Origin of the sequence: Streptomyces sp. NPDC058274 (assembly GCF_042881375.1) — a bacterium.
In the GTDB taxonomy this organism is placed as follows: domain Bacteria; phylum Actinomycetota; class Actinomycetes; order Streptomycetales; family Streptomycetaceae; genus Streptomyces.
Genome location: NZ_JBHVXW010000011.1, coordinates 1 through 57,004 on the forward strand (window position 1 = coordinate 1; position 57,004 = coordinate 57,004).

The following is a 57,004-nucleotide window of genomic DNA, read 5'->3' on the forward strand; positions in this document are numbered from 1 at the left end:
CAGCCGACGTGCTGCGGGCCCTCCGGCGTTTCTGTGCCTGGCGTGCGGCTACGCCTCGTCCCGGCGGAGCGACTGCTTCAGGTCCTTCAGCCGGCCCAGCAGGCCGTTGACGAACGCGGGCGACTCGTCCGTGGAGAACTCCTTCGCCAGCTGCACCGCCTCGTCGAGCACCACGGCGTCCGGGGTCTCGTCGACCCAGATCAGCTCGTAGGCACCGAGGCGCAGGATGTTGCGGTCGACGACCGGCATCCTGTCGAGCGTCCAGCCGACGGAGTACTGCGCGATGAGCTCGTCGATCCGCCTCGCCTTGGTGGCGTAGCCCTCGACCAGCTGCATCGTGTACTCGCTCACCGGCGGCTGCCGGGTGTCGGTCCGGGAGTGCCGGATCCAGTCCGCGAGGACCGTCTGGACGTCCACATCGCGCTGGTCGCCTTCGAAGAGGACCTGGAAGGCGCGCTTGCGGGCCGTGTTGCGAGCAGCCACGGTTAGCTGTTCACCCGGCCGAGGTAGTCGCTGGTACGGGTGTCGACCTTGATCTTCTCACCGGTGGTGATGAAGAGCGGCACCTGGATCTGGTGGCCGGTCTCCAGGGTGGCGGGCTTGGTGCCACCGGTGGAGCGGTCGCCCTGGACGCCCGGCTCGGTCTCCTGGATGACGAGCTCGACGGCGGCGGGCAGCTCAACGAAGAGCACCTCGCCCTCGTGCTGCGCGACGGTGGCGGTGAAGCCCTCGATCAGGAAGTTGGCGGCATCGCCGACGGACTTGCGGTCGACCATGAGCTGGTCGTACGTGTCCATGTCCATGAAGACGAAGTACTCGCCGTCCATGTACGAGAACTGCATGTCGCGCTTGTCGATCGTGGCCGTCTCGACCTTGACGCCGGCGTTGAACGTCTTGTCGACGACCTTGCCGGAGAGCACGTTCTTCAGCTTGGTGCGCACGAAGGCCGGGCCCTTGCCGGGCTTGACGTGCTGGAACTCGACGACGGACCAGAGCTGGCCTCCGTCGAGCTTGAGCACCAGGCCGTTCTTGAGGTCGTTCGTGGAAGCCACGGTTGCGGAATCTCCTGGACTGACGTGGACGACCCCGGCGCACGCGCACAGCTCGAAGCTAGAGCGCGAGCAGCTCCTTGGTCGTAATGGTGAGTAGCTCGGGTCCGCCGTCCGCCTCGGGGCGTACGACGAGCGTGTCATCGATCCGGACACCGCCCCGGCCCGGGAGGTGGACCCCCGGTTCGACGGTGACCGGCACGCAAGCGTCCAGTTTACCCATGGCCGCGGGGGCCAACTGCGGGTCCTCGTCGATTTCGAGCCCCACACCGTGTCCGGTCAGGGTCTCGAGCCCTTCCGCGTACCCCGCGGAGTCCAGTACCTGGCGGGCCGCGCGGTCCACGTCGCGGTAGGCGACACCGGGTGCCAGCGCCTCGCGTCCGGCGCGCTGAGCGGCGAAGACGAGGTCGTACAGCTCGATCTGCCAGTCGGCGGGCGAGGTCCCGATGACGAACGTACGGCCGATCTCACAGCGGTAGCCGCGGTAGACCGCGCCGAGACAGACGGAGAGAAAGTCACCCTCCTCGACCCGGCGGTCGGTGGGCCGATGGCCTCGGCGCCCCGAGTTCGGTCCGGTGCCGACGGAGGTGGCGAAGGCGGGGCCGTCCGCGCCGTGGTCGACGAGGCGGCGCTCCAGCTCCAGCGCGAGATGCCGTTCCGTCCGGCCCACCAGGATGGATTCGAGCAGTTCGCCCAGCGCCTGGTCGGCGATCTCGGCTCCGATGCGCAGGAAGGAGATCTCCTCCTCGTCCTTCACGACCCGGAGCTGTTCCACCGCCCCGCCCAGATCGGCGAGGCGTAGCCGGGGGGCCACCGAGCCGATGGCGCGATGCCGCGTCACGGTCAGGTGGTGCTCCTCGACGGCGAGGGACTCCGCGCCCTGTCCGGCGGCCTGGTCGGCCGCGGCGACAGCCGGGTCGCCCCCGGTCTCCGGCAGCGCCTGCACGCGCAGCAGCTCGTCGGGCCGGCCCTCGGATGCGTCGCCGCTCGGCGTGGACGCACAGAGCAGCAGATCCTCGGTCCTGCCGAGCAGCAGGACGGCGCCGCGCGGCGCCGTACCCGCGAGATATCGCACGTTGGCCGGACGGGTGACGAGCGCCGCGGCGCTGCCTCCCGCCGTACAGCGTTCCCGTAGCCGCTCCCTGCGCGCCGCGTACACCTCTGACATGTCACGAGCCTACGAGCGGTGGCCGAATACCGCTGGTTCAGCGGGTCCGACCGGGCGGTGGCACGCGCGGGGCCGGTGTCCCACGGGTGGTGACCGGGACCGCGGGTGGGTCCCGGTGTGACGGTGGCGCTAGCCGTTGTCGCTGGTCACCACTGGGGCGGGCTGGCGATCGAGCGGGCCAGGACGTCGTCCAGGACCTGGGCCGTGGTGGCCACGTCGAGCTGTGAGTTGTCGATGATGGGGAGCCCGGAGCCGTACCAGCCGGCCATCCGGCCGTGGATGCGGGCCACCTCCTCATCGGTGAGGCGGCGGTTGCCTGAGCGCTCGGCGTTGCGCTCCAGGACGATCTCCAGGCCCGGCAGCAGGACGACCGGCAGCAGACCGGGCCCCACGTGCCGCTTCCAGCCACCGAGACCGACGACCGGGCGGTCCGGGAAGACGGCGTCGTCGAGGATGCAGGAGATCCCGTTGGCCAGGAAGTTCCGGGCGGCGAAGCCGCAGGTACGGCGGGCGAGGCGATACTGCGCCTCCGAGTGGTCGTTCCACCCCGACTGCGGGTCGGCGAAGCCCGAGCGGACCCATTCCCGTACGTCGTCGAGGCTGATGTGGGCCGTGGGAACACGGCGGTGGTCCGCCCAGTACTTCGCGACGCTGGTCTTGCCCGCGCCGGCCGGGCCGATGAGCAGCACGGCGAGCGTGGTGGCCGCGGGGTCGGGTGCGCCCGCCGTGAGGGGCGGCGAGGGCATGGCGACGGGAGCGCCCGGCGGCAGCTGCACATGGCCGGTCGTGTCCGGCGTGGGGGGCACGGGGGCGTGGTGCTGCGGTGCGTGCCCGGGCGGGACCTGTGCTCCGGCGAAGCCCGGGGCGGGCGGCGGCACGGGGGCGGGGCCCACGTGTCCGGGGGGTTGTCCGGCAGATGACCAGCCGGCGGCCGGTCCGTGCCCCGGCTGATGGGGCGGCGGCAGCGGAGCCCCCACTGCGTGCTGCATCCGGTGCCACTCCGTCTCGTGTCTTTCGGTGGTTCGCCCCCCCCCGGGACGCCTCGTCGCGGCAGGCGAGGGGCGCCGGCAGCGAGGTCCGGGCCCCGCTTCCTACCGAACGGTACCGTCCCCGGCCGCCGTTGTGTGAACGGCCGGGGGCGGCCCGAAGTGCCCATGCCCGAAGGCAAATCGGGCCAAGCCGGCCCGAGGGGAACTACTCGCCCACTTCACCGTAGGCGGCGAGCAGGACGGCCGGGTCCGGGCCCTCCAGCACGGTCGGCTTGGCCAGCCCGTCGAGGACGATGAAGCGGAGCAGGTCGCCGCGGGACTTCTTGTCGACCTTCATGGTCTCCAGGAGCTTGGGCCACTGGTCGTAGCGGTAGCTCAGCGGGAGGCCCACGGACTCCAGGACCGTGCGGTGACGGTCGGCGGTGGCGTCGTCGAGACGGCCCGCCAGGCGGCCCAGTTCGGCCGCGAAATGCATGCCGACGGCGACGGCGGCACCGTGCCGCCACTCGTAGCGCTCGTTCTTCTCGATCGCGTGGGCAAGGGTGTGACCGTAGTTGAGGATCTCGCGCAGCCCCGACTCCTTGAGGTCCGCGGAGACGACCTCCGCCTTGACCTTGATGGAGCGCTCGATGAGCTCGGCGGTGTGCGGGCCCGCGGGGGTGCGAGCCGCCTCGGGGTCGGCCTCGATGAGCTCCAGGATCACCGGGTCGGCGATGAAGCCGGCCTTGATGATCTCCGCGAGCCCGGACACATAGTCGTGGACCGGCAGCGACTCCAGCGCGGCCAGGTCGCAGAGCACGCCGGCCGGCGGGTGGAAGGCGCCGACGAGGTTCTTGCCCTCGGCGGTGTTGATGCCGGTCTTGCCGCCGACCGCCGCGTCCACCATGCCGAGCACGGTCGTCGGGATCGCGATCCAGCGCACCCCGCGCAGCCAGCTCGCGGCGACGAAACCGGCCAGGTCGGTGGTGGACCCGCCGCCCACGCCCACGATGACGTCGGTGCGGGTGAAGCCGGACTGGCCCAGCGCCTTCCAGCAGTAGGCGGCGACCTCGGCGGTCTTGGCCTCCTCCGCGTTCGGCACCTGGATGGCGACGGCCTCGAAGCCCTGCCCGGCGAGGTCGGCACGGAGCGCCTCACCCGTCTCGGCGAGCGCCTCGGGGTGCACGACCGCGACACGCTTGGCCCGGTCGCCGATCAACCCGCCCAGCTCACCGAGGAGTTGACGGCCGACCAGGACCTCGTAGGGATCGGAGCCTGCCGTGCCGCCGACCTGGATACGGGTCACTGCCTCGCTCATGCTTCCTTCAACTCCAGTGCGTCGAGGATCGCTTGGGCGACCTCTTCGGGGGTGCGGCCGTCGGTGGCGACCACCGCGTCCGCCACTTCCGTGTACAGGGGGCGGCGGGCCTCCATCAGCTCGCGCCACTGCCGGCGCGGATTGACCGCGAGCAGCGGCCGCGCCACGTTCAGGCCGGTGCGCTGGACCGCTTCCTCGACGTCCATCGAGAGGTAGACGACGCGGTGCCCGGAGAGCAGCGCGCGCGTCTCGTCGTCGAGGATGGCGCCGCCGCCCAGGGCGAGGACACCGTCGTGCTCGGCGAGCGCGCGGCGGACGGCCTGCTTCTCGACCGCGCGGAAGACCGGCTCGCCGTCGTCGAGGAAGATGTCGGCGATGGTCCGGCCCTGCTCGGCCACGATGTCGTCGTCCGTGTCCCGGTAGGCGCGGCCCAGCCGCTCGGCGACCAGCGCGCCCACGGTGGACTTGCCGACGCCCATCGGGCCGACCAGGACGACCACGGGGCCGGCGGTCACCGGATCGCCAGGTTCTCGAGGAACGACTCGACGTTGCGCCGGGTCTCCGGGACGCTGTCACCGCCGAACTTCTCGGCCACCGCGTCCGCCAGGACCAGCGCCACCATGGCCTCGGCGACGATGCCGGCGGCCGGGACCGCGCACACGTCGGAGCGCTGGTGGTGGGCCTTGGCGGCCTCGCCCGTGGCCACGTCGATGGTGGCGAGCGCACGCGGCACGGTCGCGATCGGCTTCATCGCGGCCCGGACGCGCAGCAGTTCACCGGTGGTCAGACCGCCCTCGGTGCCACCGGAACGCCCGGAGGTCCGCCGGATGCCGTCCTCGGTGTGGACGATCTCGTCGTGCGCCTGGGAACCGGGCACGCGGGCCAGATCGAAGCCGTCGCCGACCTCGACGCCCTTGATGGCTTGGATGCCCATGAGCGCGGCCGCGAGCCGGGCGTCGAGGCGCCGGTCCCAGTGGACGTGCGAGCCGAGTCCCACCGGCACGCCGTACGCGAGGACCTCGACCACACCGCCGAGCGTGTCGCCGTCCTTGTGGGCCTGGTCGATCTCCGCGACCATCGCCTTCGACGCGTCCGCGTCCAGGCAGCGCACCGGGTCGGCGTCCAGCTTCTCGACGTCCGAGGGCTTGGGGTAGACGCCGTAAGGGGCCTTGGCCGAGGCCAGTTCGACGACGTGCGAGACGACCTCGATACCGGCCGTCTCCTTCAGGTACGAGCGGGCCACCGCACCCAGGGCCACCCGGGCCGCCGTCTCCCGCGCGGAGGCGCGCTCCAGGATCGGCCGGGCCTCGTCGAAGCCGTACTTCTGCATGCCCGCGAGGTCGGCGTGGCCGGGGCGGGGCCGGGTCAGCGGCGCGTTGCGGGCCAGCTCGGCGAGGATCTCCGGGGCGACCGGGTCGGCCGCCATGACCTGCTCCCACTTCGGCCACTCGGTGTTGCCGACCATGACCGCGATCGGCGAGCCCAGGGTGAGGCCGTGCCGGACGCCGCCGAGGAAGGTGACCTCGTCGCGCTCGAACTTCATCCGCGCGCCGCGTCCATAGCCGAGACGCCGCCGGGCCAGATGGTCCGCCACCATGTCCGTGGTGATCGGCACGCCGGCGGGAAGTCCCTCCAGCGTCGCGACAAGTGCGGGACCGTGGGACTCCCCCGCGGTCAGCCAGCGCAACCTGCTCAACGGTGCTCCTCATGCTCGCGCCCTGGTACTGCTGCTGCGTACACGTCTCGCGTACGGCGACGGCGCGACCGGGTGCGCGGCCCTGGCCCGCCACCCCCGATCCTCCCACGTCCGGCCCGGTAAACCGGCCGCAGGTCCATCAGGCGGACGGACCTCGCCAAGGCCACGCGCGGGTCAGTGACCCGCGAGGGCGTGCTCGCCGGCCTTCCGCATGGCGTCGAGCGGTGCCGGGGAACGCCCGGTCATCCGCTCGACCTGGAGTACGGCCTGGTGCACCAGCAGGTCGAGTCCGCTGACGACGGCGCCGCCGTACGCCGACCAGCGGGCGGCGAGGTCGGTGGGCCACGGGTCGTACAGCACGTCGAACAGGGTGGCGGGCCGCTCGGGGACGGCGGCGGCCAGCGCGTCCGTCGTACCGGCCGGGGTGGTGGCGATCACGAGCGGAGCGTGCAGGGCCTGGTCGGCGTCCGCCCAGTCCGCCGTGCGCACCTGGATGTCCAGCCGCTCGCCCCACTGCCGCATCTCGGCGGCGCGGGCCGCGCTGCGGACGTACGCGACGACCTCACCCGTGCAGATCCGCGCGAGGGCGGCCAGCGCGGAGGAGGCGGTGGCGCCCGCGCCGAGGACGGCGGCCGTGTCCACCTGCTCGATGCCCCGCTCGCGCAAGGCGGCGACCATGCCGGGGATGTCGGTGTTGTCGCCGGCGCGGCGGCCGTCCTCGGTGAACACGACCGTGTTGACCGCCTCTACGGAGGCGGCCGTCTCACTCACCTCGTCGAGCAGCGGGATGACCGCCCGCTTGAGCGGCATGGTCAGCGACAGCCCCGCCCACTGCGGCCCGAGCCTCTCGAAGAAGCCGGGCAGGGCCTCCTCGTCGACTTCGAACCGGTCGTAAGACCAGTCGCCGAGCCCCAGGCGCTCGTACGCGGCGCGATGCAGCACCGGGGAGAGGGAGTGGGCGATCGGAGAGCCCAGTACGGCGGCTCGGCGCCTGCTGTCGGTACCGCTCATTGCCCCTTCTGTTCCTCGAGGTACTTCTCGCGGTTGCGGTTCTGCTCCTCGTTGGTCTCGGCGAAGAGGGTCTTGTCCTCGCTGACCGAGACGAAGTAGTACCAGTCGCCCTTGGCCGGGTTGAGCGCGGCCTTGATCGCCACTTCACCGGGGTTGCCGATCGGCCCGGGAGGCAGGCCCTTGATCTTGTACGTGTTGTACGGATCGTCGATCTGGCGCAGGGCGCTGACCGAACCGGTGGCGAGCTTGGACTCACCGCGCAGGTAGTTCACGGTGGAGTCGAAGTCGAGGAGGCCGTACGTCTCGGTGTTGGTCGGCTTCAGGCGGTTGTAGACGACCCGGGCGACCTTCTCGAAGTCGTGCTTGTACTTGCCTTCCGCCTGGACGAGGCTCGCCACCGTGAGGACCTGCAACGGGTCCTTCAGGTTCAGTTCCTTGGCCTTCGACTGCAGACCCAGTTCGGCGTACTTCTCCTTGGAAAGGTCGACCATTTCCTTCAGGACATCCTTGGGCTTCATGCCCTTGGAGACGGGATAGCTGGACGGATAGAGGAATCCTTCCAGCGGGTCCTTGATGTCCTTGCTGGTATTCGCCCAGGAAGGCAGGCCGAGGGACGACCATTCCTTGTTGGCGACACCCTTGGTCGTACCCGACTTCACCGCGAGGCGTTTGTCGATCGCCGCGTAGATCTTGGAGTTGCGCGTGCCTTCGGCGATGATCAGGTTGCTGCGGCTCTTGGGGCTGAGCATCAGCGCGACGGCGCTTTCCCCGGACATCTGCTTGCTCAGCGTGTAAGTGCCCGCCTGAATGTTGTTGCCCTTGGGATTCTGGGTCTGCGCGGTCACGAAAGCGTCGACACTCTTGACGACGTCCGCTTCTTTCAGGACCTGCCCGATGGCATAACCGCCGGAGCCCTTCGGAATGGTGACGGTGACCGTTTCGCTCGTCCCGTCCCCCGCATAGTCCGGCGCCGTGCCGAAACGATTTTGGTAGAATTGGTAACCGAAATATCCCACGCCACCGATGCCACCGCCGAAGACCAGGACGACGACCATGCAGGCGCAGCCGCTGCGGCGCTTCTTGCCCTTGCCGCCGCCCCGGCCCCGCCGGTCCCCGCGGCCGCCACGGCCCTCGGTGTCGTCGGTGTCGTCGTCATCCCCGCCCGCGAAGAACGCGTGCTCGCCCTGGTCGGGTCCCGGATCCCAGTCGGGCTCGGGCTCCGGTTCGGCGCGACGCCGGGTCGGCGGCTCCGGCGGCGGATAGGCGTCGGGCGTGCCGTAGAAGTCGGGCTGCTCACTGCCGTACGCGGCGGGCTGGCCGCCGTAGGGGTCGACCGGGTCGGTCGGGTACGGGACCTGAGGGTGCGTTCCGCTGTTCCAGGCGCCGTTGTCGTACGGCTGCTGTCCCTGTCCGGCGTACTGCTGCTGCCCCTGCTGTCCCTGACCGGGGAGCTGCTGCTGCCCCTGGTACTGCTGTTCGCCCTGGCCCTGCCCCTGGTACTGCTGTGGGTTCTGGTACTGCTGCTGGTTCTGGCCCTGCCCCTGGTACTGCTGCTGGTCCTGGTACTGCTGCTGCCCCTGGGCGTGCGCGGTCTGCTGGCCGGTGCCCCAGTCGCCGTACTGCGACTGCTGCTGCGGCTGTTGCGGATAGTGCTGCGGCTGGCCGCCGTAGGGGGACTGGCCGTCGTCGGCCTGTCCTCCCCATCCGCGGTCCCCGTACAACGGGTCCTCCGGATGCCACGGTTCGGAGCCTGGGCCCCGGCCATACTCAGTCATCGATCCCCTAGAGCCGCGAGGCGGCGGCTGGCGCTGGTGGCGCGGCTCCCGTCCGCCTCTTTGCTGTGCGGCGACTGTTCGAACACCGCCGCATCGCGCGGAACGTTACCGTATCGCGATCAGATGACCACTTCGACGCCCTCACCCGGAGCAGCACCTGACGCCCGTTCGGACTCCAGTGCCTGCTGCAGGATGACGACGGCGGCTGCCTGGTCGATGACGGACCTGCCCTTCTTGGACTTCACGCCTGAGGCGCGCAGGCTCTGACTGGCCGTCACTGTGGTCATCCTCTCGTCGAGAAGTCGCACCGCGACGGGCGCGATGCCCCGGGCGAGCTGCTCGGCGAAGGCGCGGACCTTGACCGCGGCCGGGCCCTCGCCTCCCTTGAGGGAGCGCGGGAGCCCGACGACGACCTCGATCGGCTCGTACTCCTCGACCAGTTGCTTCAGCCGGCGCTGGGCGGCCGGGACATCGCGTCCCGGCACCGTCTCGACCGGCGTCGCGAGGATCCCGTCGGGGTCGCACGAGGCGACCCCGATCCGGGCGTCCCCGACATCGATCGCGAGACGACGGCCTCGGCGCATCAGCGGATTTCCTTGCGCATGATTCCCGACCGCTCCTGCGTCCCTTGCTTCTCTTACTTCGCCGTCTCGGTGACGAGACGTTCGACGGCGTCGATGGCCTCGCCGATGGCGGCCGGGTTCTGGCCACCGCCCTGGGCGACGTCCGGCTTGCCGCCACCGCCGCCACCGAGGGTCTTGGCGGCCGCGCGGACCAGCTCGCCGGCCTTGAGACCGCGCTCGCGGGCCGCCTCGTTGGTGGCGATGACCGTGAGCGGCTTCCCGCCCGCCGTGGTGAACAGGGCGACGACGGCCGCCCGTCCGCCCTGGATGCGGCCGCGCACGTCGAGGACCAGCTTGCGCAGGTCGTCGGCGCCCGTACCGTCCGGGACCTGGCCGGTGACGAGCGCGACACCGCGGACGTCCTTGGCGGAGTCGACGAGACCGGCGGCGGCCTGCAGGACCTTCTCCGCGCGGAACTTCTCGATCTCCTTCTCGGCGTCCTTCAGCTTGCCGAGCATGGCGGAGACCTTCTCCGGGAGCTCCTCCGGACGGCCCTTGACCAACTCCTGGAGCTGGGCGACGACCGTGTGCTCACGGGCCAGGAAGTTGTAGGCGTCGACGCCTACCAGGGCCTCGATGCGGCGTACGCCGGAGCCGATCGACGACTCGCCGAGGAGCTTCACCAGGCCCAGCTGGGCGGTGTTGTGGACGTGCGTACCGCCGCACAGCTCCTTGGAGAAGTCGCCGATGGTGACAACGCGCACGCGCTCGCCGTACTTCTCGCCGAACTCGGCGATGGCACCCTGCTTCTTGGCCTCGTCGAGACTCAGGATCTCGGCGTGCACGTCCAGGTCGCGGGCGAGCACCTCGTTGATCTGCTGCTCGACGTCGGTCATCACGGCCGTGGGCACGGCCGACGGCGAGCCGAAGTCGAAGCGGAAGCGGCCCGGCTGGTTCTCGGAACCGGCCTGGGCGGCCGTCGGGCCGAGAGCGTCACGGAGGGCCTGGTGCGTCAGGTGCGTGGCCGAGTGGGCACGGGCGATGGCCTTGCGACGGCGGATGTCGATGCTGGCCTGGGCCCTGGCGCCGACGGTGACCTCGCCGACCTGGACGACGCCCTTGTGGACGTACACCCCGGGGACCGGCTTCTGGCAGTCGCGGACGTCGATGATCGCGCCGCTCTCCACCCGGATACGGCCCGTGTCGCCGATCTGGCCGCCGCCCTCGGCGTAGAACGGGGTGCGGTCGAGGACGATCTCGACCTCGTCGCCCTCGGTGGCGGCGGGCGACGAGGCGCCGTCGACCAGGATGCCGACGATCGTCGACTCGCCCTCGGTCCGGTCGTAGCCGATGAAGTCGGTCTCGCCGGCGGCGTCGGCGATCTCGCGGTAGGCGCCGAGGTTGGCGTGACCGGTCTTCTTGGCCTGGGCGTCGGCCTTGGCCTGGTCGCGCTGCTGCTTCATCAGACGGCGGAACCCGTCCTCGTCCACCGAAAGGCCCTGTTCGGCGGCCATTTCGAGGGTGAGGTCGATCGGGAAGCCCCAGGTGTCGTGGAGCAGGAAGGCCTTGTCGCCGGCGAGGACCTTGCCGCCGGACTCCTTGGTGTCGCTGATCGCCGTGTCGAGGATGTTGGTGCCGGCCTTCAGCGTCTTGAGGAAGGCGGCCTCCTCGGCGAGGGCGACGGTCTCGATGCGCTGCCGGTCGGAGATGAGCTCCGGGTACTGCTGGCCCATCATCTCGATCACGACGTCGATGAGGTCCTTGACGACCGGGCCGGTGGCGCCGAGCAGGCGCATGTTGCGGATGGCGCGGCGCATGATGCGGCGCAGTACGTAGCCGCGGCCCTCGTTGCCGGGAGTGACGCCGTCGCCGATCAGCATCACGGACGTCCGCATGTGGTCGGTGACCACGCGCAGCGAGACGTCGGAGTCGTGACCGGCGCCGTACTCGACGCCCGTCAGCTCGGTGGCCTTCCTGATGACGGCCATGGAGGTGTCGATCTCGTACAGGTTCTGCACGTCCTGCAGAATCATGGCGAGGCGTTCCAGGCCGAGGCCGGTGTCGATGTTCTTGCTGGGCAGGTCGCCGAGGATCTCGAAGTCCTCCTTCGAGGTGCCCTCGCCGCGCTCGTACTGCATGAAGACCAGGTTCCAGATCTCCACGTACCGTTCGTCGTTGACGGCCGGGCCGCCCTCGACGCCGAACTCCGGACCGCGGTCGTAGTTGATCTCCGAACACGGGCCGCAGGGGCCCGGGACGCCCATGGACCAGTAGTTGTCCTTCTTGCCGAGGCGCTGGATGCGCTCGGCGGGGACGCCGATCTTGTCGCGCCAGATGGTCTCGGCCTCGTCGTCATCGAGGTAGACCGTGATCCACAGGCGCTCCGGGTCGAGCCCGTAACCCCCCTTGTCCTGGGGCGAGGTGAGCAGCTCCCAGGCGTAGGTGATGGCGCCTTCCTTGAAGTAGTCGCCGAAGGAGAAGTTGCCGCACATCTGGAAGAACGTGCCGTGCCGGGTGGTCTTGCCGACCTCTTCGATGTCGGGCGTACGCACGCACTTCTGCACGCTGGTGGCGCGCGGCCACGGCGGCTTGACCTCACCGAGGAAGTACGGCTTGAAGGGGACCATGCCCGCGGGGACGAGGAGCAGAGTCGGGTCGTCCGCGATGAGCGACGCCGAGGGGACGACGGTGTGACCGCGCTCCTCGTAGAAGCTCAACCAGCGGCGGCGAATTTCAGCCGACTCCATCAGTGGTCCTCATTCCGGTTGTACGAGTACGTCGACCTCTCGACGTACTTCGGGTTCTTGCTGTACTTGGGGTCGCCGCTGTTCTCGATGGCGGCGACGCGCCGGGGCGCGGGGAGTTCGGCGTTCGCGTTCAGCCCGAGGGCCTCGTCGAGTTCGGCCTCCCGCTGGGCCATGCCGTCGCGGACGTCGAGTGCGAAGTCCTTGAGCCGGTGGCCGGCCTCGATCGCCTTGTTCGCGGCCTGTGCGGCGAGGCTCTCGGGCGTCAGCTGCTTGAGCTTGCGGTTGACCTTGGTGGTGGCCCACACACCGGCGGCTGCGCCCGCGGTGAACCAGAACGTACGGCGGAACATCGCTGCGTCAGTCCTTCTTCCGCTTTCCCCGTCGCGCCGACGGGACGGTGCGGCCCACGATCACGGTACGCCGGGGCGTCTTCGCGGGCGCGTTCTCACGGCGGCCCACGAGGGCCTGGCGTACGCCGTAGCCGAACGCCGCGACCTTGACCAGGGGGCCGCCGAAGGTGGAGGCGACCGTGGTGGAGAGCGCCGACGCGTTCGACGTGACCTCCTGGACGTCCGAGGCGATGGCGTCGACCCGGTCGATCTGGGTCTGTGCGGAGCGCACGGCCGAGGAGGCGTCCGCGAGCAGCGGGACGGCCTGGTCGGTCACGTCCGCCACGAGCTTGGTGGTCGCCTTGAGCGTCTGGGCCAGCCTCGCCAGCGCGACGGCGAGAAAGGAGACCAGGATCGCCCAGAAGACGGCCACCAGGATCCCGGCCACCTCTCCACCGGACACTGTGTGCACCCGCTCCCTGATTGCGTGCCTCAACATCGAAAAGTCGTCCCCCGAGCCTATCGCGCCGGGGCCGCGGCTCCGTACCGGATTACCGTCCCGCCGTACCGGAGTTGCGCGAAGTGATTGTACGGAACGCTTACGGATCAGTACGCTCCGTATTCCATGCAGCGACCTCACCGCCCCCAGCACTCCGCCCGTTCGCCGCTCGGCAATCTGCCTCTGGAACTGAACGCGTTCGTCGGTCGTTCGGCCGAACTCACGTACCTCGCCGAGGCCCTGGAGACGTCCCGGCTGGTGACCGTGACGGGCATGGGCGGCGTCGGGAAGTCGCGCCTCGTGTCGCACGCCGCGGCGCGGAGCGACGCGCGGGACGGGGTGTGGCGCGTGGAGCTGGCCCCGGTGCGGGACGCGGAACTGCTGGAGTACGCGGTCGTGGAGGCGCTGGGGCTGACGGACCAGACCTCGCGGCTGCCCCGTCAGGTGCTCCTCGATCATCTCGCCGAGCGTCAACTCCTGCTGGTCCTGGACGGGTTCGAGCATCTCGTGGACGGCTGCGCCTCGCTCGTGGGCGAGCTGCTGAGGAGTGTGCCGGGGCTGCGGGTGCTGGCGGCGGGACGGCGGCCCCTGGAGGTGGAGGGGGAGCGGTTGCTTCCGCTGGCCCCGCTGGCCGAGCGGGAGGCCGTGGAGCTGTTCGCGGACCGGGCGGCGGCCCGCGTGCCCGGGTTCGCGCTGGACGAGGGCACCAGCGCCGACGTCCTGGAGCTGTGCCGCCGGCTCGACGGGATCCCGCTCGCCGTCGAGCTGGCGGCCGGACGGCTCAGCGCGCTGTCGCCCGCGGGCCTGCTCGCCCGTCTGGAGGACCGCTTCCGGCTGCTGACGGGCGGCGGGCGGGACGCGCTCCCCCGCCATCAGACGCTGCGCACGGCGATCGGCTGGAGCCATGAGCTGTGCTCGGCCGAGGAGCGGCTGCTGTGGGCACGCCTCTCGGTGTTCGCCGGGCAGTTCGACCTGGAGGCCGTGGAGTACGTGTGCAGCGGCGACGGGCTGCGCGCCGACGACGTCCTCGATGTGCTGGGTGAGCTGCTCGCGCAGTCCGTGGTCTCCCGCGAGGAGACGGCGACGGGCGTGCGCTACCGGATGCTGGACACGGTCCGGGCGTACGGCGCCGACTGGCTGGAGGCGGCGGGCGACGCGCAGCAGCTGCGCCGGCGCCACCGCGACTGGTACGTGGGGCTGGCCACCTGGTGCGAGCTCGACTGGTTCTCACCGCGGCAGGACGAGGTCGCCGCGCGCGTGGAGACGGAGCTGCCCAATCTGCGCTGCGCCCTGGAGCACTGCCTGACCGAACCGGGCGAGGCGCATCTGGGTCAGTACCTGGCGGGCAGCCTCTGGTTCTACTGGGTCGGCTGCGGCCGGCTCGCGGAGGGCCGGCACTGGCTGGAGCGCAGTGTCGAACTGGACGCGGAGGACGGACCGCACGAGCAGTCACGACTGAAGGCGCTGTGGGTGCTCGGCTATGTGGCGATCCTCCAGGGCGACACCGTGCCCGCGCTCGCCGCGCTCCAGGAGTGCCGCGAAGAGGCGGAGCGCACCGGCAACGCCACGGCGGTGGCGTACGCGGAGCACCGCACCGGCTGTCTGGGGCTGGTGACGGACGACATGGGCCGTGCGGAAACCTTGCTGCGCTCGGCGCTCGACCGCTACCACGAGATCGGTGAGCTCAACAGCAATGTGCTGATGGCCCAGGTCGAGCTGGCGATGACGAGGGCGTTCCAGGGCGATCTGCCGGGCGCGGTCAAGCTGTGCGAGGACGTCCGCCGGGTGTGCGAGGACCACGGGGAGCGCTGGGCCCTCGCGTACGCGCTGTATGTGCTGGCGTACGAGGCCTGGACCGACGGCGACACCGGGCGGGCCCGGGGCCTGCTGGACGAGTGCGTCGGCATCGGCCACGCCTTCCACGACCTGCTCGGCACGGTCCTGGCGATCGAGCTGCTCGCGCTGGTCACCGCCGAGGAGGGCGACCCGGCCGAGGCCGCGCTGCTGCAGGGCGCCGCTACGCGGATGTGGCCGTCGGTGGGTCTGCCCCTGTTCGGTTCCGCGCACTACAACGTGCCGCACGAGCTGTGCGAGGCGCAGGCCCGCGAGGCACTCGGCGACGAGCGGTACGAGGAGTGCGTACGGGAGGGAGCGCGGCTCGGACCGGAGGCGACGGTGGCCCGGGCGCTGCGGCGGACCGGAAACCGGCCGCTCGGTGCGGTGCCCTCGCCCCGGGCGATGCCGTCGCCCTCGGATGTGCGAAAGCCCGCCGCCTCGCCCACCCGTAAGGGCGGCGAGACGACGGGCTGACACGCAGGTGGTGCTACGTCCGCCGGAAAGCGATCAGCGGGCGTAGTACTCGACGACGAGCTGCTCGTCGCAGATCACCGGGATCTCCTTGCGGTTCGGCTCACGGTCCAGGCGGAAGGCCAGGGCGCGGAGGTTCACCTGGAGGTAGCGCGGGGTCTCGCCGTCCGGGGCGAAGCCACCCTCACGGGCAACCTCGAACAGCGGCTTCTGACGGCTGCGCTCGCGGACCATGACGACGTCGTCCGGCTTCACGCGGAAGGACGGCTTGTCGACCTTCTGGCCGTTGACCTCGATGTGGCCGTGGACGACCATCTGGCGGGCCTGGTAGATCGTGCGGGCGATGCCCGAACGCAGAACCAGGGCGTCGAGACGACGCTCCAGCTCGATGACCAGGGCCTCACCGGTCTTGCCCTGCGTCTTGGCGGCACGCTCGTAGGCGCGGACGAGCTGGCGCTCGGACACGTCGTACTGCGCGCGCAGACGCTGCTTCTCCAGCAGACGGACCTTGTAGTCCGAGTTCTGCTTGCGGCCACGACCGTGCTCACCCGGCGGGTAGGGGCGGGCCTCGAAGTACTTGACGGCCTTCGGGGTCAGCGCGATGCCGAGGGCACGCGACTTCTTGACCTTGGGGCGGGACTGATTCGCCACTGTTTCTCTTTCCTGTGTTTTCGGCTCACCAGAGTTAAGGGAGGTCGCATCCGCAGCCTGGGAAACCCGCTCTCGTCCCTGCGGACGTGGCGGGCAGCCGCTCCCTGGTCTGGGCACATATGTGCAGCACGCGAGTGGCCCACCGACCGTCCCCGGGAGAACCGGGTGGGTGGTGGGCTGCACGCGACACCTTCAACGGTGCGCGACGCTCCTGGATCCCCTCGCCTTGCGGTTTCGGGGTTCCGGCTGGGTGTCTCGTGTGGTGACGCCGACCGGGGTCGGGCACGGGACTCAGCACTGCGGGCCATCGTACAGGGTGCTCAGGACCGCCCTCGACCGAGGTGCTTCCTCGTCCACTCCACCGCGTCCGCGTACCGCGCCTCGGCGCCGTGGCGGGTGGGTGTGTAGTACTCCCGGTCCTTGAGCTCCTCCGGGGCGTACTGCTGGGCGGCGATGCCCTCGGGCAGGTCGTGCGGATACACGTACCCCTGGGCGTGACCGAGCTTGGCCGCGCCCTTGTAGTGGCCGTCGCGCAGATGCATCGGCACCGGGCCCGCGTGGCCCTTGCGTACGTCCTCCATGGCGGCGCCGATCGCCGTGGTCGCGGCGTTGGACTTCGGGGCGAGGGCGAGGGCGATCGTCGCGTGGCTGAGGGTGAGTGCCGCTTCGGGGAAGCCGATCATCGCGACGGCCTGGGCGGCGGCGACGGCGATGGGCAGCGCGTTCGGATCGGCCAGGCCGATGTCCTCGCTGGCGGAGATCATCAGCCGGCGGGCGATGAAGCGGGGGTCCTCGCCGGCCTCGATCATCCGGGCCAGATAGTGCAGCGCGGCGTCGACGTCGGAGCCGCGGATGGACTTGATCAGTGCGCTCGCGACGTCGTAGTGCTGGTCGCCGTCGCGGTCGTACTTCACGGCGGCGCGGTCGACGGTCTCCTCCAGGGTCTGGAGGGTGATCTCCGGCTCTCCCTGGTCGAGCGCGGATCCGGCCGCCGCTTCCAGGGCGGTCAGCGCGCGGCGCGCGTCGCCGCCGGCGATCCGCAGCAGGTGTTCCGAGGTGTCCTCGGGGAGGGTGAGGGCGCCCTTGAGGCCACGCTCGTCGGTCAGCGCGCGCTGGACGAGGCCGCGCAGGTCGTCGTCCGTGAGCGGTTCGAGCGTGAGCAGGAGGGAGCGGGAGAGCAGGGGTGAGATCACCGAGAAGTACGGGTTCTCGGTGGTCGCCGCGATCAGGGTCACCCAGCGGTTCTCGACGGCCGGGAGGAGGGAGTCCTGCTGGGCCTTGCTGAAGCGGTGGATCTCGTCGAGGAAGAGGACGGTCTCCTTGCCGAAGCCGCCGGTGGCACGGCGCGCGCCCTCGATGACCGCGCGCACTTCCTTGACGCCGGCGGTGATCGCGGACAGCTCCACGAAGCGCTTGTTCGTCGCCTTCGAGACCACGTACGCGAGGGTCGTCTTGCCGGTGCCCGGCGGGCCCCAGAGGATCACGGAGGACGGTCCGGCGGGGCCGGAGGCGCCGTTGTCGACGAGTCTGCGCAGGGGGGAGCCCGGCTTCAGCAGATGCTGCTGGCCCACGACCTCGTCGAGGGTACGCGGGCGCATCCGGACCGCCAGGGGACTGCTGGACGGGTCCTTTTCCTGGCGTTCTTCTGCTGCGGCGGTGAACAGGTCGGGCTCCACGTACAAAACCCTATGTCACACCACTGACAACGCCGTCGGGCCCGGGGGATCCCGGGGTCGGGCGGGGTCAGCTGGTCCAGAAATCCCACCAGCGGGTCAGGATCAGCATCCCGATGATGCCGATGTGCAGCACGGGCAGGACCCAGGTGAACTCGCCGAAGAAGCTCTTCAGCCAGCGGGGAGCCGGCAGGAAGCCGTTGCGGACGTTGGACGAGGTCACGTACCAGAACATGAGGATCGTGGCGGCCCAGGCCAGCGAGCACCACAGGCACAGCGAGTTGATCCGGTACAGGGACTGGAACTGGAGCCAGGTGCAGAAGCCGACGCCGAAGAGGGTGCCGGCGTTGAAGGTCAGCCAGTACCAGCGCGGGAAGGTGGCCCGCGCGAGCAGGCTCATGCCGACGCAGATGACGATGCCGTACGCGACGAGCCCCAGCATCGGGTTGGGGAACCCGAAGGCGGAGGCCTGGTCGCTCTTCATGATGTTGCCGCAGGAGACGACCGGGTTCAGGCTGCATCCCGGCACGAAGTCGGGGTTCTCCAGCAGCTTGAACTTGTCGATGGTGATGACCCATGCGGCGAGCAGACCGGCCGCACCCGTGATCACCAGCAGCAGGGCGAACGCGCGGCTGCCGCCCACCGTCCGCGGGACGTCGACGCGCTCCTGGTCGCGGGAGACGCCGTCCTTGACTGTCGTCTTGCTCATCACGCCGATTCCGTCACTCCGAGAGAGGGGCCTGCGGGCACGGTCATTGTGCCGCACGCGCCCGCGTGTCCACCGTTCGATGGACATAAGGAGGTACGCACGGTCGTTCCGCAGCGTTCGGTTTCGCCGGGAGTCTGGTCGGCATGACAGCACACGGGGACCAACTCGCGGTGGACGTACGGGGTCTGCGCAAGCGGTACGGGGACGTGACCGCCGTCGACGGGATCGACCTCGGTATCCGGCACGGTGAGGTGTTCGGCCTGCTGGGACCCAACGGCGCGGGCAAGAGCACCACGGTGGAGATCCTCCAGGGCAACCGCTCCCGGGACGGCGGCGAGGTCTCGGTGCTCGGCTCGGATCCCGGATCGGGCACACGCGCGTGGCGCTCACGTGTCGGCATCGTCTGGCAGGACGAATCCGCGCCCGCGGAGTTGACGGTGCGCGAGACCGTGCGGCATTTCTCCCGCTTCTACCCGAAACCGCGTGACCCGGAGGAGGTCATCGGTCTGGTGGGTCTCGAAGGCAAGGCCGGCAGCCGGATCAAGGCACTCTCGGGGGGCCAGCGCCGACGGCACATCCCGGAGGGGCTTTCTGCAGCCCCTCCGGGATGTACCGCGTTCAGCCCAGCCGGGACTCCAGTTCCGCCACGATCTCGTTCACGCCGACGGGGGTCTGCTCGCCGGACTCCATGTCCTTGAGCTGTACGACGCCCTCGGCGAGGTCCCGCTCACCGGCGACGATCGTGAAACGGGCGCCCGACCGGTTGGCGTTCTTCATTGCGCCCTTGAGTCCCTTCCCGCCGTACGAGAAGTCGGCCGCGATGCCCACCTTGCGCAGTTCGTTGACCTTGGCGAAGAGGAGGCGGCGAGCCTCCTCGCCGAGCGGGACCGCGAACACGCTGGTGGACGAGGGCAGTTCGAGCTCGACCCCCTCCGCCTCCAGCGCGAGGACCGTGCGGTCGACGCCGAGGGCCCAGCCGACGGACGGCAGCGCGGGGCCGCCGATCATCTCGGACAGACCGTCGTAACGCCCGCCGCCGCCGACAGCGGACTGGGAGCCCAGTCCGTCGTGCACGAACTCGAAGGTGGTACGGGTGTAGTAGTCCAGCCCGCGCACCAGCTTCGGGTCGTCCTCGAAGGAGACCCCCGCGGCCGTGATCAGCTCGCGCACCTCCTCGTGGTACGCCTTGCACGCGTCGCACAGGTAGTCGCGCAGCAGCGGCGCGCCCACCAGCTGCTTCTGGACGTCGTCGCGCTTGTCGTCCAGGACTCGCAGCGGGTTGATGTCGGCACGGCGGCGGGTCTCCTCGTCCAGGTCCAGGCCGCGCAGGAAGTCCTGCAGCGCGGCCCGGTAGACGGGACGGCACTCCTTGTCGCCCAGGCTGTTCAGCAGGATGCGGAACTCCCGCAGCCCCAGCGAGCGGTAGGCCTGGTCGGCGAGGATGATCAACTCGGCGTCGAGCGCCGGGTCCTCGGCGCCGATCGCCTCGGCACCGACCTGCGAGAAGTGCCTGTACCGGCCCTTCTGGGGGCGTTCGTAGCGGTAGTAGGAGCCCGAGTACCAGAGCTTGACCGGGAGGTTGCCGGCCTTGTGCAGGCCGGCCTCGAGTGCGGCGCGCAGGACGGAGGCGGTGCCCTCGGGGCGCAGCGCCAGCCGGTCGCCGCCCTTGGTCTCGAAGGCGTACATCTCCTTGGTCACGATGTCGGTGGACTCACCGACACCGCGCGCGAACAGCTCGACGTTCTCGAAGCCCGGGGTCTCGATGTAGCCGTAGCCGGAGGTGCGCAGCGGCGCGGCGATCGCCTCGCGTACGGCGAGGTACTTGGCGCTCTCCGGCGGGATCAGGTCGTACGTGCCCTTGGGGGCCTTGAAGGTGCTCACGGAAGGTCTCGTCACATTCCTCGTCGGGGAGCGTCCGTGCTCCCCCGGCCGGCTGCCACCTGCCGCAGATACGGGTTGGCGGCACGCTCCTGGCCGATGGTCGTCTGGGGGCCGTGGCCGGACAGCACCACGGTCGAGTCGTCGAGCGGCAGGCACACGCGGGCCAGCGAGTCGAGCATCTCGGCCATGTCACCGCCGGGCAGGTCGGTGCGTCCGATGGAGCCGGCGAAGAGCAGATCCCCGGAGAAGAAAACGGACGGGATGTCCGCCGTCTCGGGCATCTGGAAGGTCACCGACCCCTTCGTATGGCCGGGCGCGTGCGCGACGGAGAGGTCGAGGCCGGCGAGCGTGAGCTCGGCGCCGTCGGTCAACTCCTTCACGTCGTCCGGCTCCCCGATGGTCAGCTCGCCCATCAGCGGCATGCCGATGGAGCGGCCGAGCGCCTTCTCCGGGTCGCTCATCATGAAGCGGTCCCGGGGGTGGATCCAGGCAGGTACGTCGTGCGCTCCGCACACCGGGACGACCGAGGCGACGTGGTCGATGTGGCCATGGGTGAGGATGACCGCGACGGGCTTGAGCCGATGCTTCTTCAGCGCGTCCTCGACTCCCTGGGCGGCCTGGTGGCCCGGGTCGATGATCACGCACTCCTCACCCGCGGCGGGGGCGACCAGATAACAGTTGGTCCCCCAGGCCCCGGCGGGGAACCCGGCAATGAGCACGATCGTCCTTCGTTTGTGTCGTACGAGGTCATACGGCGTCGTACGGGGCGGGCGGCTGTGGCTCAGAGCCTACCGGCGCTGCCGTTTCCTCAGCGAACCCATATACGGTACGGGGCACACGCAGGCGGTCGGCTCATATGACGCACGCGTCCCACAGCACACACGAGACGCATGAGGAGAAAACCCGGTGGTCACCCAGGAGCAGCGGCGGCGTCAGCTCGCCCGGGAGAAGTTCTTGCGGCAGCAGCAGCGGCGCACGTCGGCCCGACGCAAGACGCGTATGCGCAACGCGGTGATCGCGTCGGTCCTCGGCGTCGTCGTGGTGGGCAGTGTCGTGTCATACGCGACCGGGGTCTTCAAGAACGACGACAAGAAGACCAACGCCGGCGCGGAGGCGTCGCCCAGCGCCTCGGCACCGAGCAAGGCGCCGGACCCGTGCAAGAAGCCCGCAGCGGGCAAGGTGAAGACGGCGACCTGGAAGAAGGAGCCGGCGATCACCGTCGACAAGTCCGGGAAATACACCATGGACCTGCAGACGACCTGCGGCACGATAGACATCGCCATGGACGCGTCGAAGACGCCGCACACCGTGAACTCGTTCAACTTCCTCGCGGCCAAGGGCTTCTTCGATCACACCAAGTGCCACCGGCTCGTCACCTCGGGCATCTACGTGCTCCAGTGCGGCGACCCGCAGGGCACCGGCACGGGCGGACCGGGCTACACGATTCCGGACGAGAACCTGAAGGACAGCCGTCTGAAGGGGAACGTGTATCCGGCGGGCACGGTGGCCATGGCCAACCAGTACAACGCCTCGACGAAGGAAGGCCGCGACACCGGCGGCAGCCAGTTCTTCCTCGTCTACCAGGACAGTCAGCTCCCGGCCGACTACACACCGTTCGGGACGATTTCCGAATCCGGAATGAAGGTCCTGAAGAAGATCGCGGGTGCCGGCGAGCGCACCGGGCAGGGCGACGGCGCACCGAACGCAACGGTCGTGATCAACAAGGCAACGGTGAAGAAATCCTGACCCCCAACTGCGAAATTTCGGTCGCGCGGGATGCGGACAGCCGCCCCGCCGGTCGCCTATGTTGGCCGTGACGAAACTGTGGACGATGCCCGGGGGCACTGAAGCCTTCCGCAGGCATCATGTGGAGGAGGCGCTGTGAGCAGCGACCCGTGGGGCCGCGTCGACGAGACGGGGACCGTGTACGTGCGTACGGCCGACGGCGAGCAGGTCGTCGGTTCCTGGCAGGCCGGCTCCCCTGATGAGGCGCTGGCCTACTTCGAGCGCAAGTACGAGGGCTTGGTTGTCGAGATCGGCCTCCTCGAAAAGCGAGTGAAAACCACCGACCTGTCCGCCAAGGACGCCCAGGCCGCCATCGGCCATATCCGCGAGCAGGTGGACGCGCACCACGCGGTCGGCGATCTGGACGCCCTGCGGCAGCGGCTGGACAAGCTGGTCGAGACGGTCGACGCGCGCCGCGAGGAGCGCAAGCAGCAGCGGGCCAAGCAGTCCGACGAGGCGCGGCACTCCAAGGAGGCCCTGGTCACCGAGGCCGAGGAGCTGGCCCAGAGCGATCAGTGGCGGGCGGCCGGCGAGCGGCTGCGCGCGCTGGTGGACACCTGGAAGGGGCTGCCGCGACTCGACCGCAAGTCGGACGACGAGCTGTGGCACCGCTTCTCGCACGCGCGCTCGGCGTTCTCCAAGCGCCGCAAGGCGCACTTCGCGTCGCTGGACGCGCAGCGCGAGGAGGCCCGTAAGACCAAGGAGAAGCTGGTCGGGGAGGCCGAGGCGCTCTCCGGCTCGGTGGACTGGGGTCCGACGGCGGCCCGCTACCGCGAGCTGATGGCGGACTGGAAGGCCGCGGGCCGCGCCCAGCGCGAGCACGAGGACGACCTGTGGAACCGCTTCCGCGGCGCCCAGGACGTGTTCTTCGCGGCGCGCAGCTCGGTCTTCGCCGAGCGGGACGCGGAGCAGTCGGAGAACCTGAAGCTGAAGGAGGAGCTGGCCGAGGAGGCCGAGAAGCTCGTCCCGGTGCAGGATCTCAAGGCCGCCCGTGCCGCCTTCCGCTCGATCAACGAGCGGTGGGAGGCCATCGGGCATGTGCCGCGCGACGCCCGGCCCAAGGTCGAGGGCCGGATGCACGCGGTGGAGCGGGCTCTCCAGGACTCCGAGGAGACCGAGTGGCGCCGGACCAACCCGGAGGCACGCGCGCGTGCCGAGGGGCTGACCGGTCAGCTGCAGGCGGCGGTGGACAAGCTCCAGGGCCAGATCGAGACGGCGCGCTCCGCGGGCAACACCGCCAAGGCCGACAAGCTCCAGAGGGAGCTCGACGGCCGTCAGGCGCTGCTGGACCAGGCCCTGAAGGGTCTGCAGGAGTTCGGCGGCTGATTGCCGGTTCGTACGACCTCGTCGGCCCCGGCACTCGCGCAGAGTGCCGGGGCCGACTGCTGTCGTTCTCGGTCCCGGCGGAGCGCTGAGCGCCTCACCGGGACCGCGCCATGCCTGGCTACGGGCGACGGGCCGACGTCACCCGGTACACGTCGTACACGCCCTCCACGCCTCGGACGGCCTTCAGGACGTGGCCGAGATGCTTGGGGTCGCCCATCTCGAAGGTGAAGCGCGAGGTGGCGACGCGGTCGCGGGAGGTCTGGACGGCCGCCGACAGGATGTTGACGTGCTGGTCGGACAGGACCCGCGTGACGTCCGACAGAAGCCGGGAGCGGTCCAGCGCCTCGACCTGTATGGCGACCAGGAAGACGGACGACTGGGTGGGCGCCCACTCGACCTCGAGGATCCGCTCGGGCTCACGGGACAGCGAGTCGATGTTGACGCAGTCGCTGCGGTGCACCGAGACGCCGCTGCCGCGGGTGACGAAGCCGATGATCGGGTCGCCGGGTACGGGCGTACAACAGCGGGCCAGTTTGACCCACACGTCGTCGACGCCCTTGACCACGACACCCGGATCGGCGTTCGAGCGGCGCTTGCGGCCCCGGCCGTGGGCCGGCGGGACGCTCTCGTCGATCTCCTCGCTGGCCGCCTCCTCACCGCCGAGCGCCTGCACCAGCTTCTGTACGACGCTCTGCGCGGCGACATGGCCCTCGCCGATCGCCGCGTACAGCGACGAGATGTCGGGGTAGCGCATCTCGTGCGCGAGGGTGACCAGGGAGTCGCCGGTGAGGATGCGCTGGATCGGCAGGTTCTGTTTGCGCATGGCCCGCGCGATGGCGTCCTTGCCCTGCTCGATCGCCTCGTCCCGGCGCTCCTTGGAGAACCAGGCACGGATCTTGTTGCGGGCGCGCGGCGACTTCACGAAGCCGAGCCAGTCGCGGGACGGGCCCGCGCCGGCCGCCTTGGAGGTGAAGACCTCCACCAAGTCGCCGTTGTCCAGGGTGGATTCGAGCGGTACGAGGCGGCCGTTGACCCGTGCGCCTATGGTGCGGTGGCCGACCTCGGTGTGCACCGCGTAGGAGAAGTCGACCGGGGTGGCGCCCGCGGGCAGCGCTATCACGTCGCCCTTCGGCGTGAAGACGAAGACCTCGTTGCGGGACAGGTCGAAGCGCAGGGACTCCAGGAACTCGCCCGGATCCTCGGTCTCCTTCTGCCAGTCGAGCAACTGGCGCAGCCACGCCATGTCGTTGAGGTGGTCGTCCTTGCCGGTGCTCCTGGGCGCGTCGGAGCGCACCTTGGAGGCGCCGGCGACGGCCTCCTGCTTGTACTTCCAGTGCGCGGCGATGCCGTACTCGGCGCGGCGGTGCATGTCGAACGTACGGATCTGGAGCTCGACGGGCTTGCCGTTGGGACCGATCACCGTCGTGTGCAGCGACTGGTACATGTTGAACTTGGGCATCGCGATGTAGTCCTTGAACCGGCCGGGGACCGGGTTCCATCGCGCGTGCACGGTGCCGAGCGCCGCGTAGCAGTCGCGGACGGTGTCGACGAGGACTCGGATGCCCACCAGGTCGTAGATCTCCGCGAAGTCACGGCCGCGGACGATCATCTTCTGGTAGACGCTGTAGTAGTGCTTCGGCCGGCCCGTCACCGTCGCCTTGATGCGGGCGGCGCGCAGGTCGGACTGGACCTCGTCGGTCACTATGGCGAGGTACTCGTCGCGCTTGGGGGCGCGCTCGGCGACCAGGCGCACGATCTCGTCGTACATCTTGGGGTAGAGGATCGCGAAGGCGAGGTCCTCCAGCTCCCACTTGATGGTGTTCATGCCCAGCCGGTGGGCGAGCGGCGCGTAGATCTCGAGGGTCTCGCGCGCCTTCTTCTCCTGCTTCTCGCGCTTGAGATAGCGCATGGTGCGCATGTTGTGCAGCCGGTCGGCGAGCTTGATGACCAGGACGCGGGGGTCCTTGGCCATGGCGACGACCATCTTGCGCACGGTCTCCGCCTGCGCGGCCTCGCCGAACTTGACCTTGTCAAGCTTGGTGACGCCGTCGACGAGCAGGGCGACCTGGTCGCCGAAGTCGCGCTTGAGCGTGTCCAGGCCGTACTCGGTGTCCTCGACGGTGTCGTGCAGCAGGCCCGCCATCAACGTGGCCGGGTCCATGCCCAGTTCGGCGAGGATCGTGGTGACGGCGAGCGGATGCGTGATGTACGGGTCGCCGCTCTTGCGCTTCTGTCCGCGGTGCCAGCGCTCGGCGACCTGGTAGGCCTTCTCGACCTGGCGCAGCGTGGCCGTCTCGATCTTCGGGTCGTTGCTGCGCACTATCCGCAGCAGCGGCTCCAGGACCGGGTTGTACGGGTTGGAGCGCTGGACGCCGAGACGCGCGAGACGGGCGCGTACGCGGTTGGAGGAGCCGCCGCCGGTGCGGGCGGGCTGGCCCGCCGCGGGACGGACCACGGGCGTGGCCGCGGACTGCTCACGCTCCGCCGGGGCCGGGGCCGGCTTGGGACGTGGCTGCTCGGCCGCCTTGTCGTCGGGCGCCGCCTGGGCGTGCTCGACCGGCCCGTGCGTGGCGTTCTTCGCGGGCTCGTCCGCGGGGCCCGAAGTGGCGTCGGGCTTGGCGGCGATCAGTGGCTGGGCCTCGTCTGGCAAGAGGGCTCCTCGTGCGCGTTCCGGGTCCCCCGGTCAGGCTCCGGAGATCCCATGGTAGCGATCCTGGGCTTCGGGCTCGCCTCGGGCCGTTGTGACGGCCTCGTACAGGAGGAACACCAGAGGCGGGCACCGGATTCCTCCGGGCCCGCCTCCGCGGTGTCCTATGGGCGTCCCAGGCGCCGCCAAGGGTGCCCGGGACCTTTCACGCCGGGGTCGCCGACGTGCTCACACCTTGAGCAGCGCCTCCAGCGGGGCACCCGCAAGGGCCGGCTCCAGACGGGCCCGCCCGCCGAGGAAGCCGAGCTCCATCAGTACGGCGACGCCCGCGACCTCGGCGCCGGCCCGGCGGATGAGCTCGACCGAGGCCCCGGCGGTGCCGCCGGTGGCGAGGACGTCGTCGACGACCATGACGCGGTCGCCGGCGGCCAGGTCCTCGGCGTGCACCTCGATCTCGGCCGAGCCGTACTCCAGCTCGTACGCCTGGCTCAGGGTCGCTCCGGGGAGCTTGCCCGCCTTGCGTACGGGGATGAAGCCGAGCCCCGCGCGGACGGCGACCGGGGCGCCCAGGATGAAGCCGCGGGCCTCCAGGCCGACGATCTTCGTCGCGCCGTTGCGGACGCTGATCTCCGCGAGTGCGTCGGTGAGCGCCGTGAAGGCCGCCGGGTCCGCCAGGAGCGGGGTGATGTCCTTGAACACCACGCCCGGCTCCGGGTAGTCCGGGACGTCCCGGATCCGGCTGAGCAGGAGCTCCTCGATCCCGGTCATCGACGCTTCCCGGACGGGCGGCCACGGCCGCGGTTGCGGGACGCCGGCTGGGTGCGCGGGCCGACGACCGCGGGAGCCGAGTCCTCGGCCTCGTCGTCCGGCTCCCCGGCGGTGACGGGAGCGTCCAGCGGCACGCCCTGCGCGGCGGCCTGCGCCCGCTTGGCGAGGACCCGCTTCCTGAGGGCCTTCATCTGCGGCTCGCGCTCCTTGAGGTCGGCGACGAGCGGCGTGGCGATGAAGATCGAGGAGTACGCACCGGCCGCGAGGCCGACGAACAGCGACAGCGAGATGTCGTTGAGCGTGCCCGCGCCGAGGACACCGCCGCCGATGAACAGCAGGCCGGCGACGGGCAGCAGGGCGACCACCGTGGTGTTGATCGAACGGACCAGGGTGCCGTTGATCGAACGGTCGGCGATCTCGCTGTACGTCCAGCGGGTCTGCTTGGTGATGTCCTTGGTCTGCTCCTTGAGGCTGTCGAAGACGACGACCGTGTCGTAGAGCGAGTAACCGAGAATCGTGAGCAGACCGATCACGGTGCCCGGGGTGACCTCGAAACCGACCAGGGCGTAGATGCCGACCGTGATCGTGATGTCGTGGATCAGGGCCACCAGCGCGGCGATGGCCATGCGCCACTCGAAGGCGATCGCCAGATAGATCACCACGAGGACCATGAAGATCGCCAGGCCCTCCCAGGCCTTGTTGGCGATCTGGTCACCCCAGCTGGGGCCGACCAGGTCGGCGTTGATCGTCTCCGGGTCGACGCTCAGGTCCTTGGCGAGCTCGGTCTTGATCTTGTCGGACTTGTCGGTGTCGATGCCGGCGATCTGGATGCGCAGGCCGCCGTTGCCGAGCTTCTGGACGATCGCGTCGTGACCGGACGCCGATTCCGCGTCCGTCTCGGCCTGGGTCACCGAGATGCTGGTCTTCTGGGTGGTGAAGACCGCGCCGCCCTGGAACTCGATGCCCATGTTCAGGCCGCGCACCGTCAGGCCGAGGATGGCCGTGATGGTGATCAGGATCGAGATGCCGTACCAGATCTTGCGCTTGCCGACGAAGTCGTAGCCGATCTCGCCGCGGTGCAGTCGGGCGCCGAGGGTGCCGAGTTTCGACATCTCACGCCTCCTTCGTGTCGACGGGGGCGGAGGGACGGCGGGTGCGGCGCAGCGGGGGCTTGGCGCCGAGCCGCTTCGGGTCGAGGCCGGACCACTTGTGGCCGCTCGCGAAGAACGGCTTGCGGGCGAGGATCGTCATCAGCGGCTTGGTGAAGAGGAAGACCACGACGACGTCGAGCAGCGTGGTCAGACCGAGCGTGAAGGCGAAGCCCTGGACCTTGCCGACCGTGACGATGAAGAGCACCGCCGCGGCGAGGAACGACACGAAGTCGGAGACCAGGATGGTGCGCCGGGCACGCGGCCAGGCACGCTCGACGGCAGGCCGCAGGGTGCGGCCCTCGCGGATCTCGTCACGGATGCGTTCGAAGAACACGATGAACGAGTCCGCTGTGATTCCGATGGCGACGATCGCTCCGCACACGGCCGGCAGGTTCAGCGCGAAGCCGATGGTGGGGCCGAGCAACGCCATGATCACGTACGTGAGAATGGCGGAGACCATCAGGGAGGCGATGGCGATGAGCGACAGGCCGCGGTAGTAGAGCACCAGGTAGATGATGACCAGGCCCAGGCCGATCGCGCCCGCGATCATGCCGGCGTGCAGCTGCTCGCCACCGAGCGCGGCGGTCACCGTGGTGACGCTGGACTCCTTGAAGGTGAGCGGCAGCGCACCGTACTTCAGCATGTTGGCCAGGTCCTGCGCCTCGGTCTGGTCGAAGCTGCCGGAGATCTCCGCGCTGCCACCGGTCAGCGCCTGGCTGACGGACGGGTCGGAGACGACATCACCGTCGAGGACGATGGCGAACTGGTTCTGCGGGGGCTGGTTCTGCGCGAGCTTGCCCGTGATGCTGCCGAACTTCTTGGAGCCACCGGACGTGAAGTCCATGGTGACCTTCCAGCCCGCGCCGCTCTGGGTGTCGTAGACGGCCTGGGACCCCTTGACGTCCGTGCCCGACACCTCGGCGGGGCCGAGGACGTACTTCTGCCACTGGCCCCCGGAGTTCTGACCACAGGCCACGGTGGGCTCGTCGGCCTTCGAACCCTCGCCGGCCTTGGTGCGCTGCGCCTCCTTGCTGCAGTCGAGCGCGGCGTACTCGGCCTGGAGCTTCTCGGTCGCCGGGTCCGCGCTCGCGGACGGCGAGGCGCTGGCGGAGGGCGACGAGCTCGCCGACGGAGTGGCGTCGGCCTTCAGGGCGTCGGTGACCGGGCGGCCCTGGGACGTGGCGGTGGCCGACGGAGTCGTGGAGCCCGACGAGGACGGGGACGCCTTGTCCGTGGCCTTGTCGGTCGCCTTGTCCGTGGCCTTCTTCGAGGAGCTGCTGCTCGGCGAGGGGCTGGCCGTCGCGTCGGCGCCGGAGACCTCGGTGGCCAGGACCGGGCGGAAGTAGAGCTTGGCGGTGGTGCCGACCTGCTTCCGGGCCTGCTCGGAGTTGGTGCCCTTGGGGATGTTGACAATGATGTTGTCGGATCCCTGGGTCTGCACCTCGGCCTCAGAGACACCGAGACCGTTGACACGGCGGTTCATGATGTCGACCGCGGTGTCCATGTTGGTCTTGTTGATCGCGTTGGGCTGTCCCGGCTCCTTCTTCGCCGTGAGCGTGATGCTCGTGCCGCCGGCGAGGTCGATGCCGAGACGCGGAGTGGGGTGCCCGGAGAGGAACATCCCCCCGGTGAGCGCCACGATCGCGATCAGGATGAGGGCCAGCGAGCGCCCCGGCCTGCTCTGGGCGCTCGCGCTCCGGCCCTTCTTCGGTGCTGCCACCTTCTCGTACTCCCTCTCGGGCCCCTCGGCGCCGGGTGGGCGCGCGGGCGGCCATGACATGGTGTCGGGATTCCGTGCGAGAACCGCACGTCCCCTGGGGCGCCGGGCGCGAGCGGGTCGCGACCGGCTCCCGGGGCGTGACTACTTCGCGTCGGACTCGCCGTCGGTCTTCTTCGGCTCTGCTGCCTCGCCCGCGGCGGGCTCGTCGGCCGCGTCGTCCTGCGCGTCCACGTCCTTCTTGCCGAGGTCGATGGGCTGGTCGACGGAAGCGTCGTCGGCGGCGGACTCGTCGGTCCCGGTGAGCGAGGAGGCGTCGTCCGGCACGACCGCGTCGTCGTCCTTCAGGTCGGGGTCGATGCCGTGGACGATGCGGTTGTACTCGTCGTCGCTCAGGACGGCGCCGATCGAGTTCTTCGCGAAGATCAGGTGGACGCCCGGGGCGGCGTCGAGGAGGACCGTGTCCTCACTGACCTCCTTCACCGTCGCGTACATGCCCCCGATCGTGCGGACGCCGGTGCCGGGCTGCATCTCGTTGCGCATCTGCGCGGCCTGCGACTGCTTGCGCTTGGCCGAGCGGGTCATCAGGAACATGGCCCCGATGAGCACGATGAACGGGAGGAGGGTCAAGGTATTCACGGGACGGAGTTTCCTTCGCACGACCGCGCGCGCGGCGGCCTGGTGGATGGGGGTGGTCGGCGCCGCCTGCAAAGGCGGCATCGGCGGAGTCTAAGCGAGTCCGCACTGATGGAACAACGCTCAGCATGGCACCGGGGTTCCGTTGCCCGCGACTACCGCGCTGTCACGCCCCGAAGAGGTCCTGTTGTCCGTTTCCCCCGGAGGCCTGGCGGGGCGGGGTGAGGCCGAGATGCGCCCATGCGGCCGGTGTCCCGACCCGGCCCCGGGGCGTACGGGCCAGCAGGCCCTCCCGGACCAGGAAGGGCTCGGCGACCTCCTCGACGGTCTCGCGCTCCTCCCCCACCGCGACCGCGAGGGTGGAAAGACCCACGGGACCGCCGCCGAACAGCTTGAGCAGGGCCTCCAGGACGGCGCGGTCGAGCCGGTCAAGACCGCGGGCGTCGACCTCGTACACGGCCAGGGCCGCGGCGGCGATGTCCTGCGTGATGATCCCGTCGGCCTTGACCTGCGCGTAGTCGCGGACGCGGCGCAGCAGGCGGTTGGCGATACGGGGGGTCCCCCGGGAGCGGCCGGCGATCTCGGCGGCGCCTGCCGTGCCGATCTCGACGTCGAGCAGGCCGGCCGAGCGGTGGATGACGCGCTCCAGGTCGGCGGGCTCGTAGAACTCCATGTGACCGGTGAAACCGAATCGGTCGCGCAGCGGGGGCGGCAGCAGGCCCGCGCGTGTGGTGGCGCCGACCAGGGTGAACGGCGGCAGCTCCAGCGGGATGGCGGTGGCGCCGGGGCCCTTGCCGACGATGACGTCGACCCGGAAGTCCTCCATCGCCATGTAGAGCATCTCCTCGGCGGGCCGGGACATGCGGTGGATCTCGTCGAGGAAGAGGACCTCGCCCTCCTGGAGAGAGGACAGGATCGCGGCGAGGTCGCCGGCGTGCTGGATGGCGGGTCCGCTGGTGATGCGGATGGGGGCTTCCATCTCGGCCGCGATGATCATCGAGAGGGTGGTCTTGCCGAGGCCGGGGGCGCCGGAGAGCAGGACGTGATCGGCGGTGGCCCCCCGCGCGCGGGCGGCGCGCAGGACCAGGTCGAGCTGCTCGCGGACCTTCTCCTGTCCGATGAACTCGTCCAGGTCCTTCGGGCGCAGCGCCGCCTCGACGGCCTGGTCCTCGCGGTCGGCGGACGCGCCGACGAGCCGCTCGGCGGCGGTCTCGTCGGTCGTGTCGTCCCAGTTCATGTGCTGTGCCTCGCGGTCGCAGTGGGGTGGGTCGTACGGGTCTGGGGCGCGCCGGCGGGGTGTCGCCTACCGGGTCCTGTTGAGGGTCTGGAGGGCGGCCTTGAGCAGCTGCCCCACTTGTGGCGTGCCCTCGGCGGCCTCCGCCTGGGGAGCGACGGCGGCGACCGCCTCGTCGGCCTCGCGCGTCGCGTACCCGAGGCCGATCAGCGCGGCGTGCAGCTGGTCGCGCCAGCCTGCGGTGACGGCTCGGCCGCTTGCCTGGCCGCCGGTGCCGAGGGGCGCGCCGAGCCGGTCCTTCAGCTCCAGCAGAAGCTTCTGGGCGCCCTTCTTGCCGATCCCGGGGACCGCGGTGAGCGTCTTCTCGTCGCCGGTGGACACCGCACGGCGCAGGGCGTCGGGGCTGTGCACGGCGAGCATCGCCTGGGCCAGCCGGGGGCCGACCCCGCTCGCGGTCTGGAGCAGCTCGAAGGTCCCCCGCTCGTCGTCGTCCGCGAAGCCGTACAGCGTCAGCGAGTCCTCGCGGACGACGAGGGAGGTGGCCAGCTTGGTCTGCTGGCCCATGCGGAGCCCGGAGAGCGTGTTGGGCGTGCACTGGACGGCGATGCCGATGCCGCCGACCTCGACCACCGCGGAATCGGGGGCGAGGGCGGCGACCGGACCGCTGACGAAGGCGATCATGCGGGACGCCCTTTCGATGCGTGCAGGGCGACGGCCTGCTGGAGTCTGTTCTGGGCGGGTGCGCGCCAGATGTGGCAGATGGCGAGGGCGAGGGCGTCCGCCGCGTCGGCGGGCTTGGGGGGCGCGTCGAGGCGGAGCAGTCGCGTGACCATCGCGCCGACCTGGGCCTTGTCCGCGCGTCCGCTGCCGGTGACGGCGGCCTTGACCTCGCTCGGGGTGTGCAGGGCGACGGGGATGCCGCGCCGGGCGGCGCAGAGCATGGCGACGGCGCTGGCCTGGGCGGTGCCCATCACCGTCCGTACGTTGTGCTGGCTGAACACCCGCTCCACGGCGACGAATTCGGGACGGTACTCGTCGAGCCACTGTTCGATGCCCTGCTCGATGGCGACGAGGCGCAGGCCCAACTCGGCGTCCGCCGGGGTCCGTACGACCCCGACGCCGTGCATGGTCAGGGGCCGGCCGGCGAGACCTTCGACCACTCCGACACCGCACCGGGTCAACCCGGGGTCAACACCCAGTACCCGCACCCAGCCCCTCCCTTCGGTCACCTGTTTGTGCAGGCTATCGGGTGCCGCTGACAAAGCGACGGGCCGACGGGTGTGTCCCGTCGGCCCGTTGTGCTGGGAACGCCTCAGGCGTCGACCTTCGCCATCACGTCGTCGGAGACATCGAAGTTGGCGAAGACGTTCTGCACGTCGTCGCTGTCCTCGAGGGCGTCGATCAGCTTGAAGATCTTCCGGGCGCCGTCTTCGTCGAGCTCGACCTGCATGGTCGGGACGAAGTTGGCCTCGGCCGAGTCGTAGTCGATGCCCGCCTCCTGGAGCGCGGTGCGGACCGCGACCAGGTCGGTGGCCTCGGAGAGGACCTCGAAGGCCTCACCGAGGTCGTTGACCTCCTCGGCGCCCGCGTCGAGCACGGCACCCAGGACGTCGTCCTCGGACAGCTCGCCCTTGGGGACGACGACGACGCCCTTGCGGTTGAAGAGGTACGAGACGGAGCCCGGGTCGGCCATGTTGCCGCCGTTGCGGGTCATGGCGACGCGGACGTCCGAGGCGGCGCGGTTGCGGTTGTCGGTGAGGCACTCGATGAGCACCGCGACACCGTTCGGGCCGTAACCCTCGTACATGATCGTCTCGTAGTCGGCGCCGCCGGCCTCGAGACCGGCGCCGCGCTTCACCGCGGAGTCGATGTTCTTGTTCGGGACCGAGCTCTTCTTGGCCTTCTGAATGGCGTCGAACAGTGTCGGGTTGCCGGACACATCGGCGCCGCCCGTGCGGGCCGCGACCTCGATGTTCTTGATCATCTTCGCGAAGAGCTTGCCGCGCTTGGCGTCGATCACGGCCTTCTTGTGCTTCGTCGTAGCCCATTTAGAGTGGCCGGACATCTGCCTGTCTCCTTCGCGTAACCCATCCTGTACGAACTCCCCCAGCCTTGGAGAGCCTGGGAGGTACCCGAGATCCTACAAGGACTCCGGTGTCCGGTTCGCGCGCACCATGTCGACGAACAGGCCGTGCATGCGATGGTCACCGGTCAGTTCCGGGTGGAACGACGTGGCGAGTGCGTTGCCCTGGCGTACGGCGACGATGTGGCCCTCGTGCTCGGCGAGCACCTCGGCCGCGGCACCCACGGACTCGACCCAGGGGGCGCGGATGAAGACGCCCTCCACGGGGTCGCCCTCGACGCCCACGACGGCGACGGCCGCCTCGAAGGACTCGTTCTGACGCCCGAAGGCGTTGCGGCGCACGATCATGTCGATGCCGCCGATGGTCTCCTGGCCCGAGCGCGGGTCGAGGATCTTGTCGGCGAGCATGATCATGCCCGCGCAGGTGCCGTAGACGGGCATACCGGCCCGCACGCGCGCGCGGAGGGGATCCATCAGGCCGAAGAGGACGGCCAGTTTGGAGATGGTGGTCGACTCGCCGCCCGGGATGACGAGACCGTCGACCTCGGCGAGTTCCTCGGGGCGCCGGACCGGCCTGGCCACGGCGTCAGCCGCGGCCAGGGCGATCTGGTGCTCCCGTACGTCGCCCTGGAGGGCCAGGACGCCTATGACGGGGGTGTTGCTCATCTACGCAGTGCCTGTCTCGTACGCAGGGACCCTGGGGTGGGTGATTACCAGCCGCGGTTCGCGTAGCGCTCGGCCTCGGGGAGGGTGTCGCAGTTGATGCCGACCATGGCCTCGCCCAGGTTGCGGGACGCGTCCGCGATGATCTTCGGGTCGTCGTAGAAGGTGGTGGCCTTCACGATGGCGGCGGCGCGCTTGGCCGGGTCGCCGGACTTGAAGATGCCGGAGCCGACGAAGACGCCCTCGGCACCGAGCTGGCGCATCAGCGCGGCGTCGGCGGGGGTGGCGACACCACCGGCGGAGAACAGCACCACAGGGAGCTTGCCGAGCTCGGCGACCTCCCTGACGATCTCGTACGGGGCGCGCAGCTCCTTGGCGGCGGCGTACAGCTCGTTGTTGTCGAAGCCGCGCAGCTTGGCGATCTCGTTCTTGATCTGGCGCAGGTGACGGACCGCCTCGACGACGTTGCCGGTGCCGGCCTCGCCCTTGGAGCGGATCATGGCGGCGCCCTCGGCGATGCGGCGCAGCGCCTCGCCCAGGTTGGTGGCACCACACACGAAGGGGGTGGTGAACGCCCACTTGTCGGAGTGGTTGACCTCGTCGGCCGGGGTGAGGACCTCGGACTCGTCGATGTAGTCGACGCCGAGGGACTGCAGGACCTGGGCCTCGACGAAGTGGCCGATACGCGACTTGGCCATGACCGGGATCGAGACCGCGTCGATGATCTCCTCGATCATGGTCGGGTCCGACATGCGCGCCACGCCGCCGTCCTTGCGGATGTCGGCCGGGACCCGCTCCAGGGCCATGACGGCGACGGCGCCCGCGTCCTCGGCGATCTTCGCCTGCTCGGCGTTGACCACATCCATGATCACGCCCCCCTTGAGCTGCTCGGCCATGCCGCGCTTCACGCGCGCGGTGCCGGTCGCAGTGGTTTCAGTGGGCTGTGCGGAGTTGGAGAGCGTGCTGGACACGGGTTGACCTCACTCGGTGAAAGAGGGCTGCTGCAGTACCGAGATAACGCGAGTGGACCAGGCCACAGCAAGGGCCAATGGGGAGACGGTGGCTCGTTTTCCGGCCACGGGCGGCTCTCGGCCGGCCTGGCCGGTCCGGTCCCGGGGCCCAAAACCCTCAGCTCGTGGGGCGGTCCGCGAGTGCCACCGGCGGCTCGTCGTCCATCTCGAAGGCCAGCGGGAACGGCGCGTGCCCGGCCAGCCGGAACCACCGCACCTTGCGATGCCGCCGCAGCGCCCGAGCGGCCCGTACGGCGTCGTTGTGGAACCGCCGGGCCATCGGCACCCGGCGCACCGCCTGGGCCAGTTCGGTGGCGGCATCCTCGCCCCCGGGCGCCGCCCGTACGGCCTCGACCTGCGCTGTCTCCCCGAACACGGCCCGCAGCGCCTGGCTCAGCTCGCTCTCGGCGACCTCCCGCTGCTCCTCCTCGGCCTGCCGCGCCGCGTGAGCCGCTTCGTAGAGCACGATCGAGGCGGCCGGGTCGAGCACTCCGGAGGTGGCCAGCTCCTGCGCGACCGACGCACGGCGCAGCAGTTGCGCGTCGAGGGCGGCGCGCGCGGCGTCGATCCGGGCGTGCAGCCGGTCGAGCCGTCCCGCGGTCCAACTCAGATAGAGGCCGATCGCGATGAGGCCGACGAGGATCCAGATGAGGGTTGGCGTCACGGGCCGCAAGGCTACCCGTGTGCGGTCAGCGCTTTTCCGGGCCCCGGGCGCGACGGGACCCGCCGTGTCCTGAAGCGGCGGTCCTGGCACCGCCGGCGATCACCGGGCGGGCGGCACAACGGGACCACTCCCCGGACAGCGATACCGCTTACGGGCCGTAGCACCGCCCCAGAACAGCGGCACCGCTTCCGGGCCGTAGCACCGCCTCAGGACAGCGGCACCGCTTCCGGGCCGCACCGTTCCCTGACAGCGCCCGTTCCCGGACAGGCCGCCCGGCAACAGCGCTACGCCCGTCCCCCGCGCGCCCTCAGTCCCGGGCCAGTCCGAACCGGGCCATCAACCCCGTGCGTTCGTCGGTCGCCACGGCAGCCGCTCCGTCCGTCACCGTCTCGTACACGGAGAGGATGTCGGCTCCGACCGTCGACCAGTCGAAGCGCCGCACATGGGCGCTCCCCCGCTCGCGCAGTTCGGCCCGGCGCTCCGGGTCGCCGAGCAGCCGCAGGGCGGAGCCGGCCAGCGCGTCCGCGTCCTCGTTGGCGAACAGCTCCCCGGCCGCGCCCTGGTCCAGGACCTGGGCGAAGGCGTCGAGATCGGAGGCGAGCACCGGCGCCCCCGCCGACATCGCCTCCACCAGGATGATCCCGAAGCTCTCACCGCCGGTGTTGGGAGCGACGTACACGTCGACACTGCGCAGGAAGCGCGCCTTGTCCTCGTCGCTGACCATGCCGAGGAACTCGACGCGTGAGCGCATCTCGGCCGGCAGGTCCTCGACGGCCTCCTTCTCGTCACCGCGTCCGGCGACCAGGAGCCGCGTCTGCGGACGCTCCGCGAGGATCTTCGGCAGGGCCTTCATCAGCACCGGCAGGCCCTTGCGGGGCTCGTCGATACGCCCTATGAAGCCGAGGGTGCCCCCCTGCCACTCCGCCTTGGGCTTGGCGCGGGCGAAGAAGTCGACGTCGACGCCGTTCGGGATGACGACCGCGTCGCCGCCCAGGTGCTCGACGAGCGTGCGGCGCGCGTACTCGCTCACCGCGATCCGCGCGCTGATCTTCTCCAGCGCGGGCTGCAGGATCGGATACGCGGCGATCATCGCCCGGGAGCGCGGGTTCGAGGTGTGGAAGGTGGCGACGATGGGTCCCTGGGCCGCCCAGCACGCGAGCAGCCCGAGCGACGGCGAGGTCGGCTCATGGATGTGGATCACGTCGAAGAGACCGTCGTGCAGCCAGCGCCGCACGCGGGCCGCGCTCAGGAAGCCGAAGTTGAGACGGGCGACCGAGCCGTTGTACGGCACCGGGACCGCGCGGCCCGCCGACACGACGTACGGCGGCAGGGGGGTCTCGTCGTCCGCGGGGGCGAGTACGGACACCTCGTGTCCGAGGCGGATGAGGTGCTCGGCCAGATCGCGGATGTGGAACTGGACGCCGCCGGGCACGTCCCAGGAGTAGGGGCAGACGATGCCGATCCTCACGGGCCCTCCCCCTCGGCCGGCTCGGGGCGGAGCTCCAGGTCGGCGAGCCACAGACGCTGCAGCATGTGCCAGTCCTCCGGATGGTCGGCGATACCGGTGGCGAAGGCGTCGGCCAGCGCCTGTGTCATGGCAGACGTCTTCTCGGCCCGGGTACCTGTCTCGGGGACCTCGACCGGGGGATGCACGCGCCCCTGCATCACGGGGGACTCGTCGTACCAGAGCGTCACAGGGAGCAGCAGGGCACCGGTCTGCTGGGCCAGCAGGGCCGGTCCGGCGGGCATCCGGGTCGCCTCGCCGAAGAACTTGACCTCGACACCGGACGCGGAGAGGTCGCGGTCGGCGACCAGGCAGACCAGGCCGCCGTCGCGCAGCCGCCGGGCCAGCGTGCCGAACGCGGAACTGCCGGTGTGCGCCAGCACCTCCATGCCGAGGCCCTCGCGATAGGCCACGAAACGGTCGTACAGCGACTCGGGCTTCAGCCGCTCGGCGACCGTCGTGAAGGGCGTCTTCAGAGCGGTGGTGACCCAGGCCCCCGCGAGGTCCCAGTTGCCCAGGTGAGGCAGGGCGAGGATCACTCCCTTGCCGGCGGCGAGTCCGTCGGTCAGATGGTGCACGTCCTTCACGTCGCAGCCCGTCCGCACGCGCTCCTCGCTCCACGCCGGAAGCCGGAAGGACTCCATCCAGTAGCGCAGATACGACCGCATGCCGGCCCGGGAGAGCTCGGCGAGCCGCTCCGGGGTCGCGTCGGGCACCACGCGCGCGTAGTTGCTCTCCAGCCGCCGCACGCCCTTGCCGCGCTGCTTCCAGGCGAGGTCGGCGATGGTCCGGCCCAGGCGCACCGCGACGGGTTCCGGGAGCTTCTTGACGGTGCTCCAGCCGAGGGCGTAGGCCCCGTCGGTCAGCCGGTCCTGCAGACTGCTCACGACGTGGCCCCGCTCCCCTGCGCGGCGTTCTCCCCGGCGGCCGCGGCGTCGGCCTCGGCGGACTCCCGGCGCACCGTGACGACGCGCTGGATCAGCGTGACGAGGCTGCCGACGGCGACGATCCACAGCGCGATCGGCAGCAGCCACTGGATGCCGGGCACCCCGAACTTGTGCAGTCCGGCGAAACCGGCCGCGACCAGCGAGATCACCAGGCGCTCGGCGCGCTCGACCAGGCCGTTGACCGCGACCGGCAGGCCGATCGCCTCGCCGCGGGCCTTGGTGTACGAGACCACCTGGCCGCTGGCCAGGCAGAAGATCGAGACCGCGCACAGGATGTTGTCGTTGCCGCCGCCTGCGTACCAGAGCGCCAGGCCGCCGAAGATCGCGCCGTCGGCGACGCGGTCGAGCGTCGAGTCCAGGAAGGCACCCCAGCGGCTGGAGCGCCCGAGCTGGCGCGCCATGTTGCCGTCGACGAGGTCCGAGAACACGAAGAGCGTGATGACGACCGTGCCCCAGAAGAACTCACCACGGGGGTAGAAGACCAGCGCGCCCGCCATCACTCCGGCCGTGCCCAGGAGGGTGACCGTGTCGGGGCTTACCCCCCGGCGGATGAGAAACGCGGCGAACGGTGTGAGGACACGCGTGAAGAATGCACGCGCGTACTTGTTCAGCATGGCCTTCCCGAGGGTCGGTGTCGCCGCGCGGCCCCTGCTGGCCACCGGCTGGCCCATCGTAGCCACGCGCACGCGTGGGCGGCGGCCGGGCACCCGCGCCCCGTGTCACAGCGCGCCGGCAGCGGTGGCACGGGGGATCACGTCCGCCGTATGGACGCACCGTGACGTGAGTGGAAAGCTCGAAGAACCGCGGGCGTCACCGTTGCCGCCACCGCACGCGGCCCGGCACGTCCGCGCCCACAGTGACCTCACCGTGCACGGGAGGCAAGGCCATGGGCGACAAGGCGAACGCACACCCCGGAGCCGCCGGCAGGGCTACAGCGGCCGACCACCCCGCGTCCGTACGGAATGTGGTGCTGGTCGGCCACAGCGGATCGGGCAAGACGACATTGGTGGAAGCTCTCGCGCTGACGGCGGGAGCGGTGAACCGGGCGGGCCGTGTGGAGGACGGCGGCACCGTCTCCGACTACGACGAGATCGAGCACCGGCAGCAACGCTCGGTACAGCTCTCCCTGGTCCCCGTCGACTGGGACGGGTACAAGATCAATATTCTGGACACCCCCGGATACGCCGATTTCGTCGGGGAACTCAGGGCCGGTCTGCGAGCGGCGGACGCGGCCCTTTTCGTGGTCTCGGCCTCGGACGGGGTGGACGGCTCGACCCGGATGGTCTGGGAGGAGTGCGCGGCGGTCGGCATGCCGCGGGCCATCGTGGTCACCCATCTCGAATCCGCCCGGGCCGACTTCGAGGAGATGACCCGGATCTGCGCGGAGGCCTTCGGCGCGGACGACCCGGACGCCGTACTGCCGCTGTATCTGCCCCTGCACGGTGATCCCGCCCCCGATGGGCACGCGCCCGTGACCGGGCTGATCGGGCTGCTCTCGCAGCGGCTGTTCGACTACGGCTCCGGCGAGCGCAAGGAGGCGGAGCCCGGCCCGGACCAGGCGACGCTGATCGGGACGGCCCGCAACCGGCTGATCGAGGGGATCATCGCCGAGAGCGAGGACGAGACCCTGATGGACCGCTATCTCGGCGGCGAGGAGATCGACCTCAAGACCCTCGTGCAGGACCTGGAGCGGGCCGTGGCGCGCGGGACCTTCTTCCCCGTGCTGGCCGCCGCGCCCGCGGCCGAGGGCGCCCGCCAGGGCCTGGGCACGGTCGAGCTGCTCGAACTGATCACCGGCGGCTTCCCGACCCCTCTGGAGCGCGCGGCACCGGCGGTCACCACTCCGGACGGCGGGGCACGCGAAGTCAAGGCCTGCGACCCGGGCGGCCCGCTGGTCGCGGAGGTCGTGAAGACGGCGAGCGACCCCTACGTCGGCCGGGTCTCGCTCGTCCGCGTCTTCTCGGGCACCCTGCGCCCCGACGCGACGGTGCACGTCTCCGGGCACGGCCTCGCCGACCGCGGCCACGAAGATCACGACGTCGACGAACGCATCGGCGCCCTGTCCGCCCCCTTCGGCAAGCAGCAGCGCGCCCTCACGCACTGCATCGCCGGCGACCTCGCGTGCGTGGCGAAGCTGAACCGCGCGGAGACCGGCGACACCCTGTCGGCCAAGGACGATCCGCTGCTGATGGAGCCGTGGCAGATGCCCGATCCGCTGCTGCCGCTCGCCATCCAGGCCCACAGCAAGGCCGACGAGGACAAGCTCTCGCAGGGCCTCGGCCGGCTGGTCGCCGAGGACCCCACCATGCGTCTGGAGCAGAACCCGGACACCCACCAGGTCGTCCTGTGGTGCCTGGGCGAGGCCCACGCCGATGTCGCCCTGGAACGGCTGCGCAGCCGGTACGGCGTCCAGGTCGACGTGGTTCCGCACAAGGTCTCCCTGCGCGAGACGTTCGCGGACCGGTCGGCGGGGCGCGGCCGGCACGTGAAACAGTCCGGCGGCCACGGGCAGTTCGCGATCTGCGAGATCGAGGTCGAACCGCTGCCGAACGGCTCGGGCATCGAGTTCGTGGACAAGGTGGTCGGCGGCGCGGTGCCGCGCCAGTTCATCCCGTCCGTCGAGAAGGGGGTGCGCGCCCAGGCCGCCAAGGGGGTGGCCGCCGGCTATCCGCTCATCGACGTCCGGGTGACCCTGCTCGACGGGAAGGCGCACTCCGTCGACTCCTCCGACGCCGCTTTCCAGACGGCCGGTGCGCTGGCCCTGCGCGAGGCGGCGTCCGACGCGCGGATCCATCTGCTGGAGCCGGTCGCCGAGGTGTCGGTCCTGGTCGGTGACGACTACGTGGGCGCTGTGATGAGCGATCTGTCCGGACGGCGCGGCCGGGTCGTCGGGACCGAGCAGGCGAGCGGCGGACGGACCCTCGTACGGGCCGAGGTCCCCGAGATCGAGATCGGGCGGTACGCGGTCGATCTCCGCTCCCTCTCGCACGGCACGGCCCGCTTCGACCGCCACTACGCACGGCACGAGCCGATGCCGTCCCAGGTCGCCGAGCGGATTCGCGAACAGGCCGGGGCCGCCTCCTAGTTCGGGCACCCATGCACGTCGGCGGGCGGCTTCGGCCGTCCGCCGACGAATGTCGGTGCCTGCGGATACGCTGATGACCTGATCAAGTTGTGACTCGATCAGGACGATGACCTGATCAACAGGTGTGCGAGGCACGGAAGTCGGGAAGGCCGCAGGAGCGGGTGCGGCGGCGATGGGGGCGGCAGTGGCGAACGACGGATTCGATTTCAGCCCCGGGGCACAGGTGCCCCTGTCGGGCGCCGCGGGCCAGACGGCCGCCACCTACGCCCTGGCCTCCGCGGCCTACCGGGACAACGAGGTCGCGGAGATCCTCAAGACCAACAACGAATGGCACAAGTCCGAGGTCAGGCCCGGCCGCAGGTGGGCCTCCCTGTGGCGGCCCAATCTGGGCGAGGCCTTCGCCCGGTCCGTGCAGGACCGCATGCTGGGCGGTGACCGCAAGCCCCTCATCCAGTCGTTCGGCACGGAGCCGCAGGTCGTCGTCGAGCACTGCCTCGCCGCGAACAACATCCGCAGGGAGCGCGACAACTGGCTCACGGCCGTGATCGTGCTCTGCGGCCTGCTCTTCCTGCCCGGCCTCCTCGTCTGGCTGCTGGTCTTCCAGATCCGGTCGACGGTCACCAAGCTGGGCAGCAAGAGCACTCCCGCCCTCGCCACCGCCCTGCTCGTGGCGGTGGGCGCACTGGCCGTGCTGTTCCTGGTCAAGATGCCGTTCAGCGGCTTCTGGGGGCTGTACGCGCGCGCGACGGTCGTGATGCCCGTCGTCGGCTGGTTCTGGGCCAAGCAGATCTGCGAGCGCACGGCCAAGGACCTCCGGGACCGCTGGGACAGTCTGCTGGCCGGCGGGGGCGTCGGCGCCAAGATCCCCGAGGCCGTGCCGGGCAGCCCCGGCGAGAGTGCCGCCGAGCGGCTGCGCCAGGGCCTGGCCCGGCTCAGCGCCGAGCAGCAGTCCAACTCCGTCTTCTACGCCGGGCCCAAGGGCATACTCGGCATGGGCACCCGCTGGGGCAGCTGGCAGCTCGCCGAGGACCTGGTGGCGCGGGACGCGGGCAAGGAGATCCACCCCTTCCGCAGCTGGGACGTCATCCGGTCCATCCACGACCAGCTGCGCATGCTGGAGCGCGGCCCGCTCAACACGGGAGGCTTCCCGAAGCCCACCATCAAGCACTGGATCGTCACGCCCATCGGGGAGAACGCCAAGGCGGTCTCCCGTCCCCAGGGCACGGACGTGGACGCGTACCAGATCAGGACCCACGCGATACAGGACATCTGCAACAAGCAGCAGTTCGGCAGCGGCGACCGGCACTACCTCGGAGTGCAATGGACCCTCTGGGACGGCCAGTTGGTCATCACCATGCTGATCACCGTGACCGTGCTGCACGAGACGCTGCGCATCGAGGTCACCGGCCACGCCCTGGGCCCGGTGAACCCGCTCTTCACGACGAAGCCCGAGGCACCCACGAAGGAGGTCGCCAAGGCCGTCAAGTTCTGGGAGACCCGCAAGGTGAGCCTGCCGCTGGTCACCGCGGACGAGGTGGTACGCCTCACCGCGCGCGCCCCCTTCACCTGGTACCCGCCGTTCCTCAACTGGCTGGGCGGCTCGCTGGTGCTCCCCGAGCCGTTCGGGCTGCGGCACGCCTGGGCGGACCAGCCCTGGCGGCACCGCTTCATGGCCGACGACGCGCTGCGCGCCGCGACGCCCGTGCTGCGCGTGGTGCACGCGGCGGCGATCCGGGTCCTGGAGGAGAACGGCGTGGACACCGACAAGTTCGGCACCCGCTCGTCCTTCCTCAGCACCCAGGTCCAGGACCCGATGCCGAAGAAGGCGGACGTGTACGACGCGTAGGCCGCGCCCGGCTCTCCAAGGGACGCCGGAGCCGGGCCGTCGGAGCCAGGACGCCGGAGCCGGGCCGCCGGAGTCAGACGGTGGGCCAGGCCTCCGCCAGCATCTTCCGCGTGTCCGCGAGCAGCTGCGGCAGCACCTTGGTGTGGCCGACGACCGGCATGAAGTTCGTGTCCCCGCCCCAGCGCGGCACGATGTGCTGGTGCAGATGCGCGGCGATGCCCGCACCCGCCACGCTGCCCTGGTTCATGCCGATGTTGAAGCCGTGCGCCCCCGAGGCCGTCCGCAGCGCGGTCATCGCCTGCTTGGTGAGCTCGGCGAGTTCGGCGGTCTCCGGGTCCGTGAGGTCGGTGTAGTCCGCGACATGACGGTAGGGCACGACCATGAGGTGACCGCCGTTGTACGGGTAGAGGTTGAGCACCGCGTACACATGCTCTCCGCGGCGCACGACGAGGCCGTCCTCGTCGGACTTGGCCGGGATCGAGCAGAAGGGACAGCCGTCGTCGGCTCCCGGGCCGGTGGGCTTGTTCTCGCCCTGGATGTAGGCCATCCGATGGGGCGTCCACAAGCGCTGGAACGCGTCCCGCGTCCCCACTCCGATCTGCTGCTCCGGCTCACTCGTCATGAGGTGCAGCATATTGCTTCGCCCGTTCGCGGCGTGTCGGCGGGTACCGCACAAAAGGCCCTCCCGCCAAGCTGGGCCGATGGACGACGACGGCCGTACGGACCGCGGGGAACAGCGCACCGGGATGCCCCTCCCGGAGCAGCGCCCCCAGATGATGATCCGCTGGGAGCACCGCGCCGAGATCCCGCTCGCCCTGGCGTCCCTGCTCTATCTCGCCTCGTACGCGGTGCGGGTCCTCGGGCACGGTCTGCCCGCCATCTGGCGGGACACCTGCCTCGCGGTGACGCTGGCCGCCTGGGCGCTGTTCGCCGTGGACTACGCGGTGCGCTGGCGGCTGAGCGGGGAGGGCCCGGGATTCGTACGGACCCACTGGCTGGACACCGTGGTGCTCGCGCTGCCGCTGCTGCGTCCCGTGCGGATCGTCCGCGTCTACGAGGCCGTACAGCGGCACCACGGGGAGCCCACGCTCAGCCTGCACGCGCGCGTGATCACGTACGCGACGCTTTCGGTGACGCTGCTCGGCTTCGCCGGTGCCCTCGCCGTCTACCAGCAGGAGCACGCGGCGCCGCACGCGAGCATCCGGACCTTCGGGGACTCGGTGTGGTGGACGTGCTCGACGCTCGCGACGGTCGGCTACGGCGATGTCGCTCCGGTGACGCCGCTCGGGCGGATCATCGCGGTGGGTCTGATGGCCTGCGGTCTCGCGCTGCTGGGCGCGGTGACCGGTTCGTTCTCGTCCTGGCTGATCCAGGTGTTCTCCCGCGGCCGCGGGGACGAGGGAAGGCCCCCGGGAAGCTGAGCCTCCCGGGGGCCTTCCGTCACGTGCGCCGAGCCGTTCAGACCTGGGCGCGCTCCGCCACGACCTTCGCGATCTTGGCGATCGCCTCGTCGACGGGGATGCCGTTCTCCTGCGAGCCGTCGCGGTAGCGGAACGAGACGGCGCCGGCGGCCATGTCCTCGTCGCCCGCGATGACCATGAAGGGCACCTTCTGCTTCTGCGCGTTGCGGATCTTCTTCTGCATCCGGTCCGAGGACGAGTCGACCTCGACGCGCAGCCCCGCGGCCTTCGCCCGCTCGGCGAAGCCGGCGAGGTAGGGCACATGGGCGTCACCGATCGGGATGCCGATCGCCTGCACGGGCGCGAGCCACGCCGGGAAGGCGCCCGCGTAGTGCTCCAGGAGCACCGCGAAGAACCGCTCGATCGAGCCGAAGAGCGCCCGGTGGATCATGACCGGCTGCTGCTTGGAGCCGTCCGCCGCGGTGTACTCCAGGTTGAACCGCTTGGGCTGCTGGAAGTCGACCTGGATGGTGGACATCTGCCAGGAGCGGCCGATGGCGTCCTTGGCCTGGACGGAGATCTTCGGGCCGTAGTACGCGGCGCCGCCCGGGTCGGGAACCAGCGGGAGGCCCTGCTTCTCGGCCGCCTCGCGCAGCGCGTTGGTGGCCTCCTCCCACTCCGACTCCTCACCGATGAACTTCGGGGAGTCGTCGCGGGTGGACAGCTCCAGCTCGAAGTCGTTGAGGCCGTAGTCGCGCAGCAGGTCCAGCACGAAGGTGAGCAGGGAGTCCAGCTCGCTCGCCATCTGCTCCTTGGTGCAGTAGATGTGCGAGTCGTCCTGGGTGAAGCCGCGGGCCCGGGTGAGGCCGTGCACGACGCCCGACTTCTCGTAGCGGTACACCGTGCCGAACTCGAAGAGCCTGAGCGGCAGTTCGCGGTACGAGCGGCCACGCGCCTTGAAGATCAGGTTGTGCATGGGGCAGTTCATCGCCTTGAGGCGGTAGTTCTGCCCGTCGAACTCCAGCGGCGGGAACATCGCGTCCGCGTAGTTCGGCAGGTGTCCCGACGTCACGAAGAGCTGTTCCTTCGAGATGTGCGGGGTGTTGACGAACTCGTAGTCCGCGTCCTCGTGGCGCTTGCGCGAGTAGGTCTCCATCTCCCGGCGGACGATGCCGCCCTTGGGGTGGAAGACCGCGAGGCCCGAGCCCAGCTCCTCGGGGATCGAGAAGAGGTCCAGCTCGGCGCCGAGCTTGCGGTGGTCGCGCTTCTCGGCCTCGACCAGGAAGTCGAGGTACGCCTTCAGCTCGTCCTTGGACGGCCACGCGGTGCCGTAGATGCGCTGGAGCTGCGGGTTCTTCTCACTGCCCCGCCAGTACGCGGCGGCCGAGCGCATCAGCTTGAACGCCGGGATGTTCCGGGTGGTCGGCAGGTGGGGACCGCGGCAGAGGTCCTTCCAGCACAGCTCGCCGGTCTTGGCGTCGAGGTTGTCGTAGATCGTCAGCTCGCCGCTGCCGACCTCGGCGTCGGCACCCTCGGCGGCCTGCGCCGCGTTGCCCTTGAGACCGATGAGCTCCAGCTTGTACGGCTCGTCCGCGAGCTCTTCGCGGGCGGCGTCGTCGCTGGTGATCCGGCGCGAGAACCTCTGCCCGCGCTTCTGGATCTCCTGCATCTTCTTCTCGACGCGCTTGATGTCCTCGGGCGTGAACGGCTCGGCGACATCGAAGTCGTAGTAGAAGCCGTCCTTGACCGGCGGGCCGATGCCCAGCTTGGCCTCGGGGAAGAGCTCCTGCACGGCCTGCGCCATGACGTGCGCGGTCGAGTGGCGCAGGATGTTCAGACCGTCCTGGGAGGAGATCTCGACGGCCTCGACGGTCTCGCCGTCGCGCACCTCGTAGGCGAGGTCCTTGAGCTCTCCGGCCACCCGGGCCGCGACGATGGTGCGCTCACCGGCGAAGAGGTCGGCGGCCGTAGTGCCCGTCGTCACCACGCGCTCTTCCCGCTCGGAATCGCGTTGGATGATCACACGGACGTCTGACACCGGACTCTCCTGACTGAAGGGGGCTGCACAAGGGGGCTGCACACCCGCACAAGGCATGGCTTGAATGCCTTAGGGATCCTACCGAGCCGGGGGTGCCGTCCGCGAAACGGTTCCGGCCGGGCCCTCGGCGGACGGCCTCCGGACCGGTCAGTCCCCGGAACAGGCCTCCTCGAAGAAGGCCGCGATCTCGGCGGTCTCCTGGAGCGACTTCATCAGCCGGTCCCGCTCGGCCTCGTCGACCTGCACGGGTGCGACCCCGGAGGCGTCCGTGAGCCGCCGGAAGCCGCCCCGGCTCTCCAGGCGGCCGTGCACCCGCACCGGGAGCCCGACCAGATGGGCATGGCCCGCGATGCGGTAGGACTCCTCGTCGAGGGTCATCCGGACGTGCGGGACCTCGGCTCCGGCGATCACCCGCAGCCGTACGGCACCTTCACCGCGCGGCCCCGACCTGCGCATCCGTACGACGGCGCCGGTGAGACGCACGGGCACCGACGGCTCCTCGCGCAGATAGCGGGCGCCGGCCTCGCGCAGCACGGGCAGGTCACCGGGGGAGAACTCGACGGGCTCCGCGGGCGTCGCACACCCCTCGGGGACCCCTGCGCCGGGCGCCCACTCGACGGCGATACGGGCGCCCTCGGTGCCCCGCACGAGGGCCACCAGCGCCTCCATGAGTTCGTGGCTGACGCCGGCCTCGACAGCCGCGTCGAAGGCGTCCATACCGCCGGTGGCGCGCCGGTAGTCGATGGCCTCGCGGGCGGCGTACAGCGCCTGGTGCAGCCGGACTGCGACCGGCCGCCCCGGCGCGACGGGCACGAACGCGGTGAGCCGGCGTCCGTCGGGTGCGGCACCGACGAGCACGTTCTCCAGGGAGGCGACGGCGGGCCTGCGGTGCCGGGCGCCGTAGTAGCCCGCACGCGCGCGCGTGGCCAGTGCGCCCGCCAGCAGCATCTGCCGGGCGGCCGCGCGCAGCTGCTCCTCGACCGTCCAGGGGGCGGCGCCCACGGGCCCGGTCGGGACGTCCCGCCACCAGCGGATCTCGTCGCTGGGCACGGCGAGGCCGACCAGGATGTCGCGGGCCGACGGCGAGCCGCTGCGGGAGAGCGCGACGAGGGCCTCGCCGAGCAGGTCGTCGCTGTCCGGGAAGGCGCGGCTCTCCGGCACGAGCAGACTGGTGCCGCCGGCGCCGGGTCCCGGCGGGGTCCAGCGGCCGTACCGTCCCGGCGCTCCGCCGCGCCGCTGCCAGCCGTTGCGGTGCAGGAGCGCGCTGAGTACGGCCGGGTCCACCTGGCCGGGCTCGGGCGGCCCTTCGCTCCAGAACGCGTCGACAGGGTGCGGGCGCACCGGTCGCAGGGGTTCGTCGATCGGGCGGTGGGTCACGGTCTGCCTCCCGTCCCGACCCGCGTCATGATTTCGCAGAGCGCCCGGTCGTCGAAGATGCGCGAGGTCGGTATGCGGACGGTGGTCCTGCGCCGGCCGGTGACGGCATGGCCGGCGAGGTTGGTCCAGTAGCAGCAGTGCCGCAGGTCCAGCCGGTCGTGCCCGGCCCGCAGCCACTGGTCCTGCGACCGCGGGACGATCATCACGACCAGGATCTTGTGCACCGAGACCGGGGTGCGGGCCAGCTTCTCCAGGTGGGCGTTGTCGAGCGTGAAGGAGAAGGCGGGTCCCGGCGGGTTCGGCGGGAGCTGGTACGTGCACTTGAGCTGCACCTTGATGGTGACTTCGTCGTCGACCGTGTGCCCGGGGGCGCTGTGGCTGACGTGCCAGTCGATGCCGTTGTCCGGAAAGGGCTGCGACAGCGAGCACCCTGCGGCCGCCGCGACGGCGTGCAGATAGCCCACCTGCAGTGTCTCCATGCACGCGGTGGTGGCGAGTGAGCCGCGAGGGGGTGCCGCGCGCTGGGGCAGCAGCCCGCCCCGTTCGGGCTGCGCGATTGCCATGACTCCAACAGCCTTCCGAACCAGGTGAATCCCCGTGACGAGTCGCTGAACTGCAAAGACCCGTACCTCTGTTGTCTCCTCCCGGCGTACGGCGCAAACAGCCCGGGTATCACCAAACAGGCAGAAGACGGTGCGTCAGCTGCCGTGGGTGAACGAGGAGTTGTGGTCGTATGACGTGCTGGTACGAGGGCCCCTTGGCCGCGTTCGACACGGAGACAACGGGCGTGGACGTCGAGACCGACCGGATCGTGTCGGCCGCCGTCGTCGTCCAGGACGCCCCGGGGACCCGTCCACGGGTGTCCCGGTGGCTGGTCAACCCGGGAGTGCCGGTGCCCGCGGGGGCGACGGCGGTGCACGGGCTGACGGACGAGCATCTCCAGCGCAACGGCCGCTGGCCGTCGCCGGTGATGGACGAGATAGCCAGGGAGCTGGGCGATCAGGCGGCGGCGGGCCGTCCGCTCGTGGTGATGAACGCACCCTTCGATCTGACGCTCCTGGACCGGGAGTTGCGCCGCCATCGCGCGTCCTCACTGGACCGCTGGTTCGAGTCGAGGCCGCTGCACGTGCTCGACCCCCGGGTCCTGGACAAGCATCTGGACCGCTATCGCAAGGGCCGCCGCACGCTCACCGACCTGTGCGCGCACTACGAGGTGGAGCTGGAGGGTGCGCACGACGCCGCGGCCGACGCACAGGCCGCGCTGGATGTCGTACGAGCGGTGGGGCGCCGTTTCGCCTCCCGCCTGGAGCGGCTCTCGCCGGCCGAGCTGCACACCCTGCAGTCGGTGTGGCACGCGGCGCAGGCGCGCGGTCTGCAGGCGTGGTTCGCGCGCAGCGGCTCGGAGGAGTCGGTGGATCCGGCGTGGCCGCTGCGACCGGACCTGCAGGCGGCGGCCTGATCGCGCGAGGATGTTCGGGTATGCAAAAAGCCGGTCCGTCTGTGACGGACCGGCCTTCTCCGGGTGGGCGATACTGGGTTCGAACCAGTGACCTCTTCGGTGTGAACGAAGCGCTCTCCCACTGAGCTAATCGCCCGGGAACGCACTGAACCATACAGGTCTCCGCGGGTCTCGTTCAAACCGCTTCCAGGTATGTCCTCAGGCCGCGCTGCCCGGCCCGCATCATCAGCGAGTGATTGGCGCGGAAGACCGGGCGCCCCGGGACGGCCAGCCGCCGCAGCAGGGGTTTGCGGACCTCGGCCTCCTGGTCGTAGCGAGCCCGGGTGCCCGGCCCGTCGGCGGTGAGGGTCCAGCGCGCCCAGCCCTCGATGTCACCGGTCATCGCGATCTCCAGGATCCCGGCCGCCGGGTCGCGCCGCACCTCCCGGGCGGTGAACACCATGTCGTAGGGCAGCAGCGAGCGGATACGGAGGGTGCCGGTGTGCTCGTCGATCTGGTTCGCCTCACGGACCTGGGGCCACCAGCGCGGGTAGTCCTCCGCCTGTTCGAGGGCGGCGTAGACAGCGGCGGGCGGTGCGGGCAGGGCCCACAGGCTGCGGAAACGGTAATGACACCAGTCCATGTGCCGAGTGTGCCCGCACGAAAACGGTCCATGTGCCGAGGCGGTCCCCAGCGGATCTGAGTACGGCGTGAGTACGCGCACTCATGCCGGAGAAGGTGACGGGGACCACACTCCGGAGGTATGACCCACATCCCGTCCCCGGCCGAGGAGTTGCGGCTGCTCGACGCCGAGCTGCGGCAACTCGACGCACGCCGGTCCCAGTTGCTGGCCCGCCGCGCCTGGCTGGTCGGCGTACTCCAGTCGATGGCCGCACCGGCACCCCGCACGGCGGCGGCATCCGCGAGCCGCCCCGCCCCCGCGCTCGGTGCCACGCCGACGCGGCCGCCCGAGGCCACCGCTCCCGGTGTCCAGAACGTGCTTCTGCTGCTCGGCGGCACCTTGCTCACCATCGCCGCCGTCGCGTTCACGCTGGTCAGCTGGGGGCAGATGGGGATCGCCGGGCGGGCGCTGGTGCTGGGCGCGGTGACGCTGGCCACGCTGAGCGCGCCGGTGTGGCTGCTGCGCCGGGGACTGCGATCGACCGCCGAGTCGCTGGCGGGCCTCGGGCTCGCGCTCACCGTGCTCGACACGTATGCCCTGTACGAGGTCGCGCTCCCGGACGTGAGCGGGGTCAGGTACGCGGCTGTCACGTCGGCGGCGCTGGCCGCGCTGTGGGCGGGCTACGGACTCGCGCTCGGCGCCCTGCACCGGCCGGCCGGACCGGCGGAGGCCGACGACCCGGACCGTCGTCTCCCGTTGCGCCTGCCCCTGCCCACCGCCATGGCCACGGCCCAACTCCCGCTGCTGCTCTGGGCCGTCGCGGCCGGTGCGGGCCCCCACATGATCACGGCGGCACTGCTGGCCACGGCCGCGCTCGACGCGGCGGTGGCGCTCCGGGCGCCCGTACGGTCCGTACGCATTGTCGCGGCCGTCGGCGCGTACGGCATGGGCGGCGGGGGCACCTTGGCGGCCGGCTGGCTCTCGTTGGAGGCAACCGGCCCGAGCGCCGCTGCCCGTGCGGCGGCGCTCCTCCTCCTCGCCGCGGCGATCGCCCTGGCGGCGGCCTGGCGGGCACCGAATCCGGGCACCGCCACGGGCGTCGCACTGGCCGGCGGACTGGTCACGGTCGCCGGACTCGGCGGCATCCCGCGCCCGGCACTGCCCGGCGCCTGGACGGTTCCGGCCTATCTGGTCTGCGCGATCGCACTCCTGGCCGTCATACGGACCCGGCTGCCCGAAGCCCTACGGCGGGGCCTTGCGTGGGCCTCCGGCATCGTGCAGGCCCTCGCCGTGGTGTCGACGCTGCCGGTGGTCGCCCTCACGTTGCTGGGCCCGGCCGGCCGGGCGGAGCACGTCTGGTCCGGGACCCCGGCGACCGCCCGCGACGCGGTCGGCATGGACGGTTTCCCCTGGCCACCCGGCACGTCCACGGCACCGCTCGTGCTCGCGCTGGTCGCCGGTGTACTGGCGGCGGCGGTCCGCGTACCGGAACGGCGTCCGCAGGCGCTGACCTGTGCGCTGACGCTGACCTGTGCGGCAGCGCTCGCCCTCCCGGCCGCCCTCGAACTGCCTTACGGAGCCGCCCTGTTGATGCAGGGAATCCTGATCCTGGCAGCGCTGGCGTACGCCTCCTCGACCCGCGGTCCGGCGGCCACGCGCTCCGCCGCTCTTCTCTCCGCCCTCGTCACCTCCGTGAGCCTCGCGTTCCTCTCGCTGGCTTCCGAGGGCGCGACCCTGACCGTCCTCGCCGCGCTGACCGCACTGTTCGCGGCCGCCGCCCTGCGAGCGCACCTCGGCACCTTCGTCCTTCCCGCCGCCCTGGTCCACGCCACCGCCCTCGCCTGCGCCGTAGGGGCCTTCCTCGACTGGCAGCCGCAGCAGATCGCGCTGCTCGTGCTCGTGGTGCCGGCCGGTGCGGCCCTTCTCGCGGCCCGGCTCGGCGGCTCGTCCGCGGTCGTGTCCGTGGAGGCCGCCGGAGCCGCTGCCTCACTGCTCGCCGTCGGTCTCGCGGTCACCACTCCCCCGATGCTGGCCCTGGTCCTGGCGCTCTGCGGTGTCATCGCGGCGGGCACGGCCGTGCGCGAGGACCGGCGTCCCGTCGGCTACGCGGCCACCGCCCTGTTCCTGCTGGCCACCTGGGTCAGGCTGGCGTCCTGGGAGGTCGCCTCCCCGGAGGCGTACGCCCTTCCGGTGGCCGTACCCGCGCTGGTCGTGGGCCTGCTGAGGCACCGCAGGGACAAGCAGGCCTCGTCGTGGACGGCGTACGGACCGGGGCTCTCCGTCGCACTCGTGCCGAGCCTCGTCGCCGCCTGGGGCGACGCACACTGGCCACGACCGCTGCTGCTCGGCGCGGCGGCACTGCTCATCACCCTCGTCGGCGCCCGGCACCGGCTGCAGGCCCCGCTCGTCCTCGGCGGCACGGTGCTCGCGCTCGACGCACTGCACGAACTCGCCCCGTACCTCGTCCAGGTGGTCGACGCGATCCCCCGCTGGGCACCTCCCGCACTCGCCGGACTGGTGCTGCTGGCCCTGGGAGCGACGTACGAACAGCGCATCCGGGACGCGCGACGGGTACGGGAGGTGCTGGGGAGGATGCGCTAGCGCCACGGCATTTCCGCCCCCTGCTCGGCGAGGGCTCGGCGTTTACTCAAGGCCCAGATTTCCCGCGTCCATCAAGGACGTGAGGCGGGACTTGAGTCCGGGCCGCCCCCTCCTGACGAATAGCCACAGAAAGCGGCACCCTTACGGAATATGTCCGACGGATTTCCCATTGCGACCTGCCTCTGGAACTTCTTCCGAAAGGCCCGCGCAATCTGAGAGTCCGTCTGCGCCCTTGGTCTTCGGGCACTTTCACGCGGGGCCCGACGGAGCGGTTCGATCCGCTTGCCCGCCCGCCGACACCTCCCGGCCGTGACTCACCGTCACAACCCGGTGCCCCGCGATCGCTTCAGGAATCATTGCGAGAGAAAGCGCCGGCCGACACAAGACACGGAGGCCTTCCGGGCACATCAACAATTCGGACAGAAGCCAATGTGCCACGGTATGCCCGCGCGACGAAGCAAAAAGCTGGGCGTCGCGACCCCAGGCCCGCGACCTCGCAGGTCCAGCACCTGCGACCGACGGGCCGAACGGGAGACGACCCAATGCGCAGGACGCCCCCTCGGGGGGCCGAAAAACATGGCCACATCGGGGCGTTGACCCTTTTGCGGAGGGAGTGAGTGATTCCGATAGAACACAGAGTGAATGACGGAGGCCGCCGACTGGCAGCGGAGGTGGGCTCTTTGGCCCTCGATTCAGCCCCGGCCCCCATCCCCCGGAGCAGCACACGGAGGCCCCGAGGCACCCCAACTCCGCTCGCTGCGAAGGTAGCGGCACCCTCAGGGGTCCCGGGTGGCGAAGCTCCCGCACCGCGCGGCGCAGCCGCGCAAGAACGACGAAGGCGGCCCTTGTCCACGCATTCCGTGGACAAGGGCCGCCAATCGCATTGGTGGGCGATACTGGGTTCGAACCAGTGACCTCTTCGGTGTGAACGAAGCGCTCTCCCGCTGAGCTAATCGCCCGGGCGCAGGGAGAACATTACCCCATGTCAGGGGGTGGCTCCGACCGGCCGAGGGGCCCCGGCAGGGTCATCCGGAAGGCCGCGTCACTCCTTGATGTTCCAGGGCATCTCGACGCCGAACTTCCAGACATAGACGCCGACGAGAACCGCGATGATCACGAGTCCCACGGTCGTCAGGATGATGTTGCGCCGGCGCACCTGGGGGTCGAGGGCGCGCTGCGTCGCCTCGGTCACCTTGCGTTTCGTCCAGCGCAGGACCAGCTGTGCCCAGACGAACTCCGTCGCCCAGATCGCCATGCCGCCGAAGATCACCAGCCAGCCCGGACCGGGCAGCGGGAGCATGACCACGCCCGCGGCGACGACCGCGAGCCCGACGACGAAAACCCCCACCTGCCAGCTCATGTGCAGGGCCCGCCGGGCCTTGATGAATTCCGGCGCCCGCGAACCGAGCGGACGCTCGTCCTTCGTTTCGTCAGCAGCCACGGCGACCTCGCCCGGCTCGTCACTCCCCGTATTCATACGGCCAAACCCTACCCGAGAGAAACCGGTCACCGGAATGGCCGTACCTCGCGAACGTACTCTCGGCCGGATGAGCTACCTAAAGACACGCAAAACACTCAGAGGGGTTTACAACGGCACCGTAGGTGGCATGTCGATTTCGCCGACGTGCGAATCCCCGAGCGCACACTGAGCGAAAGGCCCTGGCGCTTATGAACACCACGGTCAGCTGCGAGCTGCACCTGCGCCTCGTTGTGTCGAGCGAGTCCTCACTGCCTGTACCCGCAGGACTGCGGTATGACACGGCCGATCCCTACGCCGTGCACGCCACCTTCCACACCGGAGCCGAGGAAACCGTCGAGTGGGTGTTCGCCCGCGACCTCCTCGCCGAGGGCCTGCACCGGCCCACCGGTACCGGCGACGTCCGAGTCTGGCCGTCCCGGAGTCACGGTCAGGGCGTCGTCTGCATCGCCCTCAGCTCCCCGGAGGGGGAAGCCCTTCTGGAGGCCCCGGCACGGGCCCTGGAGTCGTTCCTGAAGCGAACAGACGCCGCTGTGCCCCCCGGCACGGAACACCGCCACTTCGATCTCGACACGGAGCTCTCACACATCCTGGCCGAGAGTTAGCGAGACACCACAGAGCCGCCCGGCGCCGTCCACTCGGGGAGACGGCTCGGGCTCAGACAACTGCATATGGCACACACACCGGCGCCGTCGCCGCGGGATTTCCGCGGTGGCGGCGCCGGTGTGCGCCCTGAGGCGTCTCGGCCGTCACGGGTGTGTGCCGGGCGCGGCCCGAGCCCGTCCCCGGCATCCCCGAGCCGCTAGGCTCGGCCAGCACCGGCGGGCGCCGCCCGACTTTCACGCCAGGGAGCGAAACGTGCTGATCACCCACGACACCCGGTGCGCGCTCGACACCGTGGTCGATCTGGTGAACACCGCACCGGAGGACGACACGGCGGACGGTCTCCAGGACGTCCCCGCTCTCACTCATTTCGTGCGAAATCACGAGATGAGCGATGTGGGGGTGCTGTCGGAGCACGACCTCGCGGCAGTACTGGAGGTCCGCGGCCGGTTCGCGGCGATCTTCGCGGCCGACGACGCACGGAGTGCGGCGGCAGTGATCAACGAGCTGGTAGCCGCGGCGGGGACCACGCCCCGGCTCACCGACCACGACGGCTACGACTGGCACGTGCACTACTTCGCGCCCGGCGCCTCCGTCGCCGACCACCTCGCGGCCGACTGCGGGATGGCGCTGGCCTTCTTCGTGGTCGCCGGCGAACAGGACCGGCTGCGGCGCTGCGAGGCCCCGGACTGCCGGCGCGCCTTCGTCGATCTCTCCCGTAACCGCTCCCGGCGCTACTGCGACAGCCGGACCTGCGGAAACCGCCTGCATGTGGCGGCCTACCGGGCCCGGCGCAAGGAAGCGGCAAGCTGAAGACGGAGCCCGCAACGGGTGGCGCCAGGGGCTCCGTGTACGGCTCAGAGCAGCAGCAGATCGTGCAGCGAAGCCATGAGCAGCAGACAGCCGATCACCGCAAGGAAGATCATCAGCGGTGGCTGGGAAAGTGCGAAGAGACAACCACGTCGCTCCTCGGGAGGGGCGGCGGTGTCGCTCTGTGTTGTGTCCAGCATCTCGCCGCGATGATGGCGCACCGGGCACCCCGCAGGCGATCAACACGCGCACATTGACAGGGAGTTCGTCATTGCCGGTGAGAGCAGGCGACGGACTTGATCACTTCGCGGGCCCACTTGATCACTTACGGCCGCGCCCAGCCCCGGGCGCTGCGGACCGTCATATCCCGTGCTTCTTGAGGATGGCCTCGATGTCGCTGAAGTCCTCGGAAGAGCCGTTGGCGCGGGGAGCCGGCGCCGGCCGGGCGGCGGGACGCGTGCTCTGGCCCAGTGAGGGCGCCGAAGCGGCCGGGGCCACGGCCTCGCGCCCAGCGGCGGCCCTGGCCTCTTTCCGCTCCTTGCGCGTACCGCCCCGACGTCGCTCGACGGCTCGGGTGGTCAGGAACAGCAGCCACGCACCGCCGAGCACGACGAAACCGGCCCACGCGGTCGGGCTGAAGGCGGTGTCCGCGGCCCAGCCCACGACTCCGGTCATCACCAGGCCGACGGGAACCAGCGAATAGGCGGCGATACGCACCGCGCTCAGGAAGCGCTTGCGATACGCCGTCACCGCGGCGATGCCCAGCCCGGCGGCGGAGACGGCGGAACAGACGGTCTCGGCAATCATCCGGTCCTCCAGGCAGGGCTCGGTCGGGCGCTTCGTCCCTTCCATCCTGCACCGCCCGGTGCCCGGTATGCCATGCTCCGGGCGGACCTCAGGGACATCTCGGGGTCCGGCGTCCTCCCCAGGTCCCGGTTGGGCCGCCGCTGCCGGGGCTGGAAGACTGTGGACCATGAGCGACTCCCCCTCCGCACACCCCTCCGCCCCCGTCCTGGACGTCTGGTGCGAACTGCAGTGCCCCGACTGCCGCGGCGCCCTTGACGACCTGCGGGCCCTGCGCGCCCGCTACGGCGACCGGCTGGAGCTGCGGCTGCGGCACTTCCCGCTGGAGAAGCACCGGCACGCCTTCGCCGCCGCGCAGGCCGCCGAGGAGGCGGCGGAGCAGGGCAAGGCGTGGCCGTACGTGGAGGCGGTGCTCGGCAGCGTC

52 protein-coding genes, 2 tRNA genes and 1 pseudogene (1 of these 55 cut by a window edge) are annotated in these 57,004 nt (G+C 70.5%); 12 read left to right on the forward strand and 43 right to left on the reverse strand.

The genetic code is table 11. The features are described from left to right. Positions 1-48: 48 nt before the first annotated feature. From nusB to ACFVYF_RS22070, 13 genes are all read right to left on the reverse strand, one after another. On the reverse strand, positions 49-483 hold the full coding sequence (nusB, locus tag ACFVYF_RS22010; protein WP_389457698.1) for a transcription antitermination factor NusB: 435 nt from the start codon (positions 481-483) through the stop codon (positions 49-51). A 2-nt stretch (positions 484-485) separates the two neighbouring features. Continuing rightward, positions 486-1,052 (reverse strand): elongation factor P, encoded by a 567-nt coding sequence (efp, locus tag ACFVYF_RS22015; protein WP_010988257.1) that lies wholly within the window; start codon positions 1,050-1,052, stop codon positions 486-488. A gap of 58 nt (positions 1,053-1,110) precedes the next feature. Next, positions 1,111-2,217: an aminopeptidase P family protein gene (locus ACFVYF_RS22020; protein ID WP_389457700.1), complete on the reverse strand. Its 1,107-nt coding sequence runs from the start codon at positions 2,215-2,217 to the stop codon at positions 1,111-1,113. 146 nt (positions 2,218-2,363) lie between these two features. After that, positions 2,364-3,206 (reverse strand): Pro-rich N-terminal domain-containing protein, encoded by an 843-nt coding sequence (locus ACFVYF_RS22025; protein ID WP_389457702.1) that lies wholly within the window; start codon positions 3,204-3,206, stop codon positions 2,364-2,366. A gap of 205 nt (positions 3,207-3,411) precedes the next feature. Beyond that, on the reverse strand, positions 3,412-4,503 hold the full coding sequence (gene aroB, locus ACFVYF_RS22030; RefSeq protein ID WP_389457704.1) for a 3-dehydroquinate synthase: 1,092 nt from the start codon (positions 4,501-4,503) through the stop codon (positions 3,412-3,414). After that, the gene (locus ACFVYF_RS22035) at positions 4,500-4,982 is read right to left on the reverse strand and encodes a shikimate kinase (protein WP_389458027.1); all 483 of its coding nucleotides are present in this window, start codon (positions 4,980-4,982) and stop codon (positions 4,500-4,502) included. Before ACFVYF_RS22035 ends, aroB begins: the two co-directional genes overlap by 4 nt. A 32-nt stretch (positions 4,983-5,014) precedes the next feature. Further along, positions 5,015-6,199, reverse strand: a complete 1,185-nt coding sequence (gene aroC, locus ACFVYF_RS22040) for a chorismate synthase (RefSeq protein WP_389457706.1) — start codon at positions 6,197-6,199, stop codon at positions 5,015-5,017. 174 nt (positions 6,200-6,373) lie between these two features. Then, on the reverse strand, positions 6,374-7,210 hold the full coding sequence (locus ACFVYF_RS22045) for a shikimate dehydrogenase (protein ID WP_389457708.1): 837 nt from the start codon (positions 7,208-7,210) through the stop codon (positions 6,374-6,376). Beyond that, positions 7,207-8,985, reverse strand: a complete 1,779-nt coding sequence (mltG, locus tag ACFVYF_RS22050; RefSeq protein ID WP_389457710.1) for an endolytic transglycosylase MltG — start codon at positions 8,983-8,985, stop codon at positions 7,207-7,209. Before mltG ends, ACFVYF_RS22045 begins: the two co-directional genes overlap by 4 nt. A gap of 119 nt (positions 8,986-9,104) precedes the next feature. Continuing rightward, positions 9,105-9,569 (reverse strand): Holliday junction resolvase RuvX, encoded by a 465-nt coding sequence (ruvX, locus tag ACFVYF_RS22055; protein WP_389457711.1) that lies wholly within the window; start codon positions 9,567-9,569, stop codon positions 9,105-9,107. A 53-nt stretch (positions 9,570-9,622) separates the two neighbouring features. After that, positions 9,623-12,295, reverse strand: coding sequence for an alanine--tRNA ligase (gene alaS, locus ACFVYF_RS22060; RefSeq protein WP_389457713.1), 2,673 nt, complete (start codon positions 12,293-12,295; stop codon positions 9,623-9,625). Next, on the reverse strand, positions 12,295-12,645 hold the full coding sequence (locus ACFVYF_RS22065; protein WP_389457715.1) for a DUF6167 family protein: 351 nt from the start codon (positions 12,643-12,645) through the stop codon (positions 12,295-12,297). The genes alaS and ACFVYF_RS22065 overlap by 1 nt, the downstream gene beginning before the upstream one ends. A 7-nt stretch (positions 12,646-12,652) precedes the next feature. Continuing rightward, the gene (locus tag ACFVYF_RS22070; RefSeq protein WP_389457717.1) at positions 12,653-13,096 is read right to left on the reverse strand and encodes a DUF948 domain-containing protein; all 444 of its coding nucleotides are present in this window, start codon (positions 13,094-13,096) and stop codon (positions 12,653-12,655) included. 153 nt (positions 13,097-13,249) lie between these two features. Between ACFVYF_RS22070 and ACFVYF_RS22075 the strand changes: the two genes are divergently transcribed. After that, a complete protein-coding gene (locus tag ACFVYF_RS22075) occupies positions 13,250-15,433 on the forward strand; it encodes an ATP-binding protein (RefSeq protein WP_389457718.1) in 2,184 nt (727 codons plus the stop codon). A gap of 33 nt (positions 15,434-15,466) precedes the next feature. Here the strand turns inward: ACFVYF_RS22075 and rpsD are convergent, their stop codons facing one another. From rpsD to ACFVYF_RS22090, 3 genes are all read right to left on the reverse strand, one after another. Beyond that, on the reverse strand, positions 15,467-16,081 hold the full coding sequence (gene rpsD, locus ACFVYF_RS22080) for a 30S ribosomal protein S4 (RefSeq protein ID WP_010988245.1): 615 nt from the start codon (positions 16,079-16,081) through the stop codon (positions 15,467-15,469). A 320-nt stretch (positions 16,082-16,401) separates the two neighbouring features. Then, positions 16,402-17,757, reverse strand: coding sequence for a replication-associated recombination protein A (locus tag ACFVYF_RS22085; RefSeq protein ID WP_389457719.1), 1,356 nt, complete (start codon positions 17,755-17,757; stop codon positions 16,402-16,404). A gap of 67 nt (positions 17,758-17,824) precedes the next feature. Further along, positions 17,825-18,463, reverse strand: coding sequence for a vitamin K epoxide reductase family protein (locus ACFVYF_RS22090; protein WP_389457720.1), 639 nt, complete (start codon positions 18,461-18,463; stop codon positions 17,825-17,827). Between the two features lie 143 nt (positions 18,464-18,606). On the opposite strand from ACFVYF_RS22090, the pseudogene ACFVYF_RS22095 reads away from it, so the two are divergent. Beyond that, positions 18,607-19,035 (forward strand): annotated as a pseudogene (locus ACFVYF_RS22095) (ATP-binding cassette domain-containing protein); the annotation flags it as partial. 46 nt (positions 19,036-19,081) lie between these two features. Here the strand turns inward: ACFVYF_RS22095 and hisS are convergent. Continuing rightward, entirely contained in the window at positions 19,082-20,344 is a 1,263-nt protein-coding gene (gene hisS, locus ACFVYF_RS22100; protein WP_389457722.1) for a histidine--tRNA ligase, read from the reverse strand. Positions 20,345-20,355: 11 nt separating this feature from the next. Continuing rightward, a complete protein-coding gene (locus ACFVYF_RS22105) occupies positions 20,356-21,063 on the reverse strand; it encodes an MBL fold metallo-hydrolase (protein WP_389457724.1) in 708 nt (235 codons plus the stop codon). A 187-nt stretch (positions 21,064-21,250) separates the two neighbouring features. On the opposite strand from ACFVYF_RS22105, the gene ACFVYF_RS22110 reads away from it, so the two are divergent. Together ACFVYF_RS22110 and ACFVYF_RS22115 are read left to right on the forward strand one after the other, a co-directional pair. Then, entirely contained in the window at positions 21,251-22,090 is an 840-nt protein-coding gene (locus tag ACFVYF_RS22110; RefSeq protein ID WP_389457726.1) for a peptidylprolyl isomerase, read from the forward strand. Between the two features lie 135 nt (positions 22,091-22,225). Further along, the gene (locus ACFVYF_RS22115) at positions 22,226-23,455 is read left to right on the forward strand and encodes a DUF349 domain-containing protein (protein ID WP_389457728.1); all 1,230 of its coding nucleotides are present in this window, start codon (positions 22,226-22,228) and stop codon (positions 23,453-23,455) included. Between the two features lie 118 nt (positions 23,456-23,573). On the opposite strand, the gene ACFVYF_RS22120 is transcribed toward ACFVYF_RS22115, so the two are convergent. The 15 genes from ACFVYF_RS22120 to pgsA all read right to left on the reverse strand — a co-directional run bounded on the left by ACFVYF_RS22120 (position 23,574) and on the right by pgsA (position 39,150). Then, positions 23,574-26,105: a RelA/SpoT family protein gene (locus tag ACFVYF_RS22120; protein ID WP_389457730.1), complete on the reverse strand. Its 2,532-nt coding sequence runs from the start codon at positions 26,103-26,105 to the stop codon at positions 23,574-23,576. Between the two features lie 225 nt (positions 26,106-26,330). Next, positions 26,331-26,870, reverse strand: a complete 540-nt coding sequence (locus tag ACFVYF_RS22125) for an adenine phosphoribosyltransferase (RefSeq protein WP_389457732.1) — start codon at positions 26,868-26,870, stop codon at positions 26,331-26,333. Next, the gene (gene secF / locus ACFVYF_RS22130; RefSeq protein ID WP_389457734.1) at positions 26,867-27,982 is read right to left on the reverse strand and encodes a protein translocase subunit SecF; all 1,116 of its coding nucleotides are present in this window, start codon (positions 27,980-27,982) and stop codon (positions 26,867-26,869) included. The genes ACFVYF_RS22125 and secF overlap by 4 nt, the downstream gene beginning before the upstream one ends. A gap of 1 nt (position 27,983) precedes the next feature. Next, the gene (secD, locus tag ACFVYF_RS22135; RefSeq protein WP_389457736.1) at positions 27,984-29,741 is read right to left on the reverse strand and encodes a protein translocase subunit SecD; all 1,758 of its coding nucleotides are present in this window, start codon (positions 29,739-29,741) and stop codon (positions 27,984-27,986) included. A 141-nt stretch (positions 29,742-29,882) separates the two neighbouring features. Further along, entirely contained in the window at positions 29,883-30,377 is a 495-nt protein-coding gene (gene yajC, locus ACFVYF_RS22140) for a preprotein translocase subunit YajC (protein WP_389457738.1), read from the reverse strand. Between the two features lie 163 nt (positions 30,378-30,540). Then, positions 30,541-31,611 (reverse strand): Holliday junction branch migration DNA helicase RuvB, encoded by a 1,071-nt coding sequence (gene ruvB / locus ACFVYF_RS22145; protein WP_389457740.1) that lies wholly within the window; start codon positions 31,609-31,611, stop codon positions 30,541-30,543. 66 nt (positions 31,612-31,677) lie between these two features. Next, the gene (gene ruvA, locus ACFVYF_RS22150) at positions 31,678-32,289 is read right to left on the reverse strand and encodes a Holliday junction branch migration protein RuvA (protein ID WP_389457742.1); all 612 of its coding nucleotides are present in this window, start codon (positions 32,287-32,289) and stop codon (positions 31,678-31,680) included. Then, entirely contained in the window at positions 32,286-32,816 is a 531-nt protein-coding gene (gene ruvC, locus ACFVYF_RS22155; protein ID WP_389458029.1) for a crossover junction endodeoxyribonuclease RuvC, read from the reverse strand. Before ruvC ends, ruvA begins: the two co-directional genes overlap by 4 nt. 104 nt (positions 32,817-32,920) lie before the next feature. After that, a complete protein-coding gene (locus ACFVYF_RS22160) occupies positions 32,921-33,673 on the reverse strand; it encodes a YebC/PmpR family DNA-binding transcriptional regulator (RefSeq protein WP_389457743.1) in 753 nt (250 codons plus the stop codon). Between the two features lie 75 nt (positions 33,674-33,748). Continuing rightward, positions 33,749-34,357: a pyridoxal 5'-phosphate synthase glutaminase subunit PdxT gene (gene pdxT, locus ACFVYF_RS22165; protein ID WP_389457745.1), complete on the reverse strand. Its 609-nt coding sequence runs from the start codon at positions 34,355-34,357 to the stop codon at positions 33,749-33,751. Positions 34,358-34,401: 44 nt separating this feature from the next. Next, positions 34,402-35,325 carry a pyridoxal 5'-phosphate synthase lyase subunit PdxS gene (gene pdxS / locus ACFVYF_RS22170; RefSeq protein WP_389457746.1) on the reverse strand — a complete coding sequence of 308 codons (924 nt, stop codon included), beginning with the start codon at positions 35,323-35,325 and terminating at the stop codon, positions 34,402-34,404. Between the two features lie 157 nt (positions 35,326-35,482). Beyond that, positions 35,483-36,028 (reverse strand): hypothetical protein, encoded by a 546-nt coding sequence (locus ACFVYF_RS22175; RefSeq protein WP_389457748.1) that lies wholly within the window; start codon positions 36,026-36,028, stop codon positions 35,483-35,485. Between the two features lie 307 nt (positions 36,029-36,335). Beyond that, a complete protein-coding gene (locus tag ACFVYF_RS22180; RefSeq protein WP_389457750.1) occupies positions 36,336-37,496 on the reverse strand; it encodes a glycosyltransferase family 4 protein in 1,161 nt (386 codons plus the stop codon). Continuing rightward, positions 37,493-38,419, reverse strand: a complete 927-nt coding sequence (locus ACFVYF_RS22185) for a phosphatidylinositol mannoside acyltransferase (protein ID WP_389457752.1) — start codon at positions 38,417-38,419, stop codon at positions 37,493-37,495. Before ACFVYF_RS22185 ends, ACFVYF_RS22180 begins: the two co-directional genes overlap by 4 nt. Continuing rightward, the gene (pgsA, locus tag ACFVYF_RS22190) at positions 38,416-39,150 is read right to left on the reverse strand and encodes a phosphatidylinositol phosphate synthase (RefSeq protein WP_389458031.1); all 735 of its coding nucleotides are present in this window, start codon (positions 39,148-39,150) and stop codon (positions 38,416-38,418) included. Before pgsA ends, ACFVYF_RS22185 begins: the two co-directional genes overlap by 4 nt. A gap of 215 nt (positions 39,151-39,365) precedes the next feature. Here pgsA and ACFVYF_RS22195 point away from each other — a divergent pair, with 215 nt between their 5' ends. Both ACFVYF_RS22195 and ACFVYF_RS22200 read left to right on the forward strand, forming a co-directional pair. After that, positions 39,366-41,564 carry an elongation factor G-like protein EF-G2 gene (locus ACFVYF_RS22195; protein WP_389457754.1) on the forward strand — a complete coding sequence of 733 codons (2,199 nt, stop codon included), beginning with the start codon at positions 39,366-39,368 and terminating at the stop codon, positions 41,562-41,564. Between the two features lie 172 nt (positions 41,565-41,736). Beyond that, a complete protein-coding gene (locus ACFVYF_RS22200; RefSeq protein WP_389457756.1) occupies positions 41,737-43,410 on the forward strand; it encodes a hypothetical protein in 1,674 nt (557 codons plus the stop codon). A gap of 73 nt (positions 43,411-43,483) precedes the next feature. Here the strand turns inward: ACFVYF_RS22200 and ACFVYF_RS22205 are convergent, their stop codons facing one another. Next, positions 43,484-44,044: an HIT family protein gene (locus ACFVYF_RS22205; protein ID WP_389457758.1), complete on the reverse strand. Its 561-nt coding sequence runs from the start codon at positions 44,042-44,044 to the stop codon at positions 43,484-43,486. A gap of 112 nt (positions 44,045-44,156) precedes the next feature. On the opposite strand from ACFVYF_RS22205, the gene ACFVYF_RS22210 reads away from it, so the two are divergent. Then, a complete protein-coding gene (locus ACFVYF_RS22210) occupies positions 44,157-44,831 on the forward strand; it encodes a potassium channel family protein (protein ID WP_389458033.1) in 675 nt (224 codons plus the stop codon). Between the two features lie 37 nt (positions 44,832-44,868). Here ACFVYF_RS22210 and thrS read toward each other — a convergent pair whose 3' ends face one another. The 3 genes from thrS to ACFVYF_RS22225 all read right to left on the reverse strand — a co-directional run bounded on the left by thrS (position 44,869) and on the right by ACFVYF_RS22225 (position 48,788). After that, positions 44,869-46,848, reverse strand: coding sequence for a threonine--tRNA ligase (gene thrS, locus ACFVYF_RS22215; protein ID WP_389457760.1), 1,980 nt, complete (start codon positions 46,846-46,848; stop codon positions 44,869-44,871). Positions 46,849-46,995: 147 nt separating this feature from the next. After that, complete coding sequence (locus ACFVYF_RS22220; protein WP_389457761.1) at positions 46,996-48,225, reverse strand: hypothetical protein; 1,230 nt, start codon at positions 48,223-48,225, stop codon at positions 46,996-46,998. Then, positions 48,222-48,788, reverse strand: a complete 567-nt coding sequence (locus ACFVYF_RS22225) for a DUF4365 domain-containing protein (RefSeq protein WP_389457763.1) — start codon at positions 48,786-48,788, stop codon at positions 48,222-48,224. The genes ACFVYF_RS22220 and ACFVYF_RS22225 overlap by 4 nt, the downstream gene beginning before the upstream one ends. Before the next feature lie 170 nt (positions 48,789-48,958). On the opposite strand from ACFVYF_RS22225, the gene ACFVYF_RS22230 reads away from it, so the two are divergent. Continuing rightward, a complete protein-coding gene (locus tag ACFVYF_RS22230) occupies positions 48,959-49,684 on the forward strand; it encodes a 3'-5' exonuclease (RefSeq protein ID WP_389457765.1) in 726 nt (241 codons plus the stop codon). A gap of 64 nt (positions 49,685-49,748) precedes the next feature. Here the strand turns inward: ACFVYF_RS22230 and ACFVYF_RS22235 are convergent. Beyond that, positions 49,749-49,820, reverse strand: a tRNA-Val gene (locus ACFVYF_RS22235). A gap of 39 nt (positions 49,821-49,859) precedes the next feature. Beyond that, positions 49,860-50,306: an SRPBCC family protein gene (locus ACFVYF_RS22240; RefSeq protein ID WP_389457766.1), complete on the reverse strand. Its 447-nt coding sequence runs from the start codon at positions 50,304-50,306 to the stop codon at positions 49,860-49,862. Positions 50,307-50,426: 120 nt separating this feature from the next. Between ACFVYF_RS22240 and ACFVYF_RS22245 the strand changes: the two genes are divergently transcribed. Continuing rightward, entirely contained in the window at positions 50,427-52,886 is a 2,460-nt protein-coding gene (locus ACFVYF_RS22245) for an SCO7613 C-terminal domain-containing membrane protein (RefSeq protein ID WP_389457768.1), read from the forward strand. 884 nt (positions 52,887-53,770) lie between these two features. Here ACFVYF_RS22245 and ACFVYF_RS22250 read toward each other — a convergent pair. Both ACFVYF_RS22250 and ACFVYF_RS22255 read right to left on the reverse strand, forming a co-directional pair. Next, positions 53,771-53,845: transfer RNA gene (locus ACFVYF_RS22250), tRNA-Val, on the reverse strand. Positions 53,846-53,928: 83 nt separating this feature from the next. Beyond that, a complete protein-coding gene (locus tag ACFVYF_RS22255) occupies positions 53,929-54,363 on the reverse strand; it encodes a TIGR02611 family protein (RefSeq protein ID WP_389457770.1) in 435 nt (144 codons plus the stop codon). 191 nt (positions 54,364-54,554) lie between these two features. Here ACFVYF_RS22255 and ACFVYF_RS22260 point away from each other — a divergent pair, with 191 nt between their 5' ends. Both ACFVYF_RS22260 and ACFVYF_RS22265 read left to right on the forward strand, forming a co-directional pair. Further along, on the forward strand, positions 54,555-54,968 hold the full coding sequence (locus tag ACFVYF_RS22260; RefSeq protein WP_003959770.1) for an SsgA family sporulation/cell division regulator: 414 nt from the start codon (positions 54,555-54,557) through the stop codon (positions 54,966-54,968). 253 nt (positions 54,969-55,221) lie between these two features. Beyond that, positions 55,222-55,779, forward strand: a complete 558-nt coding sequence (locus ACFVYF_RS22265; RefSeq protein WP_389457772.1) for a CGNR zinc finger domain-containing protein — start codon at positions 55,222-55,224, stop codon at positions 55,777-55,779. Between the two features lie 44 nt (positions 55,780-55,823). On the opposite strand, the gene ACFVYF_RS22270 is transcribed toward ACFVYF_RS22265, so the two are convergent. After that, entirely contained in the window at positions 55,824-55,976 is a 153-nt protein-coding gene (locus ACFVYF_RS22270) for a hypothetical protein (protein WP_010988207.1), read from the reverse strand. A 160-nt stretch (positions 55,977-56,136) separates the two neighbouring features. After that, positions 56,137-56,583 carry a hypothetical protein gene (locus tag ACFVYF_RS22275; RefSeq protein ID WP_389457774.1) on the reverse strand — a complete coding sequence of 149 codons (447 nt, stop codon included), beginning with the start codon at positions 56,581-56,583 and terminating at the stop codon, positions 56,137-56,139. A gap of 166 nt (positions 56,584-56,749) precedes the next feature. On the opposite strand from ACFVYF_RS22275, the gene ACFVYF_RS22280 reads away from it, so the two are divergent. Next, a protein-coding gene (locus ACFVYF_RS22280) for a DsbA family protein (RefSeq protein ID WP_389457776.1) crosses the window boundary here: on the forward strand, positions 56,750-57,004 show its 5' end (the start). The gene runs 270 nt beyond the window's last position; 255 of the gene's 525 nt are visible here — the first part of the coding sequence; the start codon lies at positions 56,750-56,752; the stop codon falls past the right edge of the window.

Bases quoted from the DNA above. Each gene is read 5' to 3' on its own strand.
- ACFVYF_RS22245 (WP_389457768.1), top strand. From the start codon at position 50,427: ATGACCCACATCCCGTCCCCGGCCGAGGAGTTGCGGCTGCTCGACGCC.
- ACFVYF_RS22065 (WP_389457715.1), bottom strand. From the start codon at position 12,645: ATGTTCCGCCGTACGTTCTGGTTCACCGCGGGCGCAGCCGCCGGTGTG.
- ACFVYF_RS22090 (WP_389457720.1), bottom strand. From the start codon at position 18,463: ATGAGCAAGACGACAGTCAAGGACGGCGTCTCCCGCGACCAGGAGCGC.
- pgsA (WP_389458031.1), bottom strand. From the start codon at position 39,150: ATGGGCCAGCCGGTGGCCAGCAGGGGCCGCGCGGCGACACCGACCCTC.
- ACFVYF_RS22225 (WP_389457763.1), bottom strand. From the start codon at position 48,788: ATGGCAATCGCGCAGCCCGAACGGGGCGGGCTGCTGCCCCAGCGCGCG.
- ACFVYF_RS22075 (WP_389457718.1), top strand. From the start codon at position 13,250: ATGCAGCGACCTCACCGCCCCCAGCACTCCGCCCGTTCGCCGCTCGGC.
- ACFVYF_RS22260 (WP_003959770.1), top strand. From the start codon at position 54,555: ATGAACACCACGGTCAGCTGCGAGCTGCACCTGCGCCTCGTTGTGTCG.
- secF (WP_389457734.1), bottom strand. From the start codon at position 27,982: ATGTCGAAACTCGGCACCCTCGGCGCCCGACTGCACCGCGGCGAGATC.
- ACFVYF_RS22160 (WP_389457743.1), bottom strand. From the start codon at position 33,673: ATGTCCGGCCACTCTAAATGGGCTACGACGAAGCACAAGAAGGCCGTG.
- ACFVYF_RS22240 (WP_389457766.1), bottom strand. From the start codon at position 50,306: ATGGACTGGTGTCATTACCGTTTCCGCAGCCTGTGGGCCCTGCCCGCA.
- ACFVYF_RS22035 (WP_389458027.1), bottom strand. From the start codon at position 4,982: ATGGGCGTCGGCAAGTCCACCGTGGGCGCGCTGGTCGCCGAGCGGCTG.
- pdxT (WP_389457745.1), bottom strand. From the start codon at position 34,357: ATGAGCAACACCCCCGTCATAGGCGTCCTGGCCCTCCAGGGCGACGTA.
- ACFVYF_RS22275 (WP_389457774.1), bottom strand. From the start codon at position 56,583: ATGATTGCCGAGACCGTCTGTTCCGCCGTCTCCGCCGCCGGGCTGGGC.
- ACFVYF_RS22270 (WP_010988207.1), bottom strand. From the start codon at position 55,976: ATGCTGGACACAACACAGAGCGACACCGCCGCCCCTCCCGAGGAGCGA.
- ACFVYF_RS22230 (WP_389457765.1), top strand. From the start codon at position 48,959: ATGACGTGCTGGTACGAGGGCCCCTTGGCCGCGTTCGACACGGAGACA.
- ACFVYF_RS22210 (WP_389458033.1), top strand. From the start codon at position 44,157: ATGCCCCTCCCGGAGCAGCGCCCCCAGATGATGATCCGCTGGGAGCAC.
- ruvX (WP_389457711.1), bottom strand. From the start codon at position 9,569: ATGCGCCGAGGCCGTCGTCTCGCGATCGATGTCGGGGACGCCCGGATC.
- aroB (WP_389457704.1), bottom strand. From the start codon at position 4,503: ATGAGCGAGGCAGTGACCCGTATCCAGGTCGGCGGCACGGCAGGCTCC.
- alaS (WP_389457713.1), bottom strand. From the start codon at position 12,295: ATGGAGTCGGCTGAAATTCGCCGCCGCTGGTTGAGCTTCTACGAGGAG.
- ACFVYF_RS22205 (WP_389457758.1), bottom strand. From the start codon at position 44,044: ATGCTGCACCTCATGACGAGTGAGCCGGAGCAGCAGATCGGAGTGGGG.
- ruvB (WP_389457740.1), bottom strand. From the start codon at position 31,611: ATGAACTGGGACGACACGACCGACGAGACCGCCGCCGAGCGGCTCGTC.
- ACFVYF_RS22125 (WP_389457732.1), bottom strand. From the start codon at position 26,870: ATGACCGGGATCGAGGAGCTCCTGCTCAGCCGGATCCGGGACGTCCCG.
- ruvA (WP_389457742.1), bottom strand. From the start codon at position 32,289: ATGATCGCCTTCGTCAGCGGTCCGGTCGCCGCCCTCGCCCCCGATTCC.
- ACFVYF_RS22045 (WP_389457708.1), bottom strand. From the start codon at position 7,210: ATGAGCGGTACCGACAGCAGGCGCCGAGCCGCCGTACTGGGCTCTCCG.
- ACFVYF_RS22025 (WP_389457702.1), bottom strand. From the start codon at position 3,206: ATGCAGCACGCAGTGGGGGCTCCGCTGCCGCCGCCCCATCAGCCGGGG.
- ACFVYF_RS22020 (WP_389457700.1), bottom strand. From the start codon at position 2,217: ATGTCAGAGGTGTACGCGGCGCGCAGGGAGCGGCTACGGGAACGCTGT.
- ACFVYF_RS22255 (WP_389457770.1), bottom strand. From the start codon at position 54,363: ATGAATACGGGGAGTGACGAGCCGGGCGAGGTCGCCGTGGCTGCTGAC.
- ACFVYF_RS22200 (WP_389457756.1), top strand. From the start codon at position 41,737: ATGGGGGCGGCAGTGGCGAACGACGGATTCGATTTCAGCCCCGGGGCA.
- ACFVYF_RS22195 (WP_389457754.1), top strand. From the start codon at position 39,366: ATGGGCGACAAGGCGAACGCACACCCCGGAGCCGCCGGCAGGGCTACA.
- mltG (WP_389457710.1), bottom strand. From the start codon at position 8,985: ATGACTGAGTATGGCCGGGGCCCAGGCTCCGAACCGTGGCATCCGGAG.